Annotated in this window: 48 protein-coding genes and 2 pseudogenes (2 of these 50 cut by a window edge); 21 read left to right on the forward strand and 29 right to left on the reverse strand. The window is 60.8% G+C overall.

What is annotated here, in order from left to right:
* Positions 1-9, forward strand: the 3' end of a protein-coding gene (locus P3T16_RS15225) for a dihydrodipicolinate synthase family protein (RefSeq protein WP_429342897.1). The gene continues 900 nt to the left of window position 1, outside the view; only the last 9 of its 909 coding nucleotides appear in the window; its start codon lies beyond the left edge, outside the window; it ends in the stop codon at positions 7-9.
* 30 nt (positions 10-39) lie between these two features.
* Here P3T16_RS15225 and rhaS read toward each other — a convergent pair whose 3' ends face one another.
* The 6 genes from rhaS to rhaM all read right to left on the reverse strand — a co-directional run bounded on the left by rhaS (position 40) and on the right by rhaM (position 6,053).
* Positions 40-1,047 (reverse strand): rhamnose ABC transporter substrate-binding protein, encoded by a 1,008-nt coding sequence (gene rhaS, locus P3T16_RS15230; RefSeq protein ID WP_429255794.1) that lies wholly within the window; start codon positions 1,045-1,047, stop codon positions 40-42.
* 81 nt (positions 1,048-1,128) lie between these two features.
* Positions 1,129-2,151, reverse strand: a complete 1,023-nt coding sequence (locus tag P3T16_RS15235) for an ABC transporter permease (protein WP_429342898.1) — start codon at positions 2,149-2,151, stop codon at positions 1,129-1,131.
* Positions 2,144-3,208 (reverse strand): ABC transporter permease, encoded by a 1,065-nt coding sequence (locus P3T16_RS15240; protein ID WP_429342899.1) that lies wholly within the window; start codon positions 3,206-3,208, stop codon positions 2,144-2,146. Before P3T16_RS15240 ends, P3T16_RS15235 begins: the two co-directional genes overlap by 8 nt.
* On the reverse strand, positions 3,205-4,734 hold the full coding sequence (locus P3T16_RS15245) for a sugar ABC transporter ATP-binding protein (protein WP_429342900.1): 1,530 nt from the start codon (positions 4,732-4,734) through the stop codon (positions 3,205-3,207). The genes P3T16_RS15240 and P3T16_RS15245 overlap by 4 nt, the downstream gene beginning before the upstream one ends.
* 66 nt (positions 4,735-4,800) lie before the next feature.
* On the reverse strand, positions 4,801-5,694 hold the full coding sequence (locus tag P3T16_RS15250) for an amidohydrolase family protein (protein WP_429342901.1): 894 nt from the start codon (positions 5,692-5,694) through the stop codon (positions 4,801-4,803).
* Positions 5,695-5,738: 44 nt separating this feature from the next.
* Positions 5,739-6,053, reverse strand: a complete 315-nt coding sequence (gene rhaM / locus P3T16_RS15255; protein ID WP_429342902.1) for an L-rhamnose mutarotase — start codon at positions 6,051-6,053, stop codon at positions 5,739-5,741.
* A 130-nt stretch (positions 6,054-6,183) separates the two neighbouring features.
* Here rhaM and P3T16_RS15260 point away from each other — a divergent pair, with 130 nt between their 5' ends.
* A complete protein-coding gene (locus P3T16_RS15260; RefSeq protein WP_429255799.1) occupies positions 6,184-7,164 on the forward strand; it encodes a LysR family transcriptional regulator in 981 nt (326 codons plus the stop codon).
* A 4-nt stretch (positions 7,165-7,168) separates the two neighbouring features.
* Here P3T16_RS15260 and P3T16_RS15265 read toward each other — a convergent pair whose 3' ends face one another.
* From P3T16_RS15265 to P3T16_RS15295, 7 genes are all read right to left on the reverse strand, one after another.
* On the reverse strand, positions 7,169-7,951 hold the full coding sequence (locus P3T16_RS15265) for an SDR family NAD(P)-dependent oxidoreductase (RefSeq protein ID WP_429255800.1): 783 nt from the start codon (positions 7,949-7,951) through the stop codon (positions 7,169-7,171).
* A gap of 79 nt (positions 7,952-8,030) precedes the next feature.
* Positions 8,031-9,209, reverse strand: a complete 1,179-nt coding sequence (gene rhmD / locus P3T16_RS15270) for an L-rhamnonate dehydratase (protein WP_429255801.1) — start codon at positions 9,207-9,209, stop codon at positions 8,031-8,033.
* Between the two features lie 79 nt (positions 9,210-9,288).
* Positions 9,289-10,611 carry an MFS transporter gene (locus tag P3T16_RS15275; RefSeq protein WP_429342903.1) on the reverse strand — a complete coding sequence of 441 codons (1,323 nt, stop codon included), beginning with the start codon at positions 10,609-10,611 and terminating at the stop codon, positions 9,289-9,291.
* A gap of 71 nt (positions 10,612-10,682) precedes the next feature.
* A complete protein-coding gene (locus tag P3T16_RS15280) occupies positions 10,683-11,435 on the reverse strand; it encodes an SDR family NAD(P)-dependent oxidoreductase (protein ID WP_429342904.1) in 753 nt (250 codons plus the stop codon).
* Between the two features lie 215 nt (positions 11,436-11,650).
* The gene (locus tag P3T16_RS15285) at positions 11,651-12,928 is read right to left on the reverse strand and encodes a DUF3734 domain-containing protein (protein WP_429342905.1); all 1,278 of its coding nucleotides are present in this window, start codon (positions 12,926-12,928) and stop codon (positions 11,651-11,653) included.
* Positions 12,929-12,938: 10 nt separating this feature from the next.
* The gene (locus P3T16_RS15290; protein ID WP_429342906.1) at positions 12,939-13,721 is read right to left on the reverse strand and encodes a 3-hydroxybutyrate dehydrogenase; all 783 of its coding nucleotides are present in this window, start codon (positions 13,719-13,721) and stop codon (positions 12,939-12,941) included.
* An 18-nt stretch (positions 13,722-13,739) separates the two neighbouring features.
* Complete coding sequence (locus tag P3T16_RS15295) at positions 13,740-14,519, reverse strand: acetoacetate decarboxylase (RefSeq protein ID WP_429342907.1); 780 nt, start codon at positions 14,517-14,519, stop codon at positions 13,740-13,742.
* A 497-nt stretch (positions 14,520-15,016) separates the two neighbouring features.
* On the opposite strand from P3T16_RS15295, the gene P3T16_RS15300 reads away from it, so the two are divergent.
* Complete coding sequence (locus tag P3T16_RS15300) at positions 15,017-15,895, forward strand: SDR family oxidoreductase (RefSeq protein ID WP_429342908.1); 879 nt, start codon at positions 15,017-15,019, stop codon at positions 15,893-15,895.
* Positions 15,896-15,953: 58 nt separating this feature from the next.
* On the opposite strand, the gene P3T16_RS15305 is transcribed toward P3T16_RS15300, so the two are convergent.
* Entirely contained in the window at positions 15,954-16,202 is a 249-nt protein-coding gene (locus P3T16_RS15305) for a hypothetical protein (protein WP_429342909.1), read from the reverse strand.
* A gap of 580 nt (positions 16,203-16,782) precedes the next feature.
* Here P3T16_RS15305 and P3T16_RS15310 point away from each other — a divergent pair.
* The 3 genes from P3T16_RS15310 to P3T16_RS15320 all read left to right on the forward strand — a co-directional run bounded on the left by P3T16_RS15310 (position 16,783) and on the right by P3T16_RS15320 (position 18,202).
* A complete protein-coding gene (locus tag P3T16_RS15310; protein ID WP_429255809.1) occupies positions 16,783-17,220 on the forward strand; it encodes a cupin domain-containing protein in 438 nt (145 codons plus the stop codon).
* A 77-nt stretch (positions 17,221-17,297) separates the two neighbouring features.
* Complete coding sequence (locus tag P3T16_RS15315) at positions 17,298-17,654, forward strand: nuclear transport factor 2 family protein (protein ID WP_429342910.1); 357 nt, start codon at positions 17,298-17,300, stop codon at positions 17,652-17,654.
* Between the two features lie 152 nt (positions 17,655-17,806).
* Positions 17,807-18,202, forward strand: a complete 396-nt coding sequence (locus P3T16_RS15320) for a VOC family protein (protein ID WP_429255811.1) — start codon at positions 17,807-17,809, stop codon at positions 18,200-18,202.
* Positions 18,203-18,286: 84 nt separating this feature from the next.
* Here the strand turns inward: P3T16_RS15320 and P3T16_RS15325 are convergent, their stop codons facing one another.
* From P3T16_RS15325 to P3T16_RS15335, 3 genes are all read right to left on the reverse strand, one after another.
* The gene (locus tag P3T16_RS15325; protein ID WP_429342911.1) at positions 18,287-19,312 is read right to left on the reverse strand and encodes a helix-turn-helix domain-containing protein; all 1,026 of its coding nucleotides are present in this window, start codon (positions 19,310-19,312) and stop codon (positions 18,287-18,289) included.
* Positions 19,313-19,398: 86 nt separating this feature from the next.
* Positions 19,399-20,418, reverse strand: coding sequence for an alcohol dehydrogenase (locus P3T16_RS15330; RefSeq protein ID WP_429342912.1), 1,020 nt, complete (start codon positions 20,416-20,418; stop codon positions 19,399-19,401).
* Between the two features lie 175 nt (positions 20,419-20,593).
* Complete coding sequence (locus P3T16_RS15335; RefSeq protein ID WP_429342913.1) at positions 20,594-21,304, reverse strand: FadR/GntR family transcriptional regulator; 711 nt, start codon at positions 21,302-21,304, stop codon at positions 20,594-20,596.
* Between the two features lie 348 nt (positions 21,305-21,652).
* Here P3T16_RS15335 and P3T16_RS15340 point away from each other — a divergent pair, with 348 nt between their 5' ends.
* From P3T16_RS15340 to P3T16_RS15350, 3 genes are all read left to right on the forward strand, one after another.
* Positions 21,653-22,984, forward strand: coding sequence for an MFS transporter (locus P3T16_RS15340; protein WP_429342914.1), 1,332 nt, complete (start codon positions 21,653-21,655; stop codon positions 22,982-22,984).
* 53 nt (positions 22,985-23,037) lie between these two features.
* Complete coding sequence (gene gudD / locus P3T16_RS15345) at positions 23,038-24,387, forward strand: glucarate dehydratase (RefSeq protein WP_429342915.1); 1,350 nt, start codon at positions 23,038-23,040, stop codon at positions 24,385-24,387.
* A gap of 334 nt (positions 24,388-24,721) precedes the next feature.
* Entirely contained in the window at positions 24,722-25,201 is a 480-nt protein-coding gene (locus P3T16_RS15350; RefSeq protein WP_429255934.1) for a hypothetical protein, read from the forward strand.
* Positions 25,202-25,236: 35 nt separating this feature from the next.
* Here P3T16_RS15350 and P3T16_RS15355 read toward each other — a convergent pair whose 3' ends face one another.
* Together P3T16_RS15355 and P3T16_RS15360 are read right to left on the reverse strand one after the other, a co-directional pair.
* A complete protein-coding gene (locus P3T16_RS15355) occupies positions 25,237-26,598 on the reverse strand; it encodes an MFS transporter (RefSeq protein ID WP_429342916.1) in 1,362 nt (453 codons plus the stop codon).
* A 578-nt stretch (positions 26,599-27,176) separates the two neighbouring features.
* A complete protein-coding gene (locus P3T16_RS15360; RefSeq protein WP_429342917.1) occupies positions 27,177-27,659 on the reverse strand; it encodes a hypothetical protein in 483 nt (160 codons plus the stop codon).
* Positions 27,660-28,171: 512 nt separating this feature from the next.
* Between P3T16_RS15360 and P3T16_RS15365 the strand changes: the two genes are divergently transcribed.
* From P3T16_RS15365 to P3T16_RS15400, 8 genes are all read left to right on the forward strand, one after another.
* Positions 28,172-28,828, forward strand: coding sequence for an NADPH-dependent FMN reductase (locus P3T16_RS15365; RefSeq protein ID WP_429342918.1), 657 nt, complete (start codon positions 28,172-28,174; stop codon positions 28,826-28,828).
* Between the two features lie 397 nt (positions 28,829-29,225).
* The gene (locus tag P3T16_RS15370; protein ID WP_429342919.1) at positions 29,226-29,441 is read left to right on the forward strand and encodes a transcriptional regulator; all 216 of its coding nucleotides are present in this window, start codon (positions 29,226-29,228) and stop codon (positions 29,439-29,441) included.
* A 103-nt stretch (positions 29,442-29,544) separates the two neighbouring features.
* Positions 29,545-30,438: a ferritin-like domain-containing protein gene (locus P3T16_RS15375; RefSeq protein ID WP_429342920.1), complete on the forward strand. Its 894-nt coding sequence runs from the start codon at positions 29,545-29,547 to the stop codon at positions 30,436-30,438.
* Positions 30,439-30,492: 54 nt separating this feature from the next.
* Positions 30,493-31,947 (forward strand): indoleacetamide hydrolase, encoded by a 1,455-nt coding sequence (gene iaaH, locus P3T16_RS15380; protein WP_429342921.1) that lies wholly within the window; start codon positions 30,493-30,495, stop codon positions 31,945-31,947.
* A gap of 142 nt (positions 31,948-32,089) precedes the next feature.
* Positions 32,090-32,821 carry a FadR/GntR family transcriptional regulator gene (locus P3T16_RS15385; protein ID WP_429342922.1) on the forward strand — a complete coding sequence of 244 codons (732 nt, stop codon included), beginning with the start codon at positions 32,090-32,092 and terminating at the stop codon, positions 32,819-32,821.
* A gap of 24 nt (positions 32,822-32,845) precedes the next feature.
* Positions 32,846-33,595 (forward strand): CDP-diacylglycerol diphosphatase, encoded by a 750-nt coding sequence (locus P3T16_RS15390; protein ID WP_429342923.1) that lies wholly within the window; start codon positions 32,846-32,848, stop codon positions 33,593-33,595.
* A 199-nt stretch (positions 33,596-33,794) separates the two neighbouring features.
* Positions 33,795-34,784, forward strand: coding sequence for a fatty acid desaturase (locus tag P3T16_RS15395; RefSeq protein ID WP_429342924.1), 990 nt, complete (start codon positions 33,795-33,797; stop codon positions 34,782-34,784).
* Between the two features lie 144 nt (positions 34,785-34,928).
* The gene (locus P3T16_RS15400; RefSeq protein WP_429342925.1) at positions 34,929-35,378 is read left to right on the forward strand and encodes a hypothetical protein; all 450 of its coding nucleotides are present in this window, start codon (positions 34,929-34,931) and stop codon (positions 35,376-35,378) included.
* Between the two features lie 18 nt (positions 35,379-35,396).
* Here the strand turns inward: P3T16_RS15400 and P3T16_RS15405 are convergent, their stop codons facing one another.
* From P3T16_RS15405 to P3T16_RS15430, 6 genes are all read right to left on the reverse strand, one after another.
* Entirely contained in the window at positions 35,397-36,884 is a 1,488-nt protein-coding gene (locus P3T16_RS15405; RefSeq protein ID WP_429342926.1) for an MdtP family multidrug efflux transporter outer membrane subunit, read from the reverse strand.
* A gap of 79 nt (positions 36,885-36,963) precedes the next feature.
* The gene (locus P3T16_RS15410) at positions 36,964-39,081 is read right to left on the reverse strand and encodes an FUSC family protein (protein WP_429342927.1); all 2,118 of its coding nucleotides are present in this window, start codon (positions 39,079-39,081) and stop codon (positions 36,964-36,966) included.
* A 9-nt stretch (positions 39,082-39,090) separates the two neighbouring features.
* Positions 39,091-40,149, reverse strand: a complete 1,059-nt coding sequence (mdtN, locus tag P3T16_RS15415) for a multidrug transporter subunit MdtN (protein WP_429342928.1) — start codon at positions 40,147-40,149, stop codon at positions 39,091-39,093.
* Between the two features lie 19 nt (positions 40,150-40,168).
* Entirely contained in the window at positions 40,169-40,411 is a 243-nt protein-coding gene (locus tag P3T16_RS15420) for a YtcA family lipoprotein (RefSeq protein ID WP_429342929.1), read from the reverse strand.
* A gap of 303 nt (positions 40,412-40,714) precedes the next feature.
* Positions 40,715-41,080: a response regulator gene (locus tag P3T16_RS15425; RefSeq protein WP_429342930.1), complete on the reverse strand. Its 366-nt coding sequence runs from the start codon at positions 41,078-41,080 to the stop codon at positions 40,715-40,717.
* Between the two features lie 45 nt (positions 41,081-41,125).
* The gene (locus P3T16_RS15430; RefSeq protein WP_429342931.1) at positions 41,126-41,764 is read right to left on the reverse strand and encodes a response regulator transcription factor; all 639 of its coding nucleotides are present in this window, start codon (positions 41,762-41,764) and stop codon (positions 41,126-41,128) included.
* 614 nt (positions 41,765-42,378) lie between these two features.
* Between P3T16_RS15430 and P3T16_RS15435 the strand changes: the two genes are divergently transcribed.
* Positions 42,379-45,792, forward strand: a complete 3,414-nt coding sequence (locus tag P3T16_RS15435) for a PAS domain-containing sensor histidine kinase (protein WP_429342932.1) — start codon at positions 42,379-42,381, stop codon at positions 45,790-45,792.
* 251 nt (positions 45,793-46,043) lie between these two features.
* Here the strand turns inward: P3T16_RS15435 and P3T16_RS15440 are convergent, their stop codons facing one another.
* Positions 46,044-46,409, reverse strand: coding sequence for a response regulator (locus P3T16_RS15440; protein ID WP_429255837.1), 366 nt, complete (start codon positions 46,407-46,409; stop codon positions 46,044-46,046).
* Positions 46,410-47,167: 758 nt separating this feature from the next.
* Between P3T16_RS15440 and P3T16_RS15445 the strand changes: the two genes are divergently transcribed.
* Together P3T16_RS15445 and P3T16_RS15450 are read left to right on the forward strand one after the other, a co-directional pair.
* Entirely contained in the window at positions 47,168-54,271 is a 7,104-nt protein-coding gene (locus P3T16_RS15445) for a PAS domain S-box protein (RefSeq protein WP_429342933.1), read from the forward strand.
* 6 nt (positions 54,272-54,277) lie between these two features.
* A pseudogene (locus P3T16_RS15450) lies at positions 54,278-54,358 on the forward strand (IS5/IS1182 family transposase); the annotation flags it as partial.
* A gap of 14 nt (positions 54,359-54,372) precedes the next feature.
* On the opposite strand, the pseudogene P3T16_RS15455 reads toward P3T16_RS15450, so the two are convergent.
* Positions 54,373-54,510 (reverse strand): annotated as a pseudogene (locus P3T16_RS15455) (histidine kinase); the annotation flags it as partial.
* Positions 54,511-54,918: 408 nt separating this feature from the next.
* On the opposite strand from P3T16_RS15455, the gene P3T16_RS15460 reads away from it, so the two are divergent.
* Positions 54,919-55,311, forward strand: a complete 393-nt coding sequence (locus P3T16_RS15460) for a DUF3331 domain-containing protein (protein ID WP_429342934.1) — start codon at positions 54,919-54,921, stop codon at positions 55,309-55,311.
* A gap of 123 nt (positions 55,312-55,434) precedes the next feature.
* Here P3T16_RS15460 and P3T16_RS15465 read toward each other — a convergent pair whose 3' ends face one another.
* The gene (locus tag P3T16_RS15465) at positions 55,435-56,898 is read right to left on the reverse strand and encodes an alginate export family protein (RefSeq protein WP_429342935.1); all 1,464 of its coding nucleotides are present in this window, start codon (positions 56,896-56,898) and stop codon (positions 55,435-55,437) included.
* Positions 56,895-57,671: the 3' portion of a glyoxalase gene (locus P3T16_RS15470; protein ID WP_429255841.1), read on the reverse strand. 159 nt of this gene lie beyond the right edge of the window; only the last 777 of its 936 coding nucleotides appear in the window; the start codon falls outside the window, past its right edge — the gene reads right to left on this strand; the stop codon is at positions 56,895-56,897. The genes P3T16_RS15465 and P3T16_RS15470 overlap by 4 nt, the downstream gene beginning before the upstream one ends.

The following is a 57,671-nucleotide window of genomic DNA, read 5'->3' on the forward strand; positions in this document are numbered from 1 at the left end:
TACGCCTGAACCTTAAAGCGTGGAGGCGTACCCACTACGTTAAAAGTTGAAGTTGTCGATATTGCTCGCGTCGAATGTAGTCGGCGGTCCAAGGATGATTTCTCCCTTCGGGCCGATCGTGCGCTTGCCAAGTTTGCCGGCTTCGAACGATTCGCCTTCCTTGCCCGAAATCGTCCCTGACGCCAGGTTCGCAGCGGCAAACGCGGCCAGATAACCGAGTTGGCCCGGATCCCACAGCTGGAACGCCTTCACAGTGCCGTTCTTGACGAACGCGCGCATCTGGTTCGGCGTACCGAGACCAGTCACAGCCACCTTGCCCTTGCTCGACGAGGTCGATATGTAGCGAGCCGCCGCCGCGATACCAACCGATGTGGGCGCAACGATCGCCTTCAGGTTGGGATACGCCTGCAGCAGACCTTGCGTCTCGACGAACGACTTCTGGTCGTCATCGTTGCCGTAGGCGATCTTCACCAGCTTCAGCTTCGAATACTCCGGCTTTTTCAGTTCATCCTGCATCCACTTGATCCAGGTGTTCTGATTGGTCGCATTCGGCGTTGCCGACAGGATGGCGAATTCACCCTCGCCGCCCATCAACTTCGACACGAGCTGGATCTGACCGCGTCCGATGCTTTCCGCGTTCGCCTGATTGACGAACAGCTGGCGTCCTTCGGGTGCGGTATCGGAGTCGAACGTCACGACCTTGATGCCTTGCGACATCGCTTTCTTCAGATAAGGCACGACTGCATTCGCATCATTGGCCGCGATCACAATGGCATCCTGCTTCTGCGTGATCAGCGTGTTGATGTACTGCACCTGCGACGACGCACCCGCATCCGATGGGCCGACTACCTTGCCGACACCGTTGAATTCCTTGATGCCGGCCATGCCGCCATCGTCGGCGATGACTTCGTACGGGTTGTTGATCTGCTTGGGCAGAAACGCGATCTTCAGCCCGCTTTTGAGGTCAGCCGCGCCCGCCGCGCAGCTCAGGCCTAGCAGTGCGGCGCACAGCGCCGCCGCGCTGGCGCAACGAAGTGGTCTTCTCATGTCATGTCTCCTGGTTATATTGTCGGGTGTCTTGTACCCGGGGTTGTTAATCGTCCTGACCTCTACCACCTGTTGCGTCATTCATGTGCTGCGTGCTCCACCCGATCTGGCGATAAACCGCCGGTCGCGCATCGCGCGCCAGCGTGCAACCAGGTTAGGAATAAGCACCGATGCGAGCAACAGCACGCCTGTGACAATAGTCAGCGTTTCGCTGGACACGTCATCGAGCGTCAACGCATTCTTCAGCACGCCGACGATCAGTAGCGAAAGCAGCACACCGTACATCGAACCGCGCCCGCCGAAAATGCTCACGCCACCAAACAGAACGGCCGCGATCACCGATAGCTCAAAGCCTTCGCCGTTATCGCCGCGCGCACTGGTGAAGCGCAGCGTGTAGACAATGCCTGCCAGCGCGCTGAGTACACCCGATGTCACGAACAGCCTCAACCGGATCTTCGCTACGTCGATGCCGGAAAACGCGGCCGCGGTGGAATTCGCGCCGATCGCGTAGAGACTGCGTCCAAAAGGCGTCGCCTGCAGCAGCACCGTGAACACCACCGCACAGACAATCACAATGACAAACGGCAATGGAATAAAGCTCGACCATAACGTGTCCATACCGAATGCCGTGTATGCGGCCGGGAAATCGGCAACGGCCTGATCGCCCAGCAGCACATACGCAAGCCCACGAAACAGCGCGAGCGTACCGATCGTCACGGCAAGCGAAGGCAGGTTCAGCTTCACGATCACCAGACCGTTCAGCAGCCCGGCTAACGCGCCAAAGACCAGCACAAGCACGATGACAACCGGCATCGGCAGACCCATATGCCATAGCACGCCCATCAACGCGCTGGACGCCCCCAACACCGACGCCACCGACAGATCGATTTCCGCCGCGACGATGATCAACGTCATTGGCAGCGCCATCAACGCAATTTCGGTGAGGTCGGCGAGTACGTTGCCAAGATTCGCCGCCGTCAGAAACACCGGCGACAGCACACGTCCAAGGATCAAGGCGAGAATCAATACGACGACAAGCAGCACTTCCCATTGAAGCGGCGTCTCACGTCGACGCGTCAACAAAGCGGAATCGGGTTTAGCCATGATCGCGTTTCCTCATCATGCGTTTAGCGACGGAGCGCGCGAGCAGCGTATCGGCCGCGATCGCAACGACGATAAGCGCACCTTCAATTGCCTGTTCCCAGAATGGCGACACGTGCAGCACGACAAGCGCAATGCTGATAACGCCAAGCACCAGCGCGCCAAGCGTGGCGCCGAGAATCGTGCCGACACCGCCCGTGATCGCTACACTACCGACCACCGCTGCGGCGACCACCTGCAGCTCGATCCCCTTGGCGGTGCTGGCGTCGACGGTACCAAAACGGGCAAGCCACAACGCGCCGGCGAAGCCTGCAATGGCGCCGCTGATCAGAAACCCGGCCATCACGCGCCGCTCGACGTTGACACCTGCAAGCCTCGCGGCCTCTGGATTCGAGCCGATCGCGTAGTGTTCCCGACCGCCGCGAAACTGTTTCAGATAGATCGACAGACCGATCAGCACGACAGCAGCGATCAACGCAAGCGACGGCACACCGAATACAGCACCCGTTGCGAGCCGCGAGAACGATTCCGGCAGACTGGTCGCGTTGATCTGGCCGCCGTGGACCCACGCGTAATCGGCGCCGCGGAAAATGTAGAGCGTCGATAGCGTCGCCACCAGCGATGGCACGCGCCCCACCGCTACCAGCAACGCGTTGATCCCGCCCGCAATGAGACCGATCGCCAGACCCGCAGCAAGCGCGACGATAACCGGCATGTGCGGGAACGCGACGAAGAGACTCCCGACTGCGTACGCGCTCACGCCGACGGTCGACCCGACTGACAGGTCGATATGGCGCATCAGAATCACCACGGTCATGCCCGCCGTCAGCAAGCTGACGATCGACACATTCAGCAGCACATCGCGCAGATTCTGCAAATTGAGGAACTGCGGCTTCGCGAGTGCCGTGCCGACCACCAGCAGGATGAGCACGACAAAAAGCGTCGTCTCGCGGCTCTTTGCGATGGTGCCGATGAGGCCGCCGGCGCCCGAAGCCGGACGTCGAGTGTCAGGCGGCTGCACGGGCGCAGCGTGAGTATGGGTTGTCGAATGGCGCATCATGCTGCGTGCCCCAACGTCGCGGTGGACTGGCCCAGCGCCGCGCCCATGATCCGCTCTTCGTTCGCTTCGGCGCGCGATATGTCGGCGCTAATGCGTCCCTCATGCATCACGAGCACACGATCGGCCATGCCGAGCACCTCCGGCAACTCGCTTGAAATCATCAGCACCGCCATGCCATCGCGAACCAGTTCTGCCAGCGCGCCATACACCTCCGCCTTCGCACCGACGTCGATGCCACGCGTGGGTTCATCGATGATCAGCACCTTGGGATTCGTTGCAAGCCATTTGCCGAGCACCACTTTTTGCTGGTTGCCACCCGAAAGCGTGCCGACGGGTGCGGACGGATCACCCGCTTTCAGATGCAATCGCGTACCCCATTGCGTGGCGAGCGTACGTTCGCTTCTGGTTGAAATCAGTCCGTGCCGGACGAGGCGACCCAGTACGGTCATCGACGCATTACGCGCGATGCTCAGTTCCAGCGCGAGGCCTTGCTGCCGGCGATCTTCAGGCACGAGTGCAAGGCCAGCCTGGACTGCCGCCGCGGGACGCCCCGGCTTTAAAGGCTTCCCCGCAATACGGATCTCTCCAGAATCGAACGGATCGATGCCGAAGATCGCGCGCGCCACTTCGCTGCGGCCTGCGCCGACGAGTCCCGCCAGCGCCACGATCTCACCTGCGCGAACCTCGAACGAGATGTCCTTGAATACGCCGACGCGCGTCAGACCGCGCACCGAAAGCCTCACTTCGCCCGGCTTTACATCCGCCTTCGGATAGAAACTTTCCAGGTCGCGACCGACCATCTTCGCGACGATCGACGCAGTATCCAGTTCGGCGGTTAGTCCATCGAACACCTTGGCACCGTCGCGCATGATCGTCACGCGCTGCGTGAGCGCAAAAACCTCGTCGAGTCGGTGCGTGATAAAAAGAATCGCGACATCGCGCTCGCGCAGCCGGCGCACGATCGTAAAGAGCCGATCGACTTCCGGCAGGGACAACGCCGCAGTCGGCTCATCCATGATCAGCACGTTCGCGTTCAGCGACAGCGCCTTGGCGATTTCGATGACCTGCTGATCGGCAATCGACAGCCCGCGAACCATCTGGTCCGCACGCAGATCGACACCCAGCGACGCGAGCAGATCACGCACCTCGCGATGCATCGCATCGTATTGAATGCGGCCAAGGCGGTCCACCGGCTGGCGGCCCATGAAAATGTTCTCGGCAATCGACAGATCGAAAAACAGCGTCGGTTCCTGATAGATCACCGCAAGGCCCGCATCGCGCGCCTCGGCGGGCGTGGCGAATTGACGTGGTATGCCGTCGACAAGCAACTCGCCCGTATCCGGTTGATGCACGCCAGCCAGAATCTTGACGAGTGTCGACTTGCCCGCGCCGTTCTCGCCAAGCAGCGCGTGCACTTCGCCAGGCCATAGCGCAAGCTCAGCATCGAAGAGCGCCCGCACACGGCCGAATGATTTGCTCGCATGCTTCAATTCAAGCCGCGGTCCGCCGGAAGGTTGTTGCTGCACTGCGTTGTCTCCTCCATCGTGCGATGCTGCTCGAGCGTCGCGATAATCCGTTTGCACCGCCAGCGGCTAGATACGATAGACGCGCTCGGCGTTGCTTTTGAAGAGTGCGTCTTTCTCGTCTTCACTGGCGCCTTCGACGATCGACGCATACGCGTTCCACAAATCCGTGTACGAACCGAACAGCCTGTCGACTGGAAAGTTCGATGCGAACATCGCGCGCGACGTACCGAACGTGTCGATGGTTTCGAGCACATAGGGCCGCAGGCTTTCCACCGTCCATCGATGATCGAACATCGCAAGGCCGCTTATCTTGACGGCGACGTTCTCGCAGGTTGCCAGCAATCGCATACCGTCACGCCACGCGCGAAAGCCCTCGACGCTGTTGCGGTCTACAAACATGCCGGCATGATTGATGATGAACTGCGTACCCGGATGCGCATTCGCCAGCGCCGCCGCTTCCGTCATCTGCGACGGATAAAGCTGCAGATCGAAGGACATTCCATGACGTCGCAGCAGCGAAAAGTTCTCGCGCCATAGCGGGTCACGCATCAGATGCCGACCGATGTAGTCGTATAGTCGCGTGGCATGCACGTTCAATATCTGCCGCACGCCGCGCGTATTCGCAAACGCCGCGTGACCTTCGAGCACTTCAGCAGCATTCGATGCAGACAGGTCGACTGCCGCAACGATGCCCTGCGGCATCCCGCGCGATTCCGTTGCATCGGCAACCTGTTGCAGCCAGCGCGTCTCTTCGACTGGATCAGCCGGATCGTGGTTCGCCTCGACGTGGACGACTTTCAGCACTTCGATGTCGCGCGCGTCGGCGTGCAGATCGGCAATCAGATAGTCGTGCTTCAACTCGCGTGCGTCGCCAACGAACGACACGCCCGGGTTTGCCAGCCACGGATAGTGATGCGTTTTCAGGTCCCACAGATGAATGTGCGGGTCGACCACTTGCATGGGGCACCCTCCGCCCGTTGAAGGTTTAAGTGTTTAAAGGTCGTTCATGGAAGATGGAACACCGGCACGAGCGTTTGCTGCAATGGCGTGTGATCGGGAGCCGTCTGCATGATGCCGGCCATGTGGTCCCACCATTTGCGCATCACGTCGAGAGCGGGTAGCTGGTCCATCGTATGGTCGACAGGGCGCGCGAGCACGGCGAACAGATGATTCGTCTCTTCATCGAGGAAGATCCGATAGTCGTGCACGCCAGCGTTGTGCAGTGCATCAACGAGGTCTGGCCAGATGTCCCGGTGCCTGCGTTCATATTCGTCGCGCATGCCGGGGTTGAGCATCATCCGGAAAGCCACTGTCTCCATCACCTCGTGTCTCCAGTTGTGTTCTGCGCTTTCTCGGGCGAAGCGTCTGGAACGACTATAATTCCGGCGTCGATAGCATCTCAATCCGAAGTTGGGATTGGGCGATACTGAAACCGAATCGCACAGGTCCATGAACCACAACGCTTCTACGGTCGCCCTCGTCAACAGGCTCAAGTTCAAACATCTTGCGCTTCTCGTTGCGCTCGACGACGCGCGCAACGTCCACCAGGCCGCTGAGGCGATCAACGTCGCGCAACCAAGCGCCAGCCGTATGCTCGGCGATATCGAGGAAGCGTTTGGCTTCCTGCTTTTCGAGCGCAACGCCCGCGGCATGCAGCCCACGCCGCTCGGCGTCGTCACCCTTGCCTACGCCCGGCGCGCACTCGCCGAATTGACGCGCTTCGCCGAAGACCTCGACGTCAAACGTAAAGGCGGTCACGGCCAGTTGACCGTCGGCGCCATCATGGGCGCCGCGCCCGATCTGCTGGCCATGGCCGTCGCTGCGCTCAAGACCGAGCGGCCGCTTCTCAATGTGCGCATCCTCGGTGAAACCAGCGATCAGGTTGTCCAGTTGCTGCATCGCCGCGAAGTCGACCTCGCGCTTGGCCGGCTGACAAGTCCGCTACAACACAATGACTTCAGCTTTGAACTGCTTGCCCGCGAACCGTTGCTGCTCGTCGTTCGCAGTGCGCATCCGCTTGCCGGCTGCAAATCGATCACACTTCGTGAGCTGATCGAGTGGCCGTGGGTCGCGCAACCGCTGTCGAGCCCTGCGCGCGTGCTCTTCGAAGAAGAACTTGCGCGCGCCGGTCTCGCGACGCCGGTGAATCTGACCGAATGCGCGTCGATCTTCGCGACCCTCCAGTTACTGGAGAACTACGACGCCGTTGCGATGCTGCCGGAATCCGTTGTGCGCGACCACGTGCGCGGCAAACTGCTCGTCGCGCTGCCTGCTGAAATCGGCAAAAGTCTGCCAGGTTTCGGCATTCTCACCCGCAAGGGCGAACCGCTTGCCGAGCCTGCGGAGCACTTTGTCGATCTGCTGCGCGGGTTTTCGAAGTCGCTTGCACGCGACGACGTCCATGCCGTTGCGCCACAACCCGCGCATTGAATACTCACTGAAGGTTGACGAAAAGGCCGCCGTCCACCAGCAATGCAGCACCTGTCACATAGCGGGCACGGTCGGAAGCAAGAAACACCACGCACTCCGCGACATCGTCCGGCCGGCCCAGTCTGCCTAGCGGAATGCGTTTTTCGAAGTACGCTTTCTTGGCTTCGTCGGCGAGATCTTCTGCGTTCAGATCGGTGGCGATCGTGCCCGGCATCACCGAATTACAGCGGATGCCATACGGTCCCAACGCGACCGCGCATGACTGCATCAGCGAGTGCACGCCCGCTTTAGTCGGCGTGTAATGCGTCTGCATGCCGCCGCCCACCAGTGCACTGATTGAACTCGTCGCGACAATCGCGCCGCCTGTGCCCTGTTCTTTCATCTGCCGCGCCGCCGCCTGCGTCACATAGAACGCGCCATTCAGGTTGACGCCAACCGTCGTTTCGAGCACCTCAGCGGGCATGTCGAGGAACGCGTGGAACGGACAGATGCCGGCATTGCTTGCGAGTACATCGACCTTGCCGAACGCATCGACGGTACGGCGCACGAGTTCCGTGCCTGTCTCCGGGAGCGCGACGTTACCTTCGACCGCGATCACGCGACGTCCCAGCGCTTCAATTTCGCCGACGACTTCTTCGACCGCTGAACGACGTCCATACGACGCGTCGTTATCGCCCCAGAAGTTGATCGCCACGTCGGCGCCTTCGGTTGCGCACGCAACGGCTATTGCGCGACCGATACCGCGCGACCCACCGGTGACGATCACTACCTTGTCCTTGAGCAGCACGTCTTTTCCTCCGCCTTTCAGCTATATCGTTGCGAATCCGCGCGAGCCGTTCAATACGCATTACGCGTTCAATTCACGTCTAGTGCGAATATGGACGCGCCAGCGCGCATTCTGGATTCAACCGCACGCCGAACCCCGGCGTTTCAGGCACTTTCATGCGGCCATTCACGGGCACGGGTTCATCGAGCAGCAATGGCGTGAACATCGGTACAACCTGGTCCGCCTTCGGCGCCATCATCAGGAATTCCGCAAACGGCGAGTTATGACGCGTCACGACAAAGTGATAGCTATACACCGACGAACCATGCGGCACCACCATCACGTTGTGCGCATCGGCGAGCGCGGAAATCTTGATCAGTTCCGTAATGCCGCCGCACCAGCCGACGTCCGGCTGGATCAGATCGCAGCACTCCATCTCCAGCAGCATCCTGAAGCCCCAGCGCGTCGCTTCATGTTCGCCCGTCGACACCATCATGCCGCGAGGCACGTTGCGGCGCAGTTCGGCGTAACCCCAGTAGTCATCCGGCGGCAGACATTCCTCGACCCACTTTAGACCGTATTCATGCGCGGCCTGCGCAAGACGTGTCGCGTAGGGCACGTCAAGGCTCATCCAGCAATCGAGCATCAACCAGAAATCGTCACCGACTTTCGAGCGCATGTCGGCCAGCTTTGCGATGTTCTTCTTGAGACCTTCTTCACCTTCTGCGGGGCCGTGCTGCAACGGCATCTTGCCGCCGATAAAGCCCATCTGCTTCGCAAGGTCGGGGCGCGCGCCCGTCGCGTAGAACACCAGCTCATCGCGTACCGGTCCGCCCAAAAGCTGATACACCGGCTCCTTGCGCACCTTTGCGAGCAGATCCCACAACGCGAGATCGACGCCCGAAATCGTGTTCAGCACCACGCCTTTGCGACCGTAGTAGAGCGTGGCGAAATACATCTGATCCCACATTTTCTCGATGTCGGTGACAAGCTGCCCCTCAAGAAAGCGCGCGAGATGCTTTTCCACGATGAACGCGCCAATCTCGCCGCCCGTCGTGACCGCAAAGCCAACCGTTCCATCACTGGCTTCGATCTCGACCACAAGCGTGCCCAGCACATTGATCCCGAACGACCGACGGCTTTGCCGGTATTCCGGGTAACGCGCCATCGGCGTCGAGATGTGATCGTCGATCCAGTGACCGTCGGCCTGGTCGTGATAATCGGCGCCGCCGCCGCGAACGATGAAGGCACGCACGTGCCGGATAGTGGGCATGGCCATGAGGATGGGCTCCGTGTTGTCCGTATATAAGTGCGTCCGTTAGCGCCTGTTCACGCGTGTATCTGCGCGCGGGTTTGCGTTAGCGGGAGTGATGAATCGGGTGATGAAACAGCGAAAGCGAACCGTCTTCGCTGCGGCGAAACAGTGTGGCGATCAGGAGCGCGGCGAGCACGCTAGCCGCGCCGAGTACGATCAGCCCTGCCGACATCGACGGGAATGCCTGATCGACGCCCGTGCGCAATGTAGGCGCGATAAAGCCACCGATACTGCCAAGTGAATTAATCAACGCGATACCACCCGCAGCGGCAGCACCCGTGAGGTAACGCGTCGGAAAGGTCCAGAAGAGCGGCTGTGCCGCGATAAATCCACTGGCCGCGCAGCACAACGCAATGAGTGCAAGCGCCGGGCTATGCAGCAATCCTGACAGGCCGATTCCGCAACCTGCGACGACCAGCAACAGCACGGCCCAGCTACGATGCCCGCCTGTGCGATCCGCGCGACGCGGCACGTACCAGGTGACCGCAACCGCGCACAACCACGGCAACGCTGTCACGAGGCCGACGCGCAGCCCGACCTTCGTACCAAGCAGCGCCGCAACCTGTTGCGGCAGATAGAAGATCACGCCGTACACGCTGGTCTGGATCAACAGATAGATGAACGAAAGCGCAAGCACGCGGCGATCGCAAAGCGCGGCCAGCACGCCGCGCGGGCCATGTGCGGCGGCCTCGCGGGCGTCTTCATCGAGCGCGGCTGCGAGCAGGATGCGTTGGGTGTCATCAAGCCATCGGGCATCCGCGGGCCGGTTGTCGAGATACCAGAACGCCCACACGCCGACTGCAGAAGCCAGGCCACCTTCGATCAGAAACAGCCACTGCCAGCCCGCAAGGCCGAGCGCGCCATGCAGATCGAGCAGCAGGCCCGACAGCGGACTGCCGAAAATAAACGCGAGCGGCGCGCCGAAGTAGAACACGCCGACGGCACGCGCCCTGGCTGATTGCGGAAACCAGTGTGTCAGGTAGTAGATGATGCCGGGGAAGAAACCCGCCTCGGCGACGCCGAGCAGAAACCGCAGCGTATAGAACGCAAATGGCGTATGCACCAGCGCCATGCCCGCGGAAACGATGCCCCACGTCACCATGATGCGGCACATCCACAACCGCGCGCCGACGCGATGCAGCAGCAGATTGCTCGGCACTTCAAACAGCGCATAGCCGACGAAGAACACGCCTGCGCCAAACGCAAAGGCGGCATCGGAAAGACCTGTATCGTGCTGCAGCGCCTTTTGCGCAAAGCCGATGTTCGCGCGATCGAGGAAGGCCAGCACGTACATCAGCAGCAGGAACGGCAATAGCCGCCGCATGACCTTGCCGATAACTGCCTCGGTCGAGGAAGTCGTGTTCATCGTGTCTCCTGATTCGTCCGGCTTCGTGGCCGGTTCGACAAGCCTGTCTTCCTGTGCCGGCCTGGAACGCGTCAGTAAGTCGCGCGGCCGCCGGACAGATCGAACACCGAGCCTGTGCTGAACGCACAGTCTTCAGAAGACAGCCAGAGGATCAGTGACGCGGCTTCTTCGGGCAACAGGAAGCGGTTCATCGGAATCTTCGACAGCATGTAGTCGATATGTTCCTGCGCCATCGAATCGAAGATTTCGGTTTTTGCCGCGGCTGGGGTGACCGCGTTGACGAGGATATTGCTGGTGGCCAGCTCCTTGCCAAGCGATTTGGTGAGCCCGATCAGGCCGGCTTTCGAAGCGCTATAGTGCGAGGCGTTCGGATTGCCCTCCTTGCCCGCGACCGACGCGATATTGACGATGCGTCCATAGCCCTGCTTCAACATCTGCGGAACGATGGCGCGGCTTGTCAGGTATGGGCCGATCAGGTTCACGTCGATCACGCGCCGCCACACGTCCGGGTCCAGTTCCCACAATTTGCCGTTGCCGCCGGTGATGCCAGCGCAGTTGATCAGCACGTGGATCGCGCCGTGTTGCTCGATGGTTCGATTCGTTGCGTCCGCAACGGAAGCTTCACTGGTCAGCTCGACGACGGCAGAGGTTACCTTGCCGTGTTCACTGAGTTCGCGCTCGCTGCGCGCGAGCCGGTCGGCATCGACGTCCCATAGCGCCACTGACGCGCCCGACTGCAGCGCCCGCTGCGCCACCGCGTACCCAATACCGCGCGCCCCACCCGTAACGACGACGACGCGGTTGTCCAGATCGATCCGGTTCATTGCTGTCTCCTGCACCTGGCTTGAATGTTTATGTAGCCAATATACGGGGAGACCGATAGCTCAACAATTCGAGTATTGGATGTGGTGATAACAAAAGCGGATTGGCGGACGGGCGGCAAGGCGGGCGCCCGCATATAGCGGCCGTCGCGCTACCGCTTTACGAGCCCATCCTCGTTGTATTTTTTACAACACCAGACTTCCACGGCGTCGCGACTCTAGCGGGTGTCTGACGGCGCTTCCGCCACCGCGTCAACTAACTCCGATGGTTTCGGCATGGCTTCGAATGTGTCGGAAACTGGCGCCGGACCTGCTTCCTGGCGATGGACGTCATGCGTAACGAAGCCAAGGTCATGGCCTGGAACCTCAAACCAGTCGGGATTACCGAAGGAGCGGCGGATGTCCTCGAGGCCGCTCGCCCAATGTTCGCCCATGGTGTCGTTGCTGAACTCATAGTCCTTGTAGTGACCTTCAAAAAACTTGTTCTTGTAGATAAGGTGCACGACATTGACCGCACTGCCGTCTGCGACTTTCTGTGCCTGCCGGACTAGTGGGTGTGTCTGCCGCACCTTCTCCGGAATGTGTTCAAGCAGTTCCTTGATCAGGCGAGCATGCTTCTGGCTCTGCGACACAAACGCCGTGATGGCGCGGGTCCGGCTTGAGTATTGAATGTCCTTGGCCCGCTCGGCGACATCAAGCAAATCGCCAGGTAGCGTTCCTCTTGCGCTCCACAGGTCAACCTGGAAGACCAGCGCATCTTTGTGCTGGCATTCCCTGACGATTTCCGTGAGCGGCGTGTTTGAGACCAGACCTCCGTCCCAGTAATATTCTCCGTCGATTTCCACTGCTGGAAAGCCCGGCGGCAACGCACCAGACGCCATAAAGTGCTCCGGCTCGAGACGAGTCTGCGTGTTGTCAAAGTACACCAGATTGCCCGTTCGAACATTGACCGCACCGACGGAAACGCGAACGTCACCGTCGTTAATACGGTCGAAATTGGCGTACTTGACGAGCGTCGCACGCAACGCCGTCGTATCGTAAAAGCTCACCTCGTTCGGCTGTTTCTTTGCCACGCCGGCGATGGGTAGGGAAAAGCGCGGTGCGAAAAAGCCCTTTTGACCTTCAGTTAAAGCGCGACCGGCAGCCCACATGCTCGACCACTTGCGCCCAACGTTCGGAAACCCAAGCGCTGCCGGGACCAAAGCGCCAACGTGCCCGAATAAGTCCGCTGGTTGACAGATGGTGTTCCAGAAGCCGCGCAATGCTTCTACCCGGTCCTCTGGTGCGTTGCCTGCGATGATGGCGGTATTCAAGGCGCCAATCGAGATGCCCGATATCCAGGTGGGTTCAACACCCACTTCTGCAAGCCCCTCATAGACGCCGGCCTGATAGGAACCCAACGCGCCACCGCCCTGCAGGACCAGACCGATTTCGTCGTAGGAAGGTAGCTCAAGATGATTCGGTTGCTTCAATGTATTGCGTTGACTGCGGCGCATCGTCGGCTCCTCATTGCATGAACCAGCCGTGACTGACCACAATCGACTGTCCGGTCAGCGCTGCTGATTCAAACCCTGCCAGGAAGGCCACCGTTCTGGCAACATCGGCTACGGTGGTAAATTCGCCGTCGACGGTTTCCTTCAGCATCACGTCCTTAACGACTTGAGCTTCCGGAATACCGAGCGCTTTCGCCTGTTCCGGAATCTGCTTGTCAACCAGTGGAGTACGGACAAAGCCCGGACATACAACATTCGCTCTCACGCCGCGTGAGCCACCCTCCTTCGCGACGACCCGAGCAAGACCCAGCAGACCGTGCTTGGCGGTGACGTAAGCCGACTTCAGCTTCGACGCTTCGTGTGAATGAACGGAGCCCATGTAGATGATGGAGCCGCCCTTTCCAGAAGCGTACATATGCCTGATAGCAGCCTTCGTGGTCAGAAATGCGCCATCCAGGTGAATGGCGAGCATCTTCTTCCAGTCGGAATAGGCGTAGTCTTCAATCGGGTTGACAATCTGAATGCCCGCGTTCGACACCAGCACATCGATGCCGCCAAGTTTTCCAACTGCGTCTTCGATACCTGCGTTGACCGCTTCTTCGCTCGTGACGTCCATCGACACCGCAAGTGCTTTTCCACCCGCGGCGACGATACTGTCCGCGACCTGCTGCGCGTTTGTCAGATTCAGGTCAGCAATGACAACCGCCGCGCCGTCCGAGGCCAGCTTGCGTGCGCATTGTTCACCAATACCGCTTGCGGCGCCGGTCACAAGCGCGACTTTTCCTTCCAGCGACATAAGTTGCTCCTTGCTAGATTACAGGTTCACGGCAAGCTTCAGTGCTTCCGCCGGGGCGAGGTAGTCGTAAGCGACTTCGCCCACATCGAGGGTGAGATTTGCAATGACGTGTCTGGCGCCCACTACCCTTTTGACAGGAAGGTCAGCGACCGGCGCCAACGCATGTGCGTGCAGCTCGAGCGCAGCGGGGCCTTCCCATGCACCGAGCACAGAAACGTCGCGCAGGTAGAACCGTACGAGTTCACAAATCCGCGGTGAGCCATCCACATGGGGGATGACCTTCAACAGGTAATTGGGTGTGTCCGCGAGTTTCTTGCGTTCAGATTCGATATCGAGCGGGCGGTACTTGTAGCCCATGCTGCCAGCAGCGACCCGTTGCGTCCCATAGTCGAGTGTGCCGAGCAACGTATCTTTTCCGTCAACAGATAAGCGGGGTGAAGCGAGTTTTTTCGGGAAACCCCAAATCTCCCGACCGCCAGCAATTGGACCTTCGTCGTCGAGATACATCGCGTGCGTATAGCTGGCTTTCTGGCCGGCTTCGTCCAGGACCGATATGACCTGACCACTCTCTGTGTAGTCGCCAAATCCGGATGAATCTGGCATACGGATGAACTCGTAGTGAACAAGACCGTTGTCGACCGTCAGGGGCTCCGGCACGACTGCGCGAACCGCGTCCATGTCGGTCTCGTACGAAATGATGAAGTATTCGCGGTTGAGGAACCGAAATGGCGGACGTGGGTAGGCCGGGTTGTGCACAGGCATTGCGAAGGCATTCTTGCGGATTTCATCGAGTGTCACTGCAATTTTTCCGTCAGATAGCGAAGTCGCCATCTTAGAGGCAAATCGCAGTGGCCTTCAGTGAAGCGAACATGGCGGACAATGAATCCGCGACCGGCGCGGCAGGCGTCAAGCGTCCATCCCGCCTGGGTTTGAGCCGCGTTTAAGCTTGCCTCGATGCCACATTGTCCGACTTCGCAAAACACTGTTGCAGGACGGATTTTGGTGTTGAGGGGAACCAACGCTTAAGACTGGGGGTCACTGCACAGGCCTGGACTGGGAGTCGGACGATATGGCACTCTCGCAATGCACTTTATCGGACGTGCGCAGCGACCATCCTCGAACTCTGAGCGGAATACATTTCTCGTTGAGGCAACACCGCGCATCAGCCGTCGAACGATGAGCACTCGCGAATATCTGGCATGTGAAGTCTTCTGGTTGCCGTCCACGACTCCAGTGCCATCGGCGCCGCAATAGCTACAGAAGCGTATGCTGCAGTAAATCATCAGGAGACGACCATGGACCTTGCCGGGAAGACCCTATTCATGTCCGGTGGCAGCCGCGGCATCGGACTCGCGATTGCACTGAGAGCCGCTCGCGACGGCGCGAACATCGTGATTGCCGCAAAGACCGCCGACCCAGACCCGCGTCTCGAGGGTACGATTTATACAGCGGCTGCCGCTATTGAAGCTGCTGGCGGCAAGGCGCTCCCGCTTGTTGTGGACATTCGCGACGAGGAACGCGTGAAAGCCGCGGTTGCGGAGACCGTCGGGTTATTCGGCGGCATCGATATCCTCGTGAACAATGCCAGCGCCATTCGATTGACTGGCACACTTGACACACCCGTCAAACGGTATGACCTGATGCATGGAGTCAATGGCAGAGGCACGTTCGTATGTGCACAGGCCTGCCTGCCTCACCTCCTCAATTCGTCGAACCCGCACATCCTCACACTGTCGCCGCCTTTGGTCAGCGACGCGAAGTGGTTTAAAGATTTTCCGGCATACGCCATCGCAAAATACACGATGAGCCTGTTCACGCTGGCGCTTGCTGGCGAGTTCAAGGACCGCGGTGTCGCGGTCAATTCACTATGGCCCAGAACTGCCATCGCAACCGATGCGGTGCGAAACGAGATTGGCGGCGCGGACATGATTGCGGCATGTCGCAAGCCGGAAATAGTCGCCGACGCGGCCCACTATATCCTGACGCGCCTCGCTAAAGAGTGTTCAGGAAATTTTTTCCTCGACGACGAAGTCCTGCTGGCAGCGGGCGTGCGGGACTTTGCACAGTACGACATGCAGGCTGGAGCGGCGTTGCAAACAGATTTCTTTGTAGAGGCGTTGCCGGGAATGCTACCAGCGGACAATATGATGAACCCAGGCCAAGGCTCGCGATAAGTGGCCCGTGTTCCATGCATCGCAGTTCCCATTGGCTCGAACGCCTGACAACCCGCACTTAGACAATGCGCAGCAACAACATCTGGCTTTCAAGCAAGGCGCGCAGTTCGTCCGGGTCTGGACGTGTTCCCCAATTGCGGGCACCAGCGACCGACGCGATGGCAATCCATGAGTTCGGTGGAAACCACTCGCGTAAGAGCACTCCCTCTTGAGAAATACGAAGACGGCCGGTTTGCTCGCAGTACTCTGCGCACATCTCCGCGTCGCCCAGTTGTGCGGTCACCTGGAGGCCAGGGCTTTTCTGCATGGTGTTCCCCCGCAAGTTGAGGCGCTGTCGGCTCCGACGCGTGCCAAGGGCTGACTGGAGTGACTGCGGCGTCGACCCGCGACAACGTCCGCCATTGCGCCGATTTAACATCTCCCAGTCGAAACCGGGTCAATGGGCACGCAAACTCAGCGTTAACTGCCAGTGATGGAAGTCTAGGGACTGCGCGCATTTACAGGTGAAACGGACCTAAGAGATTGGTAACGTGGAGTTACCGTCCACGTCGCGACCAAAGAGTGCTGCACTGCCTCGGATACTTGGACCCGATGCATCACACGACGGAAATGATTACGTATGTCGTTTTCGTCGGAAAACACGACCACGGGCATGACATTAAGATCATTCGATAAGGGGGTGTCAGGGTCGCGGCGTCACCTGGTTAGACGGGGCACCGGCCAGGTATTTAAAGCGTATTAAGCAGTTGGCGAATCTATACTGCGCTGGCAGGCAACTCGACGTGCACTAGCGTGCAATCGTCGAGCCGCCCCCTGACATATCGTTGAATCACACGCCCAAACCTTGCCGGACTCGACAGCGGTTCGGCGAAAATCAGGAGACGACGATGGAAATCAAGCCGAAGGTTCGCGAAGAAGCAGTGCAAATCAATGACATTCCGTGGAAGGCGTTTCCCGACGCGCTTTCGAAAGGAGGTATCCGCTGGAAGATGCTCCATGCGTCTCCGGAAATGGGCGCATGGACCGCGATTTTCGACTGCCCCGCAGGCTCGTCCTTCAATGCGCACTTTCACGTCGGGCCGGGTGAATACCTGCTGACGAAGGGTCGAATGGATGTCCGTGGTGGCCGTGAACAGGGCGGCGACACGGTTGTTGCGCCGGCATATGGCTACGAGTCCGCAAATGCCCGTCACGACAAGACCTACTTCCCCGTCGATAGCGAGTTTTACATGACCTTTCTTGGTCCGCTGTCATTCATCAAGGAAGACGGTACGCCTATTGTGGTTGTGACGTGGGACGAGGCGCAGCGCGCATACGCAGGCTGACCATACCCGCGACCTCGTCATGCGCCGGCAATGGCCAGCATTGCCGGTTCCCCAGTGATTCTTCATGGAAACTCGACATGTCATATTCATCTGAACAGGCACAGGGAGCAACGAGACAGGTTCTCGACCATCATCTCGGCGCGTTTGCCAACGGTCTCGATGAGATTCTCAAGGACTATGACGACAACTCCACTCTCATCACACCCGACAGGACCTTTCGTGGCCGGGACGAGATAACCGGTTTCTTCAAAGCCTTCCTGGACGGCGCCGACCCCGCCTTCTGGCCGGCGTTCAAAATCACCAGCCTCAGTACGGCGGGCGAGATCGCATACCTCGCGTGGGAGGCGAAGCCATGGGTCACGCTCGCGACGGACACGCTGTTCGTTAAAGACGGAAAGATTGCGGTTCAAACGTTTACATCGTTCTCGGCCTGACTCATCGACTAAACGGAAGAGCAAATCAAGTTACATTCATGGCGGCCTCATCCGCATTGACGACGGTGAAACGCTCTGCCGCTCCCCGGTTTAACCGGCTCAGCCCGACGTGGCCATGTGACCGCGTCGTGGTCTACGCATCGAGGAAATAGTTGGCCAAAATCATTCATTCGATGGTGCGGGTTCACGACCTTGAGCGATCCTTGCAGTTCTACAAGGACGCTCTCGGCCTGTCGATAAGCCACCAGCTGGATTTCCCGGACTTCTCCCTTGTCTATCTTCGCAACGAAGAGAACGATTTCGAAATTGAACTGACGTGGAACAAGGGTCGCGAACCGGCATACACGCACGGTGACGGCTACGGGCATATCGCCGTGGCAGTTGCAGGGCTGGAAAGCGAGCACGCGCGGATGACCGGACTCGGCATCAATCCGACGTCCGTGAAGGAGTTCAAGCGCGGAGAAGAAATGCTCGCACGGTTCTTCTTTATCCAGGACCCAGACGGCTACAAGATTGAGGTCCTGGAGCGTTCGGGACACTACGTCTAGAGCGGCGTGGACGTCGAACGGTTTCATCTCATTCGCTTCGCCGTGCGAGCCGATCCGTCGGGATTTAAAACCAACCGTTTTGTCTCACGCCAATTCGTCCAGGGGACCAACGCCTGTTGTCCTGCGTACGTCGCCCGGAGAGGCGCCGTACTTCTCCCTGAATGCGCGGCAAAAATGGCTTGTCGAATTGAAGCCCCAACGAAACGCAATCTCGGATATTCTCTGCCGGTTGTATGCAGGGTCCGTCAGTGCCTGTTTGCAGGCGTGCAAACGCCTATCCATCACCCACTCTGAAACAGTCATGTCGCTGCGCTGAAACAGCATATGCAGGTATCGCAGCGAAATGTGATTTGCGTCCGCGATGCGGCCTGGGCCAAGGTCGTCTTCATGCAGATGCTGCAGGATGTAGTCTTGCACGCGCCTCAGCATGGCCGCACTTGCGTCGAACGTCGCTGACGGTTGCTGTCCCGATAGCGCGATGCCTAGCAGTTCGAGCGTGGACCTGCTGACAGAACCTTTAACGCTCTCGTCGAGTGTTGCGATTTCATTCGAAAGAGCCAGCAGGTGTACCGCCAGCAGCGAGCCGACGCCTGTACGGCTTTCGATTTTTCCACCGGTCGGGGGTTGCTTTCGCTCCGGCAGCCGTTCCCGCATCACTGACCACGGAATCATGAGTGTTACCTTGTGCAGGCGCTCAAGAACCTCAAATTCCACTGCCTGGCCCGTTGTCCATACGACGACATCACCGGATGTAACTTCAACGCCACAATCGCCAATCCTAAAGCGTTCCCGCCCTCCAGTCGTGAGCTGCACGCCAACGTAGAGCTCGTCATCGTGGCGGACCTGGCCACGCCTGCGCTGCCCTGTGCAGGGGTCGCACACCGTCTCGACAATCCCGGCTCCGGCGAAGTCATGTTGTTTGACGTGGGCGTAGAACGTAGCAGGAAGGCGATGTGGGACTTGCCACTCGCGGTAGCTGGTACTAAGCACTGACTGCCAGGCGTCAGTGCGGTCACCGGGCGGGACGTCGCTGCTTGACCATTCGGTTGATTGATTTCGCACCTCATGTCTCCTTTCTCCAGCTTCGTACGTTGCGCGGTTATCTGTCATCGGTACTACACCGATATATCCACGCAAATAAAACCGCTTCGCACCGACGGCACCACGTATAACGCGTGAGCAATCTCGCGGATTATCTAATGTCCGGTGTTGAGCACCACCCTGAAACGCGCCGCGCCGCTCATCATGCGGTCGTAGGCGTCCGCCGCCTTCGTCAGTGGAAATTCTTCGATCATGGGTTTGATGCCGGTTAGCGCGCTGAAGGCGAGCGTGTCATGCGAATCGGCCGATGTACCTGATGGCCAGCCCTGCACCGAATTTCGCCCCATGATGAACTGCGCGATTGGGACTTCAACGGGTTCCTCCGACAGTCCAATCAAGATCAGCTTGCCGTTCAGTCCCAGACCGCCTGCTGCGGCGCTCATCGCCTTTCCGCTTGTGACGGTCGCGAGGATAACGCGAGCGCCGCCCAGTGCCTGCAACGCTTGCGCCACGTTCCCCGCATTGCTGTCGATGTAATGATGCGCGCCGAGTTGTTTCGCAAGACTTGCCTTGTCCTTGCCTCGAGCGATTGCCACCGTGACGAATCCCATTTTTTTCGCGAACTGCACGCCGAGATGGCCGAGGCCGCCGATGCCGAGAACCGCGACCACGTCGCCTGCACGCGCGCCGCTGTTGCGCAATGCGTTGAATGTCGTAATGCCTGCGCACAGCAGCGGTGCCGCATCGACATCGGATAGATCATCCGGAATACGCGCCAGCGCTTCGACGGGCGCCACCATGAACTCGGCATAGCCGCCGTCGTAGCTGATGCCAGGCACAAGCGCACGCTGACATAGAACGAAGTCGCCCTGACGGCAACGCTCGCACCTTCCGCAATGTCCTCCGTGCCAGCCGACGCCGACCCGCTGCCCTGCCTGCCATCCCTCGACGCCCGGACCGACCGTATCGATGAGGCCTGCGATTTCGTGCCCGGGCACCCGAGGATATTGCAGCCCCGGCCACAGACCGTCTTTCGTCAGCACATCGCTGTGACAGATGCCACAGGCCTGAATCTTGATCAACACATGTCCAACGCCTGGCTCCGGCACATCCCGTTCGACGAGTTCCAGAGGACCGCCAGCCTGCGTCACCTGCACTGCTTTCATCGTCCGCATCGCTTTCTTCCCTATGAAAGGCGCGAACGCGGGTTGACCGACCCGGTTCGCAGATTTGCCGCCGACGCCACCAACCGGTCAAGCGGCCAGCTTACGCCATGTTCGACGGGATGCGAATCGGCACTCTGAATCAGCTGCCCTCGCAACTCTTCCAGATCGTTTCCGTCGCAACGCCTTAAACGGTTGCGGCACTCAGCGCGTGTGCCCGCCGGAGACGTTCGCGACTGTTACTCAGATGCATCCGCATTGCGGCACGCGCGTCGTCCGCGTCCTGACGCTCGATTGCCCGGTAAATCAGCTGGTGCTCGGCGAGCACGTTCCGCAGGTGCTCGATATGGTCAAGCTCTGCGATCTCCGCGGAGCCTAGCCGCGTTCGCGGACTGACCGCGCGGCCCAGTTGGCTGAGCACGTCGAAGAAATAGCGATTCCCGCATGCCCGCGCGATCTGCAGGTGGAATTCGATGTCGTGCGCCAGCACGTCGGTGCTTCCCCGCTCAAGTTCAGACTCGAAACGCTCCAGCGCGCTACGAATCTGCTTGAGATGCTGCCCGGTGCGCCTCGCTGCTGCCAGAGCGGCCGACGCTGCCTCGACGTCAATGCGGAACTCGATGATGGCCATCACGTCGAGCATGCTCGAAAGGTCGGCCGTGGCAATGTGCATCGGCTCTTCCTTTCCCGGCTCAAGAACGAAGGTGCCGATGCCGTGGCGAGTCTCGACAACCTTCGCCGCCTGCAGCCGCGAAATCGCCTCGCGAACAACGGAGCGGCTCACGGAGAGCTGCTTCATCATTTCCACCTCTGTCGGAATCCTGTCGCCGGGCCTCAGGGCTCCGCGCCGGATTTCGTCCGTGAGGGTGGCCACCACCTTGTCAGTCAGGCTGCTCATGTTGCGGTTTGCTGGCTCGTCAGTTGGACATGCGCACGTTGCGCGCGGAACGACGACGTCATCTGACGTCTCGACCATCATCATAGCGCCAGGTGTCAGCGTCAGCTACAATTCATGTTGTCGGACGTCCTAGCTTATCGGCGCTTCTAACTCCACCAACACAGCATATTCTCGGCAACTCCATATATGCAGGCGTGCGCTACTACAGGGTAAACACCCAATTGGAAACCTGATATCGAAAAAGTAGACTGTCATCAGACAACCTATGACGTATTTCGCGGCGGATGTTCATCCGCTACCGCGTTCAGTTCGATTGGGCCGACGCACCGGCCGATACTGGAGACAACCTTGATATCTGCACTCGCCACCGCGACCGACCCGCTCGAATCAGCGGTCTCCAAGGTCAAGCGGCACATTCTTCCGCTCTTCCTTGTTATGTTCATCGCAAACTACATCGACCGCGTGAACATCGGCTTCGTCAACTCGCACATGCAGACGGATCTGGGCATCGGCGCCGCCGCATATGGGCTCGGCAGCGGTTTGTTCTTCATCGGATATGCGCTGTTCGAAGTGCCATCGAACGTTCTGATGCAGCGGTACGGCGCCCGCGCGTGGCTCACCCGCATCATGGGGACCTGGGGTCTCGTGGCGGCAGCCATGGCCTTCGTCTGGAATGACACGTCGTTTTATGTGCTCCGCTTCCTGCTCGGGGTGGCCGAAGCAGGCTTCTTCCCCGGCGTCGTTTTTTACTTCACGCAATGGTTGCCGCAGAAAGAGCGCGGTAAGGCCATCGCCGTGTTCCTGGCCGGCTCAGCACTCGCGTCCGTTCTGTCCGGCCCGATCTCGGGGGGACTTCTCTCCATCCGCGGGCTCGGCCTGCACGGCTGGCAGTGGATGTTTCTGATCGAAGGCGGATTTTCGATCGTACTGTGCGGCTTCAGCTGGGTACTGCTGAAATCACGGATTCGTGATGCTTCGTGGCTGACGGCAGAGGAGCAGGTGATTCTCGAATCATCCATCGCCGCTGAACAGGCAGAACGCGAAGCACTCGGTGGCGCGCATCTACCGACGATGAAGCTGTTAAAGGACCCGCAAATCCTTCTTTTCTGTTTCCTCTACTTCGCGATCCAGCTGACGATTTACGCGGCAACCTTCTGGCTGCCGACGATTATTCGCAAGATGGGCGGCCTGACAGACTTCCAGGTCGGTATGTACAACGCTGTCCCGTGGCTTATCGCGATCGTCGCGATGTATTGCTTTGCCGTGCTTTCCGCGAAATGGCGCTTTCAGCAGGCATGGGTCGCCACAGCGCTGGTTATCGCCGCGTGCGGACTGTTTGCCTCGACGTCTGGTAATGCCGTGTTTTCGTTTGTTGCAATCTGCTTTTCGGCAATCGGCTTCAAGGCTGCGGCGTCGCTGTTCTGGCCTATCCCCCAGGGTTATCTGGACGCGCGGGTCGCGGCCGGCGTGATCGCGCTCATCAATTCGATCGGGAATCTGGGCGGCTTCTTCGCGCCGGCTACGTTCGGCTACCTGCAACAGCACACCGGCTCGATTTCCGGAGGTCTGTACGGGCTCGCGGTGGCATCATTGATTGCAGCGGCCGCGGTCTTCCTTGCCCGCAATCGTCGTGTGAACCATGACGTGCTCGCGCAACCCGTACATAGCAAAGCGCTTTGATCGCCCGGAACACCCCCGCCGGTCGATTTCTAAACTTACCTGGTCCTACTCTCATGTCCACCCATACATCCCAATCGAACGCCACGCCGACGGTCATTGAATTGCGCGTCGTTCCGGTCGCCGGTCGCGACAGCATGTTGATGAATCTGAGCGGCGCACACGGTCCGTTCTTCACCCGCAACGTCGTCATCCTGCGGGACAGCGCCGGCAATACCGGCGTCGGCGAAGTCCCCGGCGGCGAGAGCATTCGCAAGACCATCGATGACGCAAGGCCGCTGGTTATGGGTCAGTCAATCGGCAATCTTCAGGCCGTGCTCAACAAGGCGCGCACCCAGTTCGCTGACCGCGATGCCGGCGGACGCGGCCTGCAGACATTCGACCTGCGCACGACCATCCATGCGGTAACCGCGCTCGAAGCCGCGCTGCTCGATCTGCTCGGGCAGCATCTGGGCGTGCCTGTTGCCGCACTCCTTGGCGAAGGCCAGCAGCGCGACGAAGTCGAAATGCTCGGTTACCTGTTCTACATCGGCGACCGGAAAAAGACCGACCTGCCCTATGCAAGCGGAGCCGAAGGCCGCGACGACTGGGAACGCGTTCGCACCGAAGAAGCCATGACGCCCGAGGCGGTTGTGCGTCTGGCTGAAGCGGCTCAAGCGCGCTACGGCTTTAATGACTTCAAGCTGAAAGGCGGCGTGCTTCCCGGCGACGCCGAGATCGAAGCGGTGACAGCTTTGGCCGAACGATTCCCCAAGGCGCGCGTGACGCTCGACCCGAATGGCGCCTGGTCGCTTGCGGAAGCAGTCCGTCTTTGCCGTGACAGGCACGACGTACTCGCCTATGCGGAAGACCCTTGCGGCGCGGAAAATGGCTACTCGGGTCGCGAAGTGATGGCCGAATTCCGCCGCGCGACTGGCTTGCCGACCGCTACGAACATGATTGCCACCGACTGGCGTCAGATGGGTCACGCTATCCAGCTGCAATCCGTGGACATCCCGCTCGCCGACCCGCACTTCTGGACCATGCAAGGCTCGGTACGCGTCGCACAGATGTGCAACGAGTGGGGTCTGACGTGGGGCTCGCATTCAAACAACCACTTCGACATTTCGCTCGCGATGTTCACGCAGGTTGCGGCTGCCGCGCCCGGCAAGATTACTGCCATCGATACCCACTGGATCTGGCAGGACGGGCAACGCCTCACGCGCGATCCGCTGCAGATTGTCGGCGGTAAGGTGAAGGTGCCGGAGAAGGCAGGCCTTGGCGTAGAACTCGATCTGGATGAACTCGAGAAGGCGCATGCGCTGTATCAACAACACGGCCTGGGCGCCCGTGATGACGGCGTCGCCATGCAATTCCTGATTCCAAACTGGAAGTTCGATAACAAACGCCCGTCTCTCGTGCGCTAGATCGAACATTCTCCCGGCAGCGGTCTCGATGGCCGCCTGGCCGGCGCCCGTGAGAATCTTGCACCGTGCAATGCGGTGCCACGCTGATCGCGGTTGGGGCTCAGGTCAAGGCCGCGACCGCAACCGCGAATGAGTGCATCCACAGCAAAACACCACGCCCCGTCCCCATTCAGCCACTTCTCGCCGCAGCGAGGGCGTGCGCATCCCGCCTTTTAAGGCTGCCTTAATTGTTGCCCGTCATGATGGGTTCATCGACTCACCTCAAGGGTCGCCTGTTCCGCCGTCAGCGCACCGCTTGCGGGACCCAAAGTTACGGAAAGAGGTTCAAACCACCATGCCTGGTAAATCGCGAAACCGCAAACACGACGCCCAACCGGCAATGTCACCGCTGCTGCGGGCGCTGACTTTTAGTCGCGCCACCCATGAGCCTGTCACTCAGGCCATGCTGCTGCAGTGCTACGCAGCGCTGGACGCATTCCGGCGAGGTCATGGATCGCGCGACCTGTTCTCGACTCTGGGTCGGCAGTTGCTGGTATCCGAGGCGCTGTGCCGCCTCGGATACCAGAAAGACGAAATTGCGGACATACAGGCAGCGCACGCTTCCATGACGCGAATCGACGCTGCCGAACGCGAAAATGGCGTCTGGTTGATGGGCGATACTGAATACGCGTGGTTATGCCTTGCGCTGGAAATCTTCGCAGATCAGTTAGCGGCTGCGTCGCTGGAGAGCATTGCGAGGGCCGAAGCACGAATGGTGGAGGGCCTCATGCTCACCGCCGGGCGCATTCCAGCGCCCGCCGAGGTCGCGTCGTAACGACATATCCACAACGTCGCCCTCCTGCGTACCGCTCAATGCCCCAGCGACCCCGTCTCCAGCGGCGCCGACACGCGTGACTCCGGGCGCGACGCCTGCTTGATCAGCAAGGCGACGCAGGAGATCACGCCCGCCAGCGCGACACATGCGAATATCCCCGCAAACGTGAAATGCCGGCGCGTCAGTTCCGCGACAAGGAACGAACCCGCGATGCCGCCAAAGCGTCCGATGCCAAGCATCCATGCCACCCCGGTGCCACGCCCCTGTGTCGGATAAAAAGCAGCGGCCAGCGCGGGCAAGGACGATTGCGCGGTATTCATCAACACGCCTGCCACAAACACCGTGAGCACCAGCACACCGACGTTGCCGACTGCCTGCCCGATGCAATAAACGCTAACAGCGGTGAGTGCATAGCACACGGCAATAATTCGATTGGCGTTGAAGCGATCCATCAGGACGCCACACAACACTGCACCAACGCCGCCTAGCGGGAAGAGCGCAGAGATCAGCGTCGCGCGCTGCGGGTTGAGGCCGGCTTCCTTCAACAGGATCGGCATCCAGTTGATCGAAGCGTAGAAGATCACGAGGCCCATGAAGTAAGCGAGCCACAGCATCACCGTGCCTACGATGTACGACCTGGACAGCACGAGTGCAGCGCCGGTTTTACCCTCCACCTGCGGTGCCTGCTCAGTCATCACAAAAGACCCTGCCTGCTCCGCGGCGCTTGAAAGGCGGCCAAGCACTGCGCGGATTCTTTCGACCGGATGATTCTTCGCGACCATGTAGCGCACCGATTCCGGCAGCTTGAGGAGCAAGATCACAGAGAGCACCAAAGGCGTCGCACCACCCAGCAACAGCACGCTGCGCCACCCAAATTGCGGAATCAGCCACGCTGCGAGAAAGCCGCCGAACGCCGCGCCGAGCGGGAAACCGCAAAACATCAGGTTGATCACCGTCGCGCGCCGACGGTCCGGACAGAACTCGCCCATCATCGTGACTGCGTTGGGCATCGCGGCACCAAGGCCGATCCCGGTCACGAACCGCAGAACAGTCAGTTGCTGGATGTCTGTAGAAAAAGCCGAACCAAGACACGCAACACCGAAGAGCATGACAGCCCCCAGCAACATCAGTCGCCGGCCGAGCCGGTCGGAGAGCGGACCCGACACGAGCGCTCCGCACGCAAGGCCGAATAACGCAGCGCTCAACACCGGCGCAAGCGCTGGTTTGCTGATGTTCCACTCCGTAATCAGCGAAGGCGCAATGAAGCCGATCGCCGCGGTGTCAAACCCGTCGAGCAGAACGATGACAAAGCACATGAAAAAGATGAGCCATTGAAACCCGGAAAAGGGCTGCTCATTGATAAACGTCTGCACGTTGACGGCAGTGTTTCGGTTCACGTCTCACCTCCTGACGGCGGACGGCGCTATCGCGCCGTCCGCATTACGATTTCATCCGGTCAGAACCGGTGAACAATACCTGCGCCTGCAACAAACTGACTACGCGAGGACGAAGACGCGCTCTGGAAGCCGTCGCCGATGGTCGCCGTGGCGTTGATGATGTGCCCGACACCCGCCGTGCCAGGCTCGTTGCCTTTTTGGTGCGCTGGCACGCCTGCAATGCGTAGCGGCCCGCAGGCCTGGGCACCGGGTAGTACTCCGGGAATTTGAACTGCTGGTACTGCACGGCGCGCGTCATGCCGTTCGCCCGGGTTGCGCACCTGATAAATAAGGCACGGTCGATTTGCTCTTCAGATGTTCGCTTAAAGAACAAGAATTCTATTTTTGAACAAACAGATTGTAAGTAGCCGGCTGTTTGCCGGTCAACGCGGGATAACCCGATCACCGCACGTCGCATCTGTATGCGCGCCGGAAGGGTCAGAAATTCTGTGGACCCAGTCGCGTATCGCTAGAGCAAGATAGCCCGCTGATGACGCGCTAGCGGCCGGCCGTGAGCGTGAGCATGCTGAATACGACGGTCACTGGCAAAGCGAAAAAGCCTCGCGTCCTGCGATATCCCCGTTTCCGTAAATGCCTGCCACCGTGTAGTCGCCCGCGACGCATTCGAGTGTCGATTCGCCGAACGTCAGCACGAAGTGTCGCAGACCGCCCTCTAGCGAGAAGTCACGCCCCCACGAATCCGCAATCAGCGACGAATGCATGACCTCATGCGCGGAGTATCCGCGCAGGCCTCTTGAAGCGAGGAAGTGAGCAGGCAGATCGGCGTTACGCGGCGGCCCAAACTGGTGAAACGCCGCCGCCGAAAATGCGACCACGCAGAATGGATCATCGTCGCTGAACGGGCCGAAGCGTTCGAAGTCGGCTTCAGCGATGCGATAGACAATCGCAACCAGCCTTTCATTGGCCAGCACCAGCGGCGCGCCGGCGTCGGCATCGGGTCTGGGAACGTCGTCCAGCAGGACGACCTGGTCCTGCTCGCTGGAATCCAGTGCATTGTTCATCTGTCTCTACGTGCTCCGTGACGGGTTCATGCAGATCATCACAGGCGCGCAGACACGGCTCCCGGAATTCGCTGCGTCGTAGAGTGTAGTTGAACCCACGGCTTCTGCATCCAGACACGCATGCATCGTCCCATCATTGCCGCGAATAACAGGCAGAGGAATCGCAAAACACCAACCCGGGTAAAAAAATGCCCCGACATCGAAACCGGTGTCGGGGCGAGTCCCATGTCAAAGGAGGTGTCATAGAGGAGACGGATTCATCGTACCGTCGCCCGGCAGGTCCGCCAACGAACGGTTTCGCATATCCATATCGCAAGGCACGCGCGCAGCTTTCGACGGCCGGGCACACAGCCGGTCGGGACAGGCAACCCTCGTCCACGTATATCCTTAGAACAAAAAACACGTTCGCAGCGGCGCGCCTGATCACTAACATGGCGGATCAGTCGGGTCGTCCGGCCCTGCACGCGCGCCCCGCCGTGCGGCGCCCCGGCCGCTACGGAAGGAGTATTGCGTTGACCAGTTTCGATCACACTCGCCGGCCGCTCGTCGTCGGAATCGGCGGTACGACGCGCGCCGCATCGTCGACCGAGCGCGCGCTCGGCTTCGCACTGCGCGGCGCTGAAAGCGCCGGCGCGCGCACGCACCTGTTCGGTGGCACGTTCCTGCACAGCCTGCCGCATTACGCGCCGGAAAGCGCGTCGCGGACCGATGAACAGCTCCAGCTGATCGAAGCCGTGCGCGACGCCGACGCCGTCATCGTCGCGACGCCTGGCTATCACGGCGGCGTTTCCGGCCTCGTCAAGAACGCGCTGGATACGCTCGAAGAACTGCGCGCCGATGAGCGCCCGTATCTGGACGGCCGCGCGGTCGGCTGCATCGTCACCGCCTATGGATGGCAGGCCGCCGGTTCGGTGCTGACGTCGTTGCGCTCGATCGCCCATGCGCTGCGCGGCTGGCCGACGCCGTTCGGCGCCGGCATCAACACGCTCGAAACGCGCTTCGAAACCGTCGATACCTGTTCCGATCCGAAGGTTGTCGAGCAGCTCGCCACCGTTGGCCGCCAGGCCGCCGGATTCGCCCTGGCATTCGGCGCGCATCGCCCGGCAGAACGTGAGAGCGTTGCCCCGCCCCCTCCTCGCGCGGCAAAAATCCTGTCGCTCGCCAGCTGAACGGCGCGCGTCATGCGCGCTTACCTGCCGGGCCAGCGTTCCCGGCATCGCCCGTCACCCAATACCCGATACCCGTCACCCGCCGCCGGCATCCGTCGCGCGGCAGGCCCGCCTTCAGCGTGTGCCATCGCACACATCCCGCCTGGCCGCTCACGCAATGCGTATGCCATGCAACATACGGAAGCGTGTACGCGCCGGATAGTGTGAACAAGCGCATACGACACCGCCACATCCGGATCACCGATGACCGCCCAGGGCCACCCCTGATTTGCTTGCGACGAAAGATTGGTTCACTCGATACACGGCACGGCCTACGCTTGTCTCTGCCCGCTCATTGATCGATCGTCGCACTTCGCGTGAACTGCAAACGCAAGCGGGCACGATCACCGGCACGACCATGAACAGACTCATTCACTATAAAGGCTACGCAGTTGCCCCAGCAGCACAGCAACTTCCTAACGGCCTCTTCGCCGCCAATCTGACCATCGAGAAGACCACCGCACCCCGGAGCCACCCGTACTCGTTCGACGCGCTCGACTACTTTTTCGACGAAGAACACGCGCTGGCCTACGCGTTCCGCTGGGGACGCCTGTGGATCGACAGCCACAGATAAAGGCCGCCGCGGCGTCCGGACTGTCGGGCGTTGTCTACTTCGACGCCGTTTTTTTGGGGTTGTGACAGAATAAGCGACATGTCCGCTGACCGTTCTCGCTGCCATGTCCGATACCCTGACACATGCTCCCGAAGATCGCGCCCTGCGCCACTGGACCTTTCCTGACCCGGCGCGCGTCAAGATCGGCTCCGATGCTCACGAGCAGATGTTCTGCCGCATGCTGCTTGAGACACACAATCCCTACCGGCCCGCCGTTCTCGACTGGCCGCCGCTTCCGCCCGATGCACTACACCGCCTCACCTCGCTGCCCATCTGGGACATCGCCGTGCAGACCGAAGGCCACGCGGCGATCCGCGTCGCCAGCTACGCCGCGCAGTTAAGCGACCCGCTGCTGCGTGAAACGATAGAAATGGACGCCGCCGAGGAAGCCCGCCACAAGATCGTGCTCTCGAAACTGGTCGCGGCCTACGGCATCGAGCTCGCGCCTGAGCCCGAATACCCCGTGCCGCGCGACGCCGAATGGGCATGGATGCTCACCGGCTACAGCGAGTGCATCGACAGCTTCTTCGCCTTTGGCCTGTTCCGCTCGGCGCAGCAATCCGGCTATTTCCCCGAAGCGCTCGTCGAGACGTTCGAACCCGTGATCCAGGAAGAAGCGCGGCATATCCTCTTCTTCGTGAACTGGGTCACGTGGTACCGGCGCACCATGCCGTGGTGGCGTCGGCCATGGCATTCGCTGCGCGTCGGGGCAATCTGGTTCAAGCTCGTATGGGAGCGCGTGGCGATTGCGAGGGGCATCGATGCGAACGGCGTCGCGCAAGATGCGAATTTCCTGGCGTCAAACGGTGGCTCGGTCGGCAATGAGCTAACGACGCGCGAGCTCGTCGAACTGTGCCTCGCCGAAAACGAACGGCGCATGAGCGGCTACGACGCGCGACTTGTGCGGCCGGCCGTCGTGCCACGACTCGCGCGCCTCGCGCTGCGGTTTCTGAAGTAGCGGCGAAGGGCGGCCGCTGCATCTAGCAAATGCCGCCGCAACACGGGAGACAGCATGACATGGACGGTCGATGAACAACTTGCGCTGACGGCCACTGAAGCCGTCGCCGCGATCCAGCAAGGGCGCCTTCTCGCCACCGATTATGTCGCGACGCTGCTGGCCCGCGCGGCGGCGCTCTCGACGTTGAATGCGCTCACCGCCCTGAACATGGAAGGCGCACTCGACGCTGCAAGGCGTATCGATGCGCTATCGACCGCTGAAAAAGCCCGCCTGCCGCTCGCCGGCCTGCCGGTCGTCGTGAAGGACAACATCAACACCGTTGGTTTGCAGACTTCGGCCGGCACGCCTGCGCTCGAAAATTTCATTCCGAAGACCAACGCGCCATCTGTTCAACGGCTGCTCGATGCAGGCGCAATCGTGCTCGGCAAGGCCAACATGCATGAACTCGCGTTCGGCATCACCAGCACGAATCTGGCGCCGCACGCCGGGCCGGTGCGCAATCCGTACGATCCATCGCTGATTCCCGGCGGGTCGTCGGGTGGGACGGCTGCGGCGATTGCGGCGCGCATCGCGCCCGCCGGACTCGGCACCGACACCGGCGGCTCGACGCGCATTCCCGCCGCTCTGACCGGCACCGCGGGCTTTCGTCCGTCGGTGGGCAATGGCGGTGCCGCGCGCCGCTATCACGACACGAACGCCGTCGTGCCGATCAGCCGCACGCGCGACACGGTCGGTCCAATGGCACGCACCGTTGCCGATATCGCGCTGCTCGATGGCGTCATTACGGGCGACACCGCGTTGCCGGCAGTTTCGCTTGCGGGCCTGCGCATCGGCCTGCCTGCGCAGCTTTGGGAAGGCCTGGAACACGCGCTGGCACGCATTGCCCGCGATGCCTTGGCGCGCCTCGAAGCAGCCGGCGTGATTTTCGTCGACGTCGACATGCCCGACCTGATAACGCTTAACGACAAGGTCAGCTCGCCGGTGGCACTGCACGAACCCGTCGACGATGTACCCGCCTGGCTCGTCGCCAACGATGCGCCCGTAAAAACCGTGGTGGACATCGCGGTGCGCATCGCGTGCCCGGACGTGCGCAGCGCGTACGACGCGATCATCGCCGATGTGTTCGCCAGCCAGTACGAAGCGGCCATGAACACGTGGCGGCCGCAGCTTCAGCAGCTATATGACGCCACGTTCAGCATGCATCGGATCGACGCACTGCTGTTTCCCACCACACCGCTCGCCGCCGTGCCGCTCGACGAAGTGAACGGCTCGTCATCGGTGACGATCAATGGTGGCGAACCGCTCGATGAAATGTCCGCGTTCCTTCGCAATACCGATCCGGCGAGCAACGCAGGCATTCCGGGCCTCTCGGTGCCCGCGGGACTGACGAAGGACGGACGCCCCGTCGGCATCGAACTCGACGGACCGACTGGCAGCGACCGACGGTTGCTGGCGATCGGCATCGCGTTCGAGCAGGTGCTGAAGCCATTGCCTGCGCCCGTGCTCTAGCGGCCTGACGCACATTACGGCGCATTGCGGGGCATGCCTGCGCGGACGCTATAATCGCTGCGTTCCGGCGACGGCGGCCCTGCCTCGCGTCAACGACGTATATCGGGCCACGTCGTCGCCTATCGCCACGCCCGCCGACGCCATGCAATTTCGCCCGATTCCGACGTTCACCCGCAAGCGCCTCTCCGACGTCGTGTCGGACCAGATCAAGGCATTGATCTCGGATGGCGCACTGCGACCGGGCGACCGTCTGCCCGCCGAACGCGACCTCGCGACGCAGCTCGGCGTATCGCGCCCTTCGCTGCGCGAAGCGCTGATCCGGCTGGAAGCCGACGGCTACATCGCGATGACAGGGCGTGGTGGCTTTGTGGTCGCCGACATGACGGCTGCGGTCATTTCGAAGCCGCTCGCTGAACTCCTGTTGCAGAACGCGCGTACCCGTTCCGACATTCTCGAGTTACGGCAAGGTCTTGAATCGATCGCTACCGTCTACGCCACCGAGCGCGCAACACCTGACGATCTCAAAGCGATTGGCACGGCCTTCGAAGCGTTGAAGGCCTGCGCGCTTTCATCCGACCGCACACACCTTGCCGATCTGGATGCCGCGTTTCATCTTGCGATCGCCGACTCGACACACAACGTCGCACTGGCGCATGTAATGCACGGCATTCATGCGCTGATCCGCGAATCGATGCGCCAGTCGCACCGGCTCATCGATTACGACGACGCAATGGAACAGCAACTGCTCGACCAGCATCAGGCCATCTACGACGCAATCAGGGCACGCGACGCGCAAAAAGCGCGCAGCGCGGCCGAGCAGCATCTGGTGTACGTGCGAGCGCTTTACGAGCAGCACGCCACACCGCAACCATAAATCACCGAACGGAACGGACGCCCCATGCGCCTCGCTCTCTGGGCCTTCATCAGCATCGCCTTTGCCGCAACCAGCACCGGCTGCGCGACACTCGCAGCCGCCGATTCGAACGCGCTGTGGCGCATCGTCGACGGGCAATGCGTGATGTCGATGCAATCGTCCGGCACGCCGGGCTTCTGCACGCGCGTCGATCTGCAGGCGCGCTACGCGATTCTGAAAGACATCAACGGTACATCGCAGTACCTGTTGATCCCGACCGATCGCGTCTCGGGCATTGAAAGTCCGCAGATTCTCGACAAGGACGCGCCGCCCTACTGGTCGGATGCATGGGAAGCACGCACCTACGTGGAAAAGGCCGTCAAACAGCCACTCCGCGACGAACAGCTCGGGCTCGAAATCAACTCCACGTATCGCCGCTCGCAATCTCAACTGCATATCCATATCGATTGCATGCGCAACGATGTGATCGACGCGTTAGCGCGGCATCATAGCGACACGCCCGGCAAATGGCGGTGGGAGGTGATCGACGGAAATCGTTACCGGATCATGCGCGTTACTTCGCTCGCAGCGGCCGACGATCCGTTCAGGGTTGTCGCGCGCGGTCTCCCGAAAGACGCTGTGATGGCCTCGCAAACGATCCTCGTGACCGGCGCGGGGCCGTCTGCTGCGAGCGATGGCTGGTTGATTGTCAACAGCAGCCTGGATCTCGACAATGGCAGCGGTTCAGCGGAGCCGCTGATGGATCACGCGTGCAGGCTTGCACGAAAGAGCTAGCGGCACGGCATGCGGCCGATGTGCAATCGTCCCCATCCCGATCTGTTGAAACGTGCTTTTCCGCTTTTACGCACATGCTTTCCGCGAGAAATTGGTTCTGTCAGGAAGTGGAAGCCTTTACGATCGGCTCCAGTGTGCGTGCCGTCTGGGAGACGTCGCGCGATATCAGCAGCCTGACGAAAACGGTGCGAACCAGCCTATGGCGACGTATCTCGACGACACCCAGCGCCGTACGCTGGCCCACCTGACCACCACGTTGACGTGGCGCACGGAATGGCCGACATGGGTGTTGATCGCGACGATTTATGGGTCATGGTTCGGCGTCGCGATGCATGCGCGTACGCTCGGTTTGCCGGTCGGCACGGCTCTTCTTGCGCTCCTCAGCGCGTGGTACATGTCACTGCAGCACGAGCTGCTGCACGGCCATCCAACGCGCTCGCGCGTTGTAAACAGTCTGCTCGGATTCGCACCGCTTGCGGTGTGGTTTCCGTATCGCATCTATCACGACCTGCATCTTCAGCATCACAACGATCCGCATCTGACGCATCCTTCGATCGACCCGGAAAGCTACTTTGTGACACATCAGACGTGGCAGCGCAGTGGGTCAGTCATGCGTGCACTGCTGACCGTGCGCAACACGTTCGCGGGACGCCTGCTGCTAGGGCCCGCCTTTTCAATTGTCGCAACCACGAACGACGCGGTTCGCAGGATCGCGGGCGGCGACTGGCGCGATGTACCCGTGTGGCTCGCGCATTTCGTTGCGCTCGCTGGATTGACGTACTGGCTGGACAGAGCGTGCGGTCTGCCCGCATGGCTTTTTATTGTTGTCACTGGCTATGCGGCACTCTCAGTCGCGTGTGTACGCTCGTTTCATGAGCATCGCACTGCTGGCCCCGATCAACATCGATCGGTCGTCAACGAGGCCGCTTTCTTCTGGCGGATCCTCTTTCTGAATAACAACTACCATCTAGTCCACCACGACTTGCCTCATGTCCCGTGGTTTGCACTCCGGAAAGTCTATCAAACGTCCCGCCAGCAATACATAGAACGCTCAGGAGGCTTTCTCGTACGGGGTTACAGCGAATGGTTGAGACTTTACGCATTCGCTCCGGTTGCGCGTCCGGTGCATGGCAATCTGTCCGGTTCCATCCAGAGGAATCCGCCTGCCTTGCGGGTAAATTGCGGGTAACACGCATGGCAGTTATCCGTCGAGGGCTTCCGATCCGGTCCTTGCGCGCCAGCCTCGAATCCCACTCGATTGTCAACGGCAGACCCCATTCCCCACATGCCCCGCGTTACTATGGAGAGGTGACTGGCAAAGTGAGGATGCTTCATGAACGCATCGGTTATCTCTGCCCTGGCTGCGCTCGTCGGCGCCACCATTGGCGGCCTGACTTCGGTTCTTGCCACATGGCTGACCCAACGCACCCAGGTTCGCGCGGAGTGGCTAGCGCATGACCGCGCCCGGCGGCAAGAGCTGTACAGGGAGTTCATCGAGGAAGCGACGAAGTGCTATGTCGACGCGCTGCAACACGACAAGCCCGATCTCGCCGCACTCGGCAACCTCTACGCGAAGATCAGCCGCATGCGCATCCAGTCGTCGCGTAAAGTCGCAGACGAAGCCGACGTGATCGGACGCAAGATCGTGGACACTTACCTTGCGCCGGACAAGACCTTCATCGAGATTCGCGAGATGCTCGCAGATGGCTCGATCGACATTCTCGGCAAGTTCGGCGACGTGTGCCGCGCGGAGTTCGAATCGCTTCGCGCACAGCAGTTCTGAACCCCATTGGCGCGCCGTTTAACGCGGCTTCAGTTCGACGGGCGGATCGGCGCGATAGCCGCCGCCGAGCACCTTCGTCAACGCAATCTCCTGATTGAGCATCTGACCGTTGAGCGTGAGCAGCGCAACCTGTTCGGCGATCACCGGCTGGCGCGCTTCGAGCGCCGCGAGCCGGCTCGTCAGTCCGCGTTGATAATAGGCTTCGACGCTGTCCCTCGCGAACGCAATCGATTCGATCCGTTGCTTCTGCAATCCGGTCTCCGCATCGAGGTCCTGTAGACGGCTACCCGTTTGCGCGACGTCGCGTACCGCGTTGAGGACAGCCTGGTTGTACTGCTCGATCAACAGGTTGCTGCCCTCGCGTACGCCGTTCAGGTTCGCGTTGAGCCTGCCGCCGTCGAAGATCGGCAAGGTCAGGCCCGGAATCAGGTTGATCTGCTGGCTTGCATGCGTGAAGAGGTCCGCGAGGTGCAATGCGTTAAAGCCGAAGAACGCCTTGATGTCGAAGCTCGGATAGAACGCCGCCTTCGCCGCGTCGATCCGGTCGAACGACGCCTCTACATACCATCGCATCGCCTGCAGATCAGGCCGGCGGGCAAGCAGTTCGTACGCGAGCGTCGCCGGCAAGGCCGCCTGCGAGCGCGGCAGCGCGACGGGCTCGATCGCGGGCAGGCCATCGGGCCCCGCGCCGACCAGCGCCCGCATCGATTCGCGAAACTGCTTTATCTGCCCTTGCGCCGACACGATCTGCCGTTCGATGGCCAGTTGCTGCGCTCGTGCTTCTTCGAGCAGGGTGCGGGCTTCGAGGCCGCGCGCCGCACGCGCTTCGTGTGCCTGCACCGCGAACACCGCTATCTCATGCGATTCGTTCAGCAGATCGATCAGTTGGTAAGTCGTTTGAATGCCGTAGTAAAGCTGCGTGACATCCGTCGAGATTTCGAGTTCGACAGCGGACGTCTCAGCGAGCCGCGCATTGCTCACGCCGAGCGAAGCGGCGACCTGCGCGCGTTGCTTGCCCCAGATGTCGATGTCCAGGCTTGCGCCAAGCCCGACGACGCCCTCGGTGTACCACGGCCCCGTCAGCCCCGCGGCCGGTTCGTTCTTCGCGAACGGGCCGAGAAAGCCGTTCGCGGAAATATGCTCGCGATCCAGCGACGCCAGCGCGACCACCTGAAGGTTCGTCCCCGCTCTGACAAGCTCGACATCAGACTTCGCCTGCGCGACGCGCGTGCGCGCAATCACCATCGTCGGCGCATCGGCGAGCGCCTGCTCGATCAGCGCGTCGAGCTGCGCATCGCGATAGCGTGTCCACCAGCGCGCGGCGGGCCAGCCGTCGCGCGCGAGATGGATGTCGTTCGCGAGATTGATCTGCCCGGGCGCGATCTCGGTATAGGGCGTGCCGTTATGATGGATCAGCGCGCAACCCGGCAGCACGGACGACATCCACGCGACGCATAAAAGGCATCGACGCCATCGCCAGTCGCGTACACCCGCTCGCGCATTCATGATGCCTCTCGCCGGGCCGCCCCAAGGGAGGCATCCGCCCCCTCGGGGGGCAGCGAACGATAGTGAGCGAGGGGGGCGTTCATGTTCGTATGGCCTGTGATGAGGGCGCCGCGGCGGGTGCCTCGACGCGCCAGTCCGGCAAGCCCGCGACCTGCCGCGACAGTTCGTCCGCTGCGGCGATGAGCGAGCCGTCGGCCGGTGGGGTTGGTTGGGCCGGTTCGACAGCTTGCGCAGCGATCCCGATGCGTCGCGGCGCGCGGGTGTCGGGCGGGTTGGCCGTAAGTTCATCCGCGTACCGGTTGAGTTCGACGGACGCCTGTTCCTGCATCGAGCGCACTGCATCGACCGTTCGTGGGCTCGACGATCCCGCTTGCGCCGCCAGCGTGTTGCGCAGCGCATCGCCAGCGAGCATGATCTCGCGCCCCTGCGCGAGGACGGTTTGCGCGCGCAGTGTCAGCTGCGCCTGCTCCACTTCCTGCCAGTCGGGCTCGAGCGCGACGCGCGACAGCGTCGCTTCGCACTCGGCCAGCACGGCCCACGCCTGCAACTGGCGCTGCGCATAGGGCAACTCGTCCCGTTGGTCGACGCCCGCCTGTGGAGCACGCAACTGTGCGGCAATGGCGCGCAGCATCGTGGCGAGTTTCTGCCGCAGCACGTCGCCCTCGCCCTCGCGCCAGAACGACATCTGCACGAAGGTCGCCACGCAAACGCCCAGCAGAATGCCGACCATCCGGTCGCGGATTTCAGTCAGATTCGTGGTTGGGCTGAACTGGTCGAGCAACGCGAGCGAGAAGGTGAACACCATCTGGAGGCCGGCATAGCCGATCCGCTCCGAACCCGCCGCTATCCACGCCCCGAACGCGACGACCGGCAACGCCATCAGCAGCAGGCCGACGACGTCGTCGAGATGCGGAACGACGAACACGACCATGAACAGCGCCAGCACGCTGCCGACAGCGGCCCCGGACAGCCGCAGCAACGCACGCTGCGTCGATGCGCCGAGGCTCGGCAGCGCGACGATCAGGCAGGTCAGCATGATCGTGTGGACGCCCTGCCAGTCGACAGCGTTGTAGAACACATAGCAGACCAGAACGGCAAGCAGTGTCTTCAGCGAAAAGCGCATGTACGCAGGATTGGTCCACGCGTCCGGCGCGACCATTGGCTCGCTCGCGGGCGGCTTGCCGGGTTCGGCATCGCTTGCAACCAGATCGGCGAATGCATGCAGCGCCCGCTGCAATTCGCCTGCGGCGGGAATCGCGTCGGCTGCATTGCGTTCTTCTGGTGTTGCCGTGCCGATGTAGCGATAGCGCTCGCCCGACATCACCGATTCGTCGAGCGCCTGGACGTTTGCGCGCAGCTCGCGCAACATCGCAAGCCGCGCCGCCGATGCCCCCGGCCACGTATCGGGCAACTCGCTCGCGCCGCGATAAAGACGCGACACCGTCGCGATGCATGCAAGCTGCAACGCCTGATGCTCGCGATAGTGGGGATCGCGCATGGTCGTGAACCGTAGCAGCTTCTGCAAGGTCAGCGCGCCTTGCTGGACGGCCGCCAGCGTAATCGGCGCGGCGCTCGTCGTGCCGTCGATCAGTTGCGTCAGGCGCGTTTCCAGCGCCGCGAGTTGCCGATGGATTTCCGCCTTGAGCTGCAACTGCGGTTCGGCAGGCAACAGCAACGCGTTAACCACGAGCGTCAAGGCGATCGGATAGTTGACGGCGACCCACACCCACAGCACCGCGCGGATCAGCAGGTCGGCCTGATCGGTCTGGTCCACGAAGCTCTGCACGTAGATCACGACGATGGCGACGATGAAGAACACCACGCCGATCTTGAGAACGCGAATCAGATAGACGCTGCCGAAGAACAGCAGACTCGCGATCACGATGCGTAGCAACGGATAGTCGAATGTGAACTTCAGCACCAGAATCGACAGGCCGATCGCGAGCGTCGATCCGACCATGAACATCACGCCGACCAGCCGCGTGACCACCACGTTCGACTGCGTGACGTAGAACACCACCAGCAGCGACAGCGCGAGCTCCGGCACTTCGAGCGCCATCGACACGACGATCACGATGGCGCTCGTCAGCATGCAACGCAACATCACGTTGAGACGCCCGGGGAAAGGCGCAAGCTCGCGCCTCAGGAAAGCGCCTGCATCGCGCAGCGTGACGGGCAGGTAGTCGGTGGCGGCCATGGGCGCTCCTCAATGGCGCTCGCCGTCATTGCCGCGCCCGGGTTCCAGCACGGCCACCGCCGACGTACCGACGCGAAACAGCTCCGGGTTCGGATTGTCGACCCGTATCTTCACCGGGAAGCGCTGCGATACATGGACCCAGTTAAGCGTGCGTTGAATGCGCGGCAAGCCGCCAGGCAATGCAAGGCCGGCTTCATCGGGCGCGACGCCGTAACTGATCGAATCGACCGCGCCCTGGAAGCGCTGGCCCGTATCGCTCATCAGGTAGACCGTGGCGGGCGTGCCCGTCCTGACGCCCTTGAGCTCGGTCTCGCGAAAGTTCGCGACCACGTACCAGCGGCGCGTATCGATCAATGTGAAGACGGGTTTGAGCGCCGTTGCAAACTGGCCTGTCGATGTCTTCAATGACACAATGCGTCCGTCGAACGGTGCTCGGACCGTCGCATACTCGAGGTTCAATTCCGCAATCGAGATCTCCGCCATGACGACGGCACGTTGCGCGACCAGCGCATCGACGCCGCTCACAGCCGCTGCCGCCTGCTGCGCCTGCAGTTGCGCGGCGCTCAGTTCGGCCTGCGTGGCGCGTTGTGCGGTGCGCGCACGGTCGACGTCTTCCGCCGACACATAACCGTGTGACAAAAGTGGCTCCATGCGGTGCAGCGTATCGGACGCCTGGCTGGCTGCGGCCCGCGAGCGTTCGACGGCCGCACGCACCGACTGCGCGTTGTACTGCTGCGCATTGACCGTGCGCTGGGTCAGTTCGATCTGGCGGTCGAGCGCGACGAGGGACGCGTTGCCCCGCGTCAGCGCATCCTGATACGGACGCGGATCGATGCGGAACAGCAGATCGCCCTGCTTCACCGCCTGATTGTCGTGCACGGCCATCTCGACGATGCGCCCGTTGACCTCAGGCACGACGTCGATCGTATCCGCGTAGACGTAGGCGTCGTCGGTGCGCGGCGCACGGTCAAGCAGCCGGATGACGAAAACCAGCAACAGCAGCGTCACCACGACCAGGACAATGGCCGGCCATTTGCTTTTCGATGTTTTGCTGGCAGTTGTCGCCATTGCATCCGCCTGAGGAGCTTCAGTGTTGGAACAGCATCAACCAGACAGCGAGTGAAAGGAAAGTGACAAGCGTGGGATACACCACGGCCGAAGGTCCCAGCAGATGGCCGGCCTGAAAACGCTTGAAAACCAGATAGATGACGACCGTGAGCACAACGCCCGCGACGATACAGAACAGCCAGTCGGGAAAGTACGCGCCGAGCACGCCAATGGATGGCGAACCTGCACACCCTGACACGAGAACCGCGGCAATCGCGGCCATCCCGATTGCACGCTTTGGACATCTGCCTCTGGCGGTTGGAATGTGTCGTTTCAAAGTCGTCCCTGCGGTTGGAATCAAGGTAGTCGGCCGCGCTCCGCTCGCCGGGAGATTGTAAACGTATCAATTCGTCACAATAACGCCGAAAGAGGTATTCCGCATTACATGAATATGCAATGTCGTCGCAAGAAACAACGATGTAAAACTGAGCGCCAAGTTCGTCGGCATCGTACATGCCTCGACGGATTCCCGGGCTTTCGGACCGGCGCTGCATGCGCCGCGGGCGTCACCTTAAACACCAACCGTTCAAGCGATACTATCCAGCAGATCCAGCAACGCATCTCCGTCGACAGGCTTTCTGAAGAAGCCTAATGCGCCTCTCTGCAGATAGTAGTCTTCCGTATGCTCGCTCGGTTTGCCTGTGATAATGATGACCGGCGTGGCTGCGTCCGAATGAACCGTTCTTTCGAGCACTTGAATGCCGTCAATGGGCCGCATTCCCAGGTCGGTGATAACACATACCAGACCCGAGTGGCCGTCGGAAAAAAAATCCAGCGCAGATTCGTAGGCCCGTGTTCCATACCCGCCAGAGGCAAGCAGGTTCGCAAAAGACGTCAGAACGCGTCGGTCATCGTCAATCACGGCAACGGTTCGAACCGGAGGCGTGGGCATTTTTCTCTCCAGGTCCTCGAGTCCAACAAAGAATTAGCGTTAGCGTCAGGCATCGGAGGTGGTCGTAGACGATGTTTCAAGATGCAGTTTGCTCGCCTGCCTGACCAGAGCGGCGAATGAATCCGCCTGCATTTTTCTCATGATGTGGCCGCGATGTACCTGCACGGTGTATTCGGTGATACCAAGGACTGCCGCCGCCTGCTTGTTGAGCAGGCCGCTTGCGAGTAACGGCAAAAGCTCCTGCTCTCGAGGCGTCAGCGATTGGTAGAGAGCCTGGAGTGCCGCTGTCTCTTCCGCCTCCTTGCGAAGAACGTGCGCCCTGGCGAGTGCCGCATCAACCGCGCGCGTCAACGCATCTTCATCGAGGGGCTTGGTGAGGAAGTCAACCGCCCCGCCCTTCATGGCCAGGACCGTGGACGGTACATCTCCCCTTCCGGTAATGAAAATGACGGGAATCTGTGAGTCCCTGCTGACAAGCTTCTGGACTTCCAGCCCACTCATGCCTGGCATTCTCAAATCCAGGATCAGACATGCAACGACGTTTTGACGCGGTGTGTCCAGAAACTCCCTGCCGGATTCGAATGCCTGGACGTTCCTTCCGTTTGCGCGCAGCAGCGCAGAGAGTGCTTCTCGCACCCGCCTGTCGTCGTCGACTACATAGACTAATTCGCTTGCGGATTCCATGGAACCCCTCTGTGGTTAGGTGAAAACCTCTCCTAACGTTGGCACAGCCGGTCAACGATAATCTCGCTGAATGCCCCTCTCACGCGGTCGTGCCGACAAAAAATTATAACTGTCGGAATCGTCGCCCGGAAGCACGGGCAGCCGTGTTTCGTATTACATGAATATGTCATGTCACCTCCAAAAAAGAGGTTGTAAGCTTAATTGTTTCGCCTCATCGGCTCGACCGGAAATTCCCGATGCGGCGCGCCTGGATACGCGTCACTGCTATCAGCCCGAGCATGCTGCGCGTCGACGCGAACGGCAAACAGACAGTCAGTCTGGCGGCGGTTGGACCTTTGACAGTTCGACTATGTTCTTCAAAACTGCGGCTTCGAAAAAGCTGATCCCCCAGATGCAGGCAGCCACTCGCAATGGTCTGACATATCTCCATTGCCCTCGTATTCGATTCGTGCCACAACGGTGTGCGCGACCAGACCTCGCCAGTACTACACAAAATAACCGGCGACACTCCCCGCTCAATTTGCAGGCAAGGCCCCGATGCGCTGGAAATCCCGTCATTTGCAGGGAAATGCAGAGTACCACTATCCAATGCGCCGACGAACTCCGAGGTTGACATGCTTACCGTGTTGATACCGCCCCCGTCCCGGGTTGTCGCCCTCAGCATCGCCATAGCCGGTGCGTCAGGAGTGGCAGGGCTACTCGAACCGATTACGGGCAGCCTCGGCCTCGTTTTGATTGTCCTGTTCACGCACTTTTTCGGCCGCAACTGCGGGCGTCTGGCTGCTGGGTTCGCCTCGCTTGGGGTAGCCGGAGCGGTGTTGGCTTCCAGTCACCCTCCTCTCGCCTCCGGTTCGATCGCCCGCTCCACCCTCGCAATCGCCGCGGCATGGCTTTGTGCCGAGCTGGTCTCCCGGCGCCCCCGGCAGCCAGGCTCAACTGCCGGATTGAAGGATGAGCCGTTTGGCGAGCAAGTCTGCCAACAAAGCCAGACACTTCAAAGCATCAGCAATCTCTTTCCCGGGTATGTGTGGACTGCACTGCCCGATGGCTCCACCGAATACCGCAGTCCCAGCCTGTTCGAATACACAGGCATAAAAGAAGCACATAACTGCGACTCTTTCCGAGCCGCAATCCACCCCGACGACCTGCAGGCAAACGACCGATATTGGGCCGCACTCCGGGCCGGAAACGACCCGGAAGAGCTCGAGTTTCGACTCAGGCGGTCCGACGGCGAGTACCGGTGGTTCCTCTGCCGTGTCAAAGCCATAAGAAGCGACAGCGGACGGCTACTGCGATGGGTCGGCGTGAGCTGGGACATACATGACCGGAAGACTGCCGAATCGCTTCTTCGAACCGAAGAGGAAACCTGGCGGCGCATTGTGGATAGTGTGCCGGCATGCGTATGTGTCGGCGGTCCAACCGGCGACCTTCTCTACGTGAATAAAGTCGGTGTCGCCGCGCTTGGAAGACCGATGGAGGATTTAGTCGGCGACCGATGGATGGCTTACATTCACCCCGATGACGTGCAGGCCGCACGGCAACAATGGACAGCGTGCATTGCCGCGCGTGAACCGGTCGACATTGCCGTGAGGATGCTACAGCATGACGGTGTATACCGCTGGCAGCGTCTTCTAGCGGAGCCATCACGCTGCCAGAACGGGGACGTCATCAACTGGTACCTCGTCGGAATAGAAATCGAAGAGACCATCAAGGCTCAACAGGCATTAGCGGCAACTGAGAGAGAAGCCAGAGAGCTCCTCCACCGATTACCGGGCCGCTTCGCGACCCGGACAGAGCACGATTTCGACTTCATCAGTCAGCAGACACTTGAGGAAACGGGAACTACGCTTGAAGGCATAAAAAGTCTCGGCTATCTGAGTTTCATTCACCCCGATGATCGCGACAGAGTAAAGGAGGGGCATCTTCGCTCTGTTCAGGAAAAGAGTGCGCACGATACTACCTACCGATGGGCGGACCGCGACGGTAATTATCGATGGCGTCACTCGCGCTCTGTTCCCTACTTTAACGAAGACGGAAGTGTCTACAAGTGGTATTCCGTGACCGTCGACATTGATGATCTTTACAGGTCCAAAGAGGTCATTCGTGAACGGGAAGCGCAACTGAACTGGTTGACAGAGAATGTTCCTAGCCTGCTCTGGCGTACGGACTCCGATGGCCGCCTGGAATACGCAAACAAGCGCACTGAAGACTACACCGGGCTACAGCTCAATGATTTGAAAACGAACGGCTGGCTTCACCTGGTGCACCCGGATGACTCTGCGTCAACCATTGAAGCCTGGCAAGATTCCCTCGATAGCGGGAGACCTTACGATCGGGTCCATCGGCTCCGCGCGGCCGACAACACGTATCGCTGGTTTCAATGCAAAGGCACCCCCATGCGGGATGCCAACGGCGATATTGTGAAATGGTATGGTCTTTCGACGGATATCCACGAGCGGCAGTTAGCCCAAGAGGTCCTTCGCACGGAAGAGTTCAATTTGCGAAGGCTCGTAGACGCATTGCCCGCGATGATCTGGAGGGCCACACCGCAAGGAGAAATCGACAGATGGAATCGGCAAATGCTAACGTTCATGGGAAAGAGCGGGGAAGAAATTGACAAAGAAATGTTGCTTAACCTCATCCCGGAAGCTGACCGTCTTCGTGTCCGCTCGCGCCGGAAGCAAGCTGTCGACGAAGGTGCGTCGTACCAGGACACGTATCAGGTTACTGGCGCCGATGGGAAACTGCACTGGTACCTCGTTCGCGGCGAACCGTTTCGCGACGAAAGCGGGCAGGTTCTACACTGGTACGGCGTATGTACGGACATCAGCGATCTCAAACAAACGGAAGCAATGCTCGAACAGCGGGAGCACCAGCTACGCGCGCTTATCGACACCATCCCGGCCATGCTCTGGTGCAATGACCCACAAGGGCGGCTCACTTACATCAATCGGAAAACCTCTGAATTCCTTGGCCTGGGCATTTCGCAGCTCGTGGACCTTGGCGATATGTATCCCGTCCACCCTGACGACCTGGGCAGCCTGGCTCAAGCCTGGACACACTCGATCGAGACTGGCGAACCGCACTGCCACGTTGCCCGGCTTCGCCGAAAAGACGGTGTTTATCGATGGTACCAGCACACCGCTGAAGCAATGAGAGACGCCGGCGGCAACATTGTTCAATGGTATGGACTCAGTCTTGATATTGACGAACGAACGCGTGCGGAGGACCGGCTCAGACAGACTCAGGCTGAACTCGCGCGGGCAACCCAGATTGCCACGGTCGCAGAACTCTCGGCATCCATCGCACACGAACTCAATCAGCCTCTCACGTCCGTTATCGCCAATGCGCAGGCCTGCAAACGGTGGCTCGCAGCGTCTCCGCCAAATTTGAGCGAAGCCAGGGCTTCTGTGGAAAGCGTAGTTCGAGATGCCCGTTCCGCTGACGAGACGATGCAAAGCATCCGCGCGCTGTTCAAGCGGCAAACATTCCGGAAGCGGGAACGGAATGTGAAAGACATGGTCCTCGAAGCCGTACGACTGCTGCGGGAAGACGAAACCAGGCGTACCGCCGACATCGAGTTCGACTTGCCTGATGGCCTGCCTCCAGTGTTCGTAGACCAGATACAGATTCAACAGGTCCTTCTTAACCTTATCTCGAACGGGATAGAGGCCACGGAAAACTCGGGACGCACACCTAAGATTCTCATTACCGCAAGCCCCCTTGATGACCGGTTCGTGCTGCTCGAGGTCATCGATAACGGTTCGGGCATCGTCGGTGGCGACAGCATATTTGACGCATTCGTCACGACCAGGAGCAAGGGAATGGGCATCGGGCTTGCGGTGTCCCGCTCCATTATCGAAGCTCATGAGGGTCGTCTTACTGCCACCAATAACGAGGGCTACGGAGCCACCTTCAGCGTCGTCCTGCCAGTCTTGCCTGTCCAGATTTTCCAACAGGATATGTGGGCGCCAAATAATGCATCCGGGGCGACTTTTGCCGCTCATACCTCTACACGGGGGCTGTAGAGGAACTTGATTGGCTTTCGGAAAATTAGCCAGATAACTTCCGTTTTGGGCAGATTCCGCGTCGAAACGTCAATGTGAGTGCGGTGGTCAGTTATTTCGGACAGGCAGACAGGTTCTTTCACTGTCGACCTGTCCGGGGAGATTAGACCACTACACTGATTACATACCAGGCAGGCTTAACCTGAAGCTAACGCCGCCTTAATAAAGCAATCAGGTCGGCGATTCGAACATGACAAGACCCACCAACACGTTCAAGCGATACTATCCAGCAGGTCCAGCAACGCGTCCCCATCGACAGGCTTTCTGAAGAAACCCAATGCGCCTCTCTGCAGATAGTAGTCTTCCGTATGCTCGCTCGGTTTGCCCGTGATAATGATGACGGGTGTCGTTGCGTCAGAATGAACCGTTCTCTCGAGCACTTGAATGCCGTCAATGGGCCGCATTCCCAGGTCGGTGATAACGCATACCAGACCCGCGTAGCCGTCGGAAAAAAAATCCAGCGCAGATTCGTAGGCCCGTGTTCCATACCCGCCAGAGGCAAGCAGGTTCGCAAAAGACGTCAGAACGCGTCGGTCATCGTCAATCACGGCAACGGTCCGAACCGGAGGCGTGGTCATTATTTTCTCCGGGTCATTGAGCCCAACAAAGAATTGGCGCTAACGTCAGGCATCGAATGTTGTCGCCGACGATGTTTCGAGTTGCAGTTTGCTTGCCCGCCTGACCAGCGAGGCAAATGAATCCGCTCGCATTTTTCTCTTCTCGCACCCGTCTATCGTCGTCGACCACATACACCCGTTCGCTTGCGGATTCCATGGAACCCCTCTGTTGTCAGGTGAAAGCCTCCCCTAACGTCGCACAGCCGGTCCACGATAATCTCGTTGAATGTCCCTCTCACGCGGTCGTGCCGACAAAAAAATTATAGCCGCCGGAATCGTCGGACGAAAGCACGGGCTGCCGTGTTGTGCACTACATGAATATGTAATGGCACCACCCGATACGAAGCTGTAAATTTATCACTTCGCCTCGAAAATAAATCCCTTTGACGCTGACCGCGCCCTTTCCCACCGGTTGCCATTCCTGCGCCCAGCAGACGCTGGGTCAGGGCTCGGTGCAACTCAGCAATCACCACTTTTCGACAAGCACGGTCGTCTGTACCTACCGAGATGGGTTTATCTTGGACGACTAATATCTTGTATTCTCTGATACTGTTTCAACGGTCGTAATGAATCGATCGTAGGCGCTCGATCATCGCCAGCCAGCCTGCCGCGCGCGGCCTTACAGCGTTCTCGCGGAGTACACGAAAGGCGTCGGTCCTGCAGACGTCGCAGGCCGGCCGCTCACGACGCGGGCAAGCACCAGAATGGACCGGCATTCCATGAACCAGATCGAACTCGATATGGATCGCGCTCCGTGGCTCCGCGCGCGTGACCGAATAGTCCTTGTTCCCGAAGATTCCAGCTACAAGCTTCTCGACGGTCTCCTCGATGCGCCGATGGACTCTGGGACCTTCCTGCGCCTCGCTATTGGCATCGCGTCGGCGCTGGCCAAAGTCCACCGGAGTGGGCTCGTGCACAAGGACGTCAAGCCGGCCAACATCCTGGTCAATCCCGATAGTGGTGAGGCCAGGCTCACGGGTTTTGGCCTCGCGTCGCGGCTTACGCGAGAGCGTCAACGGTCCGAACCGCCCGAGTCCATCGCCGGTACGCTCGCCTATATGGCGCCGGAGCAGACCGGGCGGATGAATCGTTCAGTCGACTCCCGCAGCGATCTCTACGCATTCGGCGTGACGCTCTACCAGATGCTCACGGGAAGTCTGCCATTCACTGCAACCGATCCGATCGAATGGGTGCATTGCCACATCGCGAGAGAGGCGGTGCCGCCGCACGTGCGTGTCGCCCACCTGGCACCGGTCCTCTCCGCGATTGTGGTGAAGCTGCTCGCCAAGACCGCGGAGGAGCGCTATCAGACCGCGGAAGGCGTTGAAGTGGACCTGCGACGCTGCCTGGCGCTTTGGGAAACCGGGCGACGTATCGGTGAATTCCCGCTCGGCGAGAACGACACGCCAGACCAGTTGATGATTCCCGAGAAACTGTACGGGCGGTCGCGCGAGGTCGAGACATTGCTTGGCGCCTTCAGACGCGTCGTCGAAGGCGGGGCGCCAGAACTGGTGCTGGTCTCAGGATATTCCGGCATTGGCAAGTCGTCCGTCGTCAACGAACTACACCGGGTGTTAGTGCCTTCGCGCGCGCTCTTCGCCTCCGGCAAATTCGATCAGTACAAACGCAACATCCCCTATTCGACACTCGCGCAAGCCTTTCGGAGTCTGTTACGGCCACTGCTTGGCAAAAGCGAGGCGGAGCTTGCGGCCTGGCGCGACGCGCTGCGGGAAGCGTTGGGACCGAATGCCGGACTCATCGTGGATCTCGTTCCCGAAGTGGCGCACATCATCGGAGAGCCCGCGCCAGTCCCCGAGTTGCCTCCACAAGAAGCGCACCAGCGGTTTCAGCTCATGTTCCGGCGGTTCATCGAAGTTTTCGCCCGGCCGGAACATCCGCTCGTGCTATTCCTCGACGATTTGCAATGGCTCGATGTGGCGACGCTCGACCTGATAGAGGACCTGTTGACCCGGTCCCATCCGCAGAACCTCATGCTGATCGGCGCCTATCGCGACAACGAAGTCAATTCCGCGCATCCGCTGATGTGCAAGCTCGATGCCATCAAGGCCGCCGGTGGCAAGGTGGCGGAGATCACGCTCGCGCCGCTTGCCCGGGAGCATCTGGAACAGTTGATGGTGGACGCGCTTCGCTGCAAGCCCGAGCGGGTCGCGCCGCTCGCGGGGCTGGTGCATGACAAGACCGCCGGAAATCCATTCTTCGCCATTCAGTTCATTGCTTCGCTGACAGAAGAGGGGCTGCTTTTCTTCGATCATGATGCGGCGCGCTGGTCGTGGGACCTCGATCGCATCCACATGAAGGGCTATACCGACAATGTGGCGGAGCTCATGGTTGGCAAGCTGACCCGCCTGTCGACCGAAACGCAACAAGACCTGCAGCTGCTTGCGTGCATGGGGAACAGCGCCGAGCTCGCCCTGCTGGAAACAGTTTCCCGGCGGCCGGCAGACGATCTCCATGGCCGGCTTTGGGAAGCAATTCGAGCCGGTCTCATCGCCTGCACGGAGCAATCCTGCTGCTTCGTGCATGACCGGGTTCAGGAGGCGGCGTACTCCTTGATCCCGGAGGAGGCGCGTGCGCAGATCCATCTCCGGATAGGCAGAGTTCTCGCTGACTGCATGCCGCCGGAAAAGCTGCCGGAGATGATCTTCGAGATCGTCAACCAGTTCAACCGCGGCGCGCACCTCATCACGTCACAGGACGAGCGCGAGAGGCTCGCCGAGCTGAGCCTGATCGCCGGCAAGCGCGCGAAGACCTCATCCGCCTACGCCTCTGCGCTGACGTATCTGCGCGCCGGCGCGGCGCTGATGCGGGAGGATGCGTGGGAGCGCCGGCAGGAGCTTGCCTTCGCCCTGGAACTGCATGGGGCCGACTGCGAGCTCTGGATGGGCGCACTGCCGTCCGTGGAGGAACGTCTCGCGGCGCTGGCTACGCGCGCTGTCGACACGGTCCAGCGAGCGGCCGTCGCGAGCCGGCGCGTGGATCTTTACACGATGCTCGGGGCAGGCGACCGCGCGGTCGCGCTGGGTTTGGAATACCTCCGGCATGTGGGCATCGATTGGGCAGCCCATCCCACCCAACAGGAAGCGCATCGCGAGTACGAGCGGATCTGGTCACAGGTCGGAAGTCGGCCAATCGAGGATCTCATCGACCTGCCGCTGATGGAGGATCCGGAGTCTCGCGCGACGCTCGACGTGCTGACCGCCCTTGGACCGCCGACGTTATACACCGACGAGAATCTGTACGCGCTCACCACCTGCAGGGCGGTGAATCTCAGCCTCGCGCGTGGCAACAGCGACGCCTCACCTGCGCATTATGTCGCGGTCGGGATTATCGCCGGCGACCGCTTTGGCCATTACGACGAAGGTTATCGACTTGGAGAGCTGGCGTGCGATCTGACCGAACGCCGCGGATTGAAGCGCGTGGGAGGAAAGACCTATTCGATCTTCTCGCTCGTGGTACCTTGGACACGACCGCTTCGGGAGGGTATCGATCCGGCCCGACGTGGCTTTCAGATCGCGAATGAGCAGGGCGACCCGTCGTTTGCTGCATACGCCTGCAGCAATATCAGTTCCATTCTGCTGGCCTCAGGCGATCCACTCGATCAGGTTGCACGTGAAGCCGAGCACGGTTTGGAGTTCGCGCGCACGGTGCGGTTCGAGTTCGTCGTCGACATGATCTCTTCCTCGCTCGCGCTCGTTCGGGCTCTCAGCGGCGAGACCGCGAAATTCGGCTCGCTCGACGATGACTCGTTCACGGAGCACGCGTTCGAGGCGCGCCTCACCGGCCACCCGGCTCTGGCCTTGCCCGAATGTTTCTACTGGATCCGAAAGCTGCAGGCACGCTACTTCGCTGGCGACTACGCATCGGCTATCGATGCCGCGGAAAAGGCGGAAAAATGGTTTTCGACATCAGCGTCGCTTTCGGTCAAGCTGTTGGAGAGAGCGGAATACCACCTCTATGCCGCCCTTTCTCGCGCCGCCTGCTGCGAGCCCACGGGGCCCGATCTGTATGCAAAGCATCGCGAGGCGCTGTCGGCACATGACAAACAACTCCGGGCATGGGCGGAAAACTGCCCCCAGAACTTCGAGGATCGTGCGGCGTTGGTCGGCGCGGAGATTGCGCGCATCGAGGGGCGCCTGCTCGAGGCAATGGATCTGTACGAGCGAGCCATTCGCTCTGCGCGTTCGAATGGCTTCGTTCAAAACGAGGCGCTGTCCTACGAACTGGCTGCCCGCTGCTACGCCGCGCGCGGCCTTGAGGAGATTGCACATCTCTACCGGGGAAACGCATGGCGCGCCTATCTGCGGTGGGGAGCCTATGGGAAGGTGCGACAACTCGAACAGCTCTATCCCGCGTTGCGGCAGGACGATCGTGTCCCGGGCCCTGCGGGCACGATCGCCGCGCCGGTTGGAGATCTGGATCTGGCCACTGTGATCAAGGTGTCGCAGGCAGTGTCGGGCGAGCTCGTCCCGGAAAAGCTCATCGAAACGCTGTTGCGCACGGCCATCGAACATGCCGGCGCGGAACGTGGTCTGCTGATCCTGCCTCGTGGCAACGAATTCCTGATCAAGGCGGAGGCGAAGACTTGCGGCGGATCCGTGACGGTCAGCCTGCGCGAGACGCCAGCTTCCGCGGACACGCTTCCCGAGTCGGTGGTCCGTTATGCCGCGCGTACCCGGGAGAGCGTGCTTCTCGACGATACTTCAGTCCCGGGTCCGCATACCGCCGATCAGTACATCGTTGCGCAGGGCGTCCGGTCGGTACTCTGTCTGCCGTTGATGAAGCAGGGTGCGCTGGTTGCACTGCTGTACCTGGAAAACAGGCTTGCTCCAGGCGTTTTCACGCCTGGCAGGATTTCTGTCCTGAAGGTGCTTGCTTCCCAGGCGGCGATTTCGCTCGAAAACAGCAGTCTGTACGCTGAAATCCGGGAACGGGAAGCGCAGATCCGCCGGCTGATCGACGCCAACATCGTCGGAATTTTGTTTTGGGACGAGGGTGGTCAGATTTTCGAGGCCAATGACGCGTTTCTTCGCATGGTCGGATACGAGCGCGAGGATCTCGTCTCGGGTCGCTTGCGGTGGACCGACTTGACGCCTCCCGAATGGCTCGACGGCCAGCGAGAACAAAACTTGCAGCAGTTCAGGCGGACCGGCAGCCTGCCTCCCTATGAAAAGGAATATTTCCACAAGGATGGCAGCCGGGTGCCGGTGCTGATCGGCGTGGCCGCTTTCGACGAGATATGCGAGCGCGGTGTGGCCTTCGTCGTGGACATGACGGAGCGCAAGCGCGCGGAGGTGGAGTTGCGGCGCAGCCGCCAGTACCTGGCAGAGGCGCAGAAGGTCAGCCACACCGGAAGCTGGGCATGGAGCCCCGTTTCAAATGCCGTTCTGTACTGGTCGGACGAGTGTTATCGCATCCTCGGCCACGATCCTGCGAAGGGCCTGCCTTCGTTCGAGCAATTAGCGCAGGACGTTTATCCGGATGACCGCACCCGGATCGTGGAGAGCCTGGGTAAGGCCGTGCGCGAAGGTTCCGACTGGGAAGCCGAGTACCGGCTCGGCAACTTCGATACCGGAGTGAGAACCGTCCGTTCCGTGGGGCATCCGGTTCTGGACCGCTCGGGCCAGGCGATCGAGTACATCGGCACCGTGATCGATGTCACGGAGCAAAAGCGTGCAGAAGAGGAACGCAGAGAGTACCTGTGGTTCCTCGAATGCATGGACCGCATCAACCGCGCCATGCAGCGAACGAACGAGGTCGAGGGCATGACGCGCGGCGTGCTTGAGGAGGCGCGGGCCATCTTCAATTGCGATCGGGCCTGGCTGGTATATCCCTGCGATCCTGATGCGCCGACGTGGCGCGCGGTGATGGAGCATACGCATCCGGACTATCCGGGCGCCTTCGCGCTCGGCCAGGAGCTGCCGATGGACGCCCGGGCGGCGGAATCCCTGCGCGACATGCTGCACGCCCCAGGGGCGATGGTGGATCCAGGCATCCCGCCGGAGATTCGCCACCGGTTCAACATCCTGTCGACGATCGCGATCGTGGTTCGCCCCAAGGGCGACAGGCCGTACCTGTTCGGGCTGCATCAGTGCTCGCATTTGCGCTCCTGGAGCGCCGTGGAGCGGCGGCTCCTCGAGGAAATAGGCAGGCGCCTGGAAGATGCGTTGACGAGCGCGCTCGCGCACCGCAACCTGCTCGCTAGCGAGGAGGCGCTGCGCACGAGTGAGGAACGCTTCCGAACCCTAGTCGACCACGCGACGGATGCCATTTTCCTGTACGACGAGGAAGGTATCGTGCTCGACGTGAACCGTCAGGCCTGCGAGGCGCTGGGTTATACGCGCGAAGAACTCGTCGGCATGCGCAGCTGTCAGTTCGACCACGACATCACGCCGGAAAAGACCCAGTGGATCAGGCGGCGACTGCGCGAGGTCGGAAGTGTGACGTTCAACGGCCGCCGCCGGCGAAAAGACGGAAGTCTCTTTCCCGTCGAGGTGCGTGCACGGGCGTTCAACCGCGGTGGGCGCCTTTACGCCATCGCACTCGCCAGCGACATCACCGATCGCAGGCGCCGTGAGCAGCGGCAGCTCGCGCAATTCAGCGTCACACGGACGCTGTCGGAAGCGGGCTCGCTCGAAGAGGCGGTATCGCGCATTCTGCGCGAGATGTGTGAGGCACTCGAGTGGGATCGTGGCGCATTCTGGCGCGTCGATCCGGAAGCGGGCGTGCTGGTGCGCGTGCAAACATGGCCGTCGGCCACCTTCGCGCGGGCCGGCTCCGGGTTGGTGTCCAGGACGGGCGGCTTCGGCATGGGGCTCCCGGAGCGAGTCTGGTCGAGCGGCGCACCTGTATGGATTCCCGACATGGCGCTCGATCGGGAGTCCCAGCGGGAAGAACCGGCCGCGAAGAAAGGACTCCGTGCGGCCTTCGCCTTCCCGATCACGCTCAGGAGCGGCGTAGTGGGCGTGTTCGAATTCTTCAGCCGCGAGGTCCGCGATGCCGATCCCGAGCTTGTGCAGATGATGAACTCCGTCGGCTTCCAGGTCGGGCAATTCATCGAGCGCACACGAGCGGAAGACGCGCTGCGACACGCACGGGAAAAGCTTGCGCAGGCGTCACAGGTGGCGACTGTAGCCGAGTTGTCCGCGTCCATCGCCCACGAAATCAACCAGCCGCTGCAGGCCGTTGTGGCCAATGGGCAGGCGTGCCGGCGCTGGCTCGCTGCGACGCTGCCCGACATCGACAAAGCCCGACTCAGCGCCGAAGCCATCGTCCGTGACGGATATGCCGCGGCGGACGTGATAAGCCGTATTCGCGCGCTGTTCAAGCGCACGGTGCCGGCAAAGGTCGATCTTGACATCAATAAGCTGATACTTCAGGTCTGCACGCTGATGGCTGACGAAATCCAGGGGAACGCGATCTCGCTCGAGACCCAGCTAGCCCAGGACGTGTCGATGATCAGAGCCGATGCCGTGCAGATTCAGCAGGTGATCGTCAACCTTGTGCGCAACGCCATCGAGGCGTTGTCAGCGACGGAGGAACGACCGAAGTCGCTATTGATCCGCTCCCGGCGCGACGGGGGCAACGTGGTGGTCGACATTCAGGATGAAGGCATGGGGCTCGCGAATCTGGAAACGATATTTGAGCCATTTACCACTACAAAGGAAACGGGCATGGGCATGGGGCTCGCAATCTGCCGGTCGATTGTCGAAGCACACACCGGCCGTATCTGGGTCGTGCGCAATGAGGTCCGCGGCGTGACGTTCAGCTTTAGCCTTCCGACGGAGACTTCGGATACAACGTGAAACCCGCGTTCCCGAGGTGGACTGAGCACCAGGCTGCATCTGGCGGTCGATTCGACGGGTCGTCCGTTGCGACCGACCTCTGGCCAACATTCGACAGGCCTTCATTCGTCTTCCCTGGTTTCGACGGCTGCGAGCGGCAACGCAACGGTCAGTGCGAAGCCTTGATTGGGTGCGGTCTGGATCCGGATAGCGCCGCCCAGGCGGGCAGCACGCTCCCGCATTCCCAGCAGGCCGAAGCGTCCGCGCCGTCCTCTATCACATGCAGCGGATTCAGCACCTTGTAGTAGTGCGAGAGGCGGGCTTCCGGCAGACCGGGCCGCTGTCGACGTTCCACGCCTGCGACACCATCGTTCAGGCGATAAGACACACTCCAGATTCATGTAGTAGCGGCCCGCAAGTCTGCTACGTATCATCAAGCCAAGGTCGCGCGTTGGCTCAACCCAGGCACGTCACATAAGACTGCGGGCAATCCACTGGCGGCGCATCACCAGAAATTGATCGCGCGCGGCATCTTTTCAGGAATTCGGCGTCGCTACCTGACGGGACCACGCACGACGGTCGTTTGACATGTCATGAGGCTTTCTGTTTTTTTTTCAGATCAATCGCCTGACCTCCTGTTTGTCTGGTGAGAATCGAGGAACCGCATCATGCAAGCTCCCTTTGAAGCAGACAGAACGTGGCAGTCAACGATCGCGCTCCTCTCGAGCGAAGGCGAAGCAGGGCCGACCATTGTGTCCAGTCGCGTCCGCCCGATATCCGGCGAAGGCTGCTTTTCGAAATGTGCCATCCGGGTTCTGGAGCGCGATGGGCAGAACTGGGCGACCGTTGCGTGGAGCGACGCGACGTCCTGCTGCTACGGCGAACAGCTATGGCGGCGCTGCATCGCGAGGAAAGCTGGAGTTTGCGCCCTGAGTGGCCAGGCCATTGCAAGAGGCAATGCCGTGTATCGACCCAGGCGTGTTCGACTTCCACCACGAAACATCGAAGCGATGATTCTGGCCACAGTCATGGAAACTATCCCTGTGGAGGAAGGTGTCTGACGGTACAAATCAGGCTTTTTCGTCAACGCCGCCGCGTCCGCCAGGCATCACGACCCGCCTGCAGGACCATGGGCGCGCAGTGCAGCGCATCGTCCGCAAAACGTGAGCCGATCGAATACACAGTCACCATCCGAACTTCGCTTCGACGCCCACATAATCCGCATTGTGCGCCCCTAGTGCGCGAATCGAATCGCCGACTTCGAAATGCACCGCTTCCAGCGCGAGCGCCACGTTCGAGCTGACGAGCCAGTCGGCCCGAATCTGCGCATACATCCCCGTCCAACGCGTTCCCTTCCCTGCCGTGCCGGGCACCACAGCCATCCCCTGGCCGTAGATCGCATCGGCTGCCGTCGCGCGCCACTGGAGACCGAGCGCCGTCAGTAACGTGACCTTCGGCGACACCTTGAACGTGATCGACGGCTTCACGTGAATCAGGTTGCTGTAGCCGGTGTATCCCGCCAGCGTGAAGTAGTAGCCGTTGGGAAACAGCGGATTGAACGTTTCGACACGTCCATCGCCGGGATGCCGGTCGCCCGATGCGCCATCCACCTGCAAGCCAACACGCGGCGAGCCCGCCACCGATGCGAACGTATAGCCGCCCAGCAGCCCGAACGCCCACGCGCCAATCGTGCTCTTGCCGACGCGCCCCGTCTGCACCATCGTTTCCGCGTCCCAGTCGAACGGCGCGACCTTGCCCGCGTAACGCACGTCGAATACATCGCGATGCTCGGTGCCTGCCGCATCGAGAAAGCGCGCGTTGTCGCGGTCGTAGCGCGACCAGTACGCGGACAGATCGCCCGGCCCCGTGTTCGCGCGTTCGACGCGCACGCCGCTGAACGTGAGATGCCGGTTCGACACATCGTCGAAGGCCGTGACGTCGCGGTTCTGCACGGGTTGCGTCATATAGCCGATGAAGCGCCACTTGTCGATTTCATAGTCGGCCCACAGCGCATCGAACGCCTGACGGACGTTCGGCCCGTCGCGCACCGAGACGAACCGCTGCAAGTCGAAAGCCATCTCCTGGCGGCCGACGCGCGCCTTGAGCGTGCCGCCGCCCACCCCATAGACGAACGCGACGAACGCCTGCTCGATATCGAGGGGATTCTTGTCGACGGGCGAAACGGAATCCTTGCCGAAGGGCCGCGCATCCTCGAGTTGAAAAAACGCCTGCACATGCTGACCGATGCGGGCATCGGCATGCACTTCGGCGCGCTGGATCACGTAGCTGTCGGGCCGCGCGCTGCCAAGCCCGAAGAGCGGCGTGTTGTTCAGTTCGAAGCGCTCGCGCAGGTCCGCGCCGAGCGACAGATACGCTGACGGATCGCTGCCGAGTGGGATGTACTTGAGCGCATCGAACGGCTTACGCGGCACGCACGGATTCGCCAGAACCGACCAGTCTTCCTGCCAGCGGTTGAACGACAACGCCGACGGCCGCTTCGCGGTGCATTGAGGCGCAGCGGCCGCGCCCGCATCCGCCGTGTTATCGGCGGCGAACGCGGTCGCGCCGTCTGTCAAACCGCACACCGCCAGCGCGGCGAACGTGGCCGCGGTCGACATCTTGCGTCTTACCGATGGACGCATCGTCATTTGCTCAGTTCGTGAATCTCGGCGACATAGCCGCCGGGAAACTCGACCATCGCCGTGCGCCCTTCGACCGTACGGTTCGGCGCCGCCAGCAGCTTCACGCCGGTGCCCTGCGCCTTCGCAAGCGTCGCCTCGAGATCGGCAACCTGATAACCGGTCATCTCGCGGCCGAACGGATAAGGCAGCTTGCCGTCCGTCACGAACACGAGCATGTTGCCGAAGCCGGACGCGATGCGCACGCGCCGGATCGTCTCGCCGGGCCGGCCGATTTCGCTGCCGTCCGCATGGCGGTTGTCGGAGACGACCTTGCCGTGCGAGAAGCGCAGGAAGCGTCTGATCAAGTTATCCGCGGATTGCCCGGACACATAGACGCGATTGTCGGGCACCGTCTCGAGCGGAGCATACGAAGGCGCCTTCGTATGCCAGTACAGTTGCATGTTCAGGCCGCCGGGCCACTGGATGATCGCATCCTTCCCGATCGGATCGTCGAACGTATCGACGATCACGTCCGCACCCGCTGCGCGTGCGGCACGCACGGCCTTGTCCATATCGGTCACGAGATAGCCCGTGCGCTCGTTGCCGAACGGATACGGTATCGGCGTCTGGAACGCGAACACCGACAACATGCCGACAGGCGTCTGCACGTATTGCGAAGCCGTCTTGCCCGGCGTCGGCGTGACCGTGAAGACCGCGCGCTGCGAAGCCTTGCCGCCGAACGTCGCAACAATGCTGTCGACGAACGCGTCGATGTCCTGGCTCGAGACATACACATGCGT

It is taken from the genome of Paraburkholderia sp. GAS42 (genome assembly GCF_050436565.1).
Taxonomy (GTDB): Bacteria; Pseudomonadota; Gammaproteobacteria; order Burkholderiales; family Burkholderiaceae; genus Paraburkholderia.

Excerpts from the sequence above, each read along its gene's own strand:
- P3T16_RS15405 (WP_429342926.1), bottom strand. The coding sequence starts at position 36,884 with ATGAATGCGCGAGCGGGTGTACGCGACTGGCGATGGCGTCGATGCCTT.
- rhmD (WP_429255801.1), bottom strand. The coding sequence starts at position 9,209 with ATGGCCATGCCCACTATCCGGCACGTGCGTGCCTTCATCGTTCGCGGC.
- iaaH (WP_429342921.1), top strand. The coding sequence starts at position 30,493 with ATGACATGGACGGTCGATGAACAACTTGCGCTGACGGCCACTGAAGCC.
- P3T16_RS15260 (WP_429255799.1), top strand. The coding sequence starts at position 6,184 with ATGAACCACAACGCTTCTACGGTCGCCCTCGTCAACAGGCTCAAGTTC.
- P3T16_RS15385 (WP_429342922.1), top strand. The coding sequence starts at position 32,090 with ATGCAATTTCGCCCGATTCCGACGTTCACCCGCAAGCGCCTCTCCGAC.
- P3T16_RS15235 (WP_429342898.1), bottom strand. The coding sequence starts at position 2,151 with ATGGCTAAACCCGATTCCGCTTTGTTGACGCGTCGACGTGAGACGCCG.
- P3T16_RS15430 (WP_429342931.1), bottom strand. The coding sequence starts at position 41,764 with ATGGAATCCGCAAGCGAATTAGTCTATGTAGTCGACGACGACAGGCGG.
- P3T16_RS15370 (WP_429342919.1), top strand. The coding sequence starts at position 29,226 with ATGAACAGACTCATTCACTATAAAGGCTACGCAGTTGCCCCAGCAGCA.
- rhaS (WP_429255794.1), bottom strand. The coding sequence starts at position 1,047 with ATGAGAAGACCACTTCGTTGCGCCAGCGCGGCGGCGCTGTGCGCCGCA.
- P3T16_RS15465 (WP_429342935.1), bottom strand. The coding sequence starts at position 56,898 with ATGACGATGCGTCCATCGGTAAGACGCAAGATGTCGACCGCGGCCACG.
- P3T16_RS15315 (WP_429342910.1), top strand. The coding sequence starts at position 17,298 with ATGTCATATTCATCTGAACAGGCACAGGGAGCAACGAGACAGGTTCTC.
- P3T16_RS15280 (WP_429342904.1), bottom strand. The coding sequence starts at position 11,435 with ATGAACCGGATCGATCTGGACAACCGCGTCGTCGTCGTTACGGGTGGG.
- P3T16_RS15360 (WP_429342917.1), bottom strand. The coding sequence starts at position 27,659 with ATGAACAATGCACTGGATTCCAGCGAGCAGGACCAGGTCGTCCTGCTG.
- mdtN (WP_429342928.1), bottom strand. The coding sequence starts at position 40,149 with ATGGCGACAACTGCCAGCAAAACATCGAAAAGCAAATGGCCGGCCATT.
- P3T16_RS15435 (WP_429342932.1), top strand. The coding sequence starts at position 42,379 with ATGCTTACCGTGTTGATACCGCCCCCGTCCCGGGTTGTCGCCCTCAGC.
- rhaM (WP_429342902.1), bottom strand. The coding sequence starts at position 6,053 with ATGGAGACAGTGGCTTTCCGGATGATGCTCAACCCCGGCATGCGCGAC.
- P3T16_RS15325 (WP_429342911.1), bottom strand. The coding sequence starts at position 19,312 with ATGACAGATAACCGCGCAACGTACGAAGCTGGAGAAAGGAGACATGAG.
- P3T16_RS15460 (WP_429342934.1), top strand. The coding sequence starts at position 54,919 with ATGCAAGCTCCCTTTGAAGCAGACAGAACGTGGCAGTCAACGATCGCG.
- P3T16_RS15375 (WP_429342920.1), top strand. The coding sequence starts at position 29,545 with ATGTCCGATACCCTGACACATGCTCCCGAAGATCGCGCCCTGCGCCAC.
- P3T16_RS15275 (WP_429342903.1), bottom strand. The coding sequence starts at position 10,611 with ATGAACACGACTTCCTCGACCGAGGCAGTTATCGGCAAGGTCATGCGG.
- P3T16_RS15310 (WP_429255809.1), top strand. The coding sequence starts at position 16,783 with ATGGAAATCAAGCCGAAGGTTCGCGAAGAAGCAGTGCAAATCAATGAC.
- P3T16_RS15350 (WP_429255934.1), top strand. The coding sequence starts at position 24,722 with ATGCCTGGTAAATCGCGAAACCGCAAACACGACGCCCAACCGGCAATG.
- P3T16_RS15425 (WP_429342930.1), bottom strand. The coding sequence starts at position 41,080 with ATGCCCACGCCTCCGGTTCGAACCGTTGCCGTGATTGACGATGACCGA.
- P3T16_RS15445 (WP_429342933.1), top strand. The coding sequence starts at position 47,168 with ATGAACCAGATCGAACTCGATATGGATCGCGCTCCGTGGCTCCGCGCG.
- P3T16_RS15390 (WP_429342923.1), top strand. The coding sequence starts at position 32,846 with ATGCGCCTCGCTCTCTGGGCCTTCATCAGCATCGCCTTTGCCGCAACC.
- P3T16_RS15330 (WP_429342912.1), bottom strand. The coding sequence starts at position 20,418 with ATGCGGACGATGAAAGCAGTGCAGGTGACGCAGGCTGGCGGTCCTCTG.
- P3T16_RS15300 (WP_429342908.1), top strand. The coding sequence starts at position 15,017 with ATGGACCTTGCCGGGAAGACCCTATTCATGTCCGGTGGCAGCCGCGGC.
- P3T16_RS15285 (WP_429342905.1), bottom strand. The coding sequence starts at position 12,928 with ATGCGCCGCAGTCAACGCAATACATTGAAGCAACCGAATCATCTTGAG.
- P3T16_RS15410 (WP_429342927.1), bottom strand. The coding sequence starts at position 39,081 with ATGGCCGCCACCGACTACCTGCCCGTCACGCTGCGCGATGCAGGCGCT.
- P3T16_RS15395 (WP_429342924.1), top strand. The coding sequence starts at position 33,795 with ATGGCGACGTATCTCGACGACACCCAGCGCCGTACGCTGGCCCACCTG.
- P3T16_RS15400 (WP_429342925.1), top strand. The coding sequence starts at position 34,929 with ATGAACGCATCGGTTATCTCTGCCCTGGCTGCGCTCGTCGGCGCCACC.
- P3T16_RS15440 (WP_429255837.1), bottom strand. The coding sequence starts at position 46,409 with ATGACCACGCCTCCGGTTCGGACCGTTGCCGTGATTGACGATGACCGA.
- P3T16_RS15335 (WP_429342913.1), bottom strand. The coding sequence starts at position 21,304 with ATGAGCAGCCTGACTGACAAGGTGGTGGCCACCCTCACGGACGAAATC.
- P3T16_RS15420 (WP_429342929.1), bottom strand. The coding sequence starts at position 40,411 with ATGGCCGCGATTGCCGCGGTTCTCGTGTCAGGGTGTGCAGGTTCGCCA.
- gudD (WP_429342915.1), top strand. The coding sequence starts at position 23,038 with ATGTCCACCCATACATCCCAATCGAACGCCACGCCGACGGTCATTGAA.
- P3T16_RS15250 (WP_429342901.1), bottom strand. The coding sequence starts at position 5,694 with ATGCAAGTGGTCGACCCGCACATTCATCTGTGGGACCTGAAAACGCAT.
- P3T16_RS15305 (WP_429342909.1), bottom strand. The coding sequence starts at position 16,202 with ATGCAGAAAAGCCCTGGCCTCCAGGTGACCGCACAACTGGGCGACGCG.
- P3T16_RS15240 (WP_429342899.1), bottom strand. The coding sequence starts at position 3,208 with ATGATGCGCCATTCGACAACCCATACTCACGCTGCGCCCGTGCAGCCG.
- P3T16_RS15290 (WP_429342906.1), bottom strand. The coding sequence starts at position 13,721 with ATGTCGCTGGAAGGAAAAGTCGCGCTTGTGACCGGCGCCGCAAGCGGT.